Origin of the sequence: Streptomyces sp. NPDC060002 (assembly GCF_042737245.1) — a bacterium.
Classification (GTDB): domain Bacteria; phylum Actinomycetota; class Actinomycetes; order Streptomycetales; family Streptomycetaceae; genus Streptomyces.
On sequence record NZ_JBHWUW010000010.1, the window covers coordinates 112,682 to 168,934 of the forward strand.

The 56,253-nt window shown below is 71.6% G+C and carries 51 protein-coding genes (1 of these 51 running past the window's edge); 24 read left to right on the plus strand and 27 right to left on the minus strand.

Annotated elements, in window-relative coordinates:
- The first annotated feature begins 87 nt into the window (after positions 1-87).
- From ACFWBD_RS12520 to ACFWBD_RS12535, 4 genes are all read left to right on the plus strand, one after another.
- The gene (locus tag ACFWBD_RS12520) at positions 88-525 is read left to right on the plus strand and encodes a gamma-glutamylcyclotransferase (RefSeq protein ID WP_385666174.1); all 438 of its coding nucleotides are present in this window, start codon (positions 88-90) and stop codon (positions 523-525) included.
- Between the two features lie 42 nt (positions 526-567).
- Positions 568-846 (plus strand): type II toxin-antitoxin system RelE/ParE family toxin, encoded by a 279-nt coding sequence (locus ACFWBD_RS12525; protein ID WP_385666176.1) that lies wholly within the window; start codon positions 568-570, stop codon positions 844-846.
- Positions 847-952: 106 nt separating this feature from the next.
- The gene (locus ACFWBD_RS12530; RefSeq protein ID WP_385559619.1) at positions 953-1,777 is read left to right on the plus strand and encodes a purine-nucleoside phosphorylase; all 825 of its coding nucleotides are present in this window, start codon (positions 953-955) and stop codon (positions 1,775-1,777) included.
- Between the two features lie 155 nt (positions 1,778-1,932).
- Positions 1,933-3,561, plus strand: coding sequence for a phospho-sugar mutase (locus ACFWBD_RS12535; RefSeq protein ID WP_385666178.1), 1,629 nt, complete (start codon positions 1,933-1,935; stop codon positions 3,559-3,561).
- Between the two features lie 459 nt (positions 3,562-4,020).
- On the opposite strand, the gene ACFWBD_RS12540 is transcribed toward ACFWBD_RS12535, so the two are convergent.
- Together ACFWBD_RS12540 and ACFWBD_RS12545 are read right to left on the minus strand one after the other, a co-directional pair.
- Positions 4,021-5,712, minus strand: a complete 1,692-nt coding sequence (locus tag ACFWBD_RS12540) for a hypothetical protein (RefSeq protein ID WP_385666180.1) — start codon at positions 5,710-5,712, stop codon at positions 4,021-4,023.
- Between the two features lie 225 nt (positions 5,713-5,937).
- On the minus strand, positions 5,938-6,651 hold the full coding sequence (locus ACFWBD_RS12545) for a PH domain-containing protein (RefSeq protein ID WP_385666181.1): 714 nt from the start codon (positions 6,649-6,651) through the stop codon (positions 5,938-5,940).
- Between the two features lie 123 nt (positions 6,652-6,774).
- Between ACFWBD_RS12545 and deoC the strand changes: the two genes are divergently transcribed.
- Genes deoC through ACFWBD_RS12560 form a run of 3 tightly spaced genes read left to right on the plus strand, consistent with a single transcriptional unit; the run spans position 6,775 to position 10,098 of the window.
- Positions 6,775-7,737, plus strand: a complete 963-nt coding sequence (deoC, locus tag ACFWBD_RS12550; protein ID WP_385666279.1) for a deoxyribose-phosphate aldolase — start codon at positions 6,775-6,777, stop codon at positions 7,735-7,737.
- A gap of 5 nt (positions 7,738-7,742) precedes the next feature.
- Complete coding sequence (locus ACFWBD_RS12555) at positions 7,743-9,194, plus strand: aldehyde dehydrogenase family protein (RefSeq protein ID WP_385666183.1); 1,452 nt, start codon at positions 7,743-7,745, stop codon at positions 9,192-9,194.
- On the plus strand, positions 9,184-10,098 hold the full coding sequence (locus ACFWBD_RS12560) for an aldehyde dehydrogenase family protein (protein ID WP_385666185.1): 915 nt from the start codon (positions 9,184-9,186) through the stop codon (positions 10,096-10,098). Before ACFWBD_RS12555 ends, ACFWBD_RS12560 begins: the two co-directional genes overlap by 11 nt.
- Positions 10,099-10,196: 98 nt before the next feature.
- Here ACFWBD_RS12560 and ACFWBD_RS12565 read toward each other — a convergent pair whose 3' ends face one another.
- The gene (locus ACFWBD_RS12565; RefSeq protein WP_385666186.1) at positions 10,197-10,604 is read right to left on the minus strand and encodes a hypothetical protein; all 408 of its coding nucleotides are present in this window, start codon (positions 10,602-10,604) and stop codon (positions 10,197-10,199) included.
- Positions 10,605-10,662: 58 nt separating this feature from the next.
- Here ACFWBD_RS12565 and ACFWBD_RS12570 point away from each other — a divergent pair, with 58 nt between their 5' ends.
- Positions 10,663-11,370 (plus strand): uridine kinase, encoded by a 708-nt coding sequence (locus tag ACFWBD_RS12570; RefSeq protein ID WP_385666188.1) that lies wholly within the window; start codon positions 10,663-10,665, stop codon positions 11,368-11,370.
- A gap of 232 nt (positions 11,371-11,602) precedes the next feature.
- On the opposite strand, the gene ACFWBD_RS12575 is transcribed toward ACFWBD_RS12570, so the two are convergent.
- On the minus strand, positions 11,603-12,346 hold the full coding sequence (locus tag ACFWBD_RS12575) for a SigE family RNA polymerase sigma factor (RefSeq protein ID WP_385666190.1): 744 nt from the start codon (positions 12,344-12,346) through the stop codon (positions 11,603-11,605).
- Positions 12,347-13,153: 807 nt separating this feature from the next.
- Here ACFWBD_RS12575 and afsQ1 point away from each other — a divergent pair.
- The 5 genes from afsQ1 to ACFWBD_RS12600 all read left to right on the plus strand — a co-directional run bounded on the left by afsQ1 (position 13,154) and on the right by ACFWBD_RS12600 (position 17,105).
- On the plus strand, positions 13,154-13,831 hold the full coding sequence (gene afsQ1 / locus ACFWBD_RS12580; protein WP_385666191.1) for a two-component system response regulator AfsQ1: 678 nt from the start codon (positions 13,154-13,156) through the stop codon (positions 13,829-13,831).
- The gene (locus ACFWBD_RS12585; protein ID WP_385666192.1) at positions 13,828-15,453 is read left to right on the plus strand and encodes an ATP-binding protein; all 1,626 of its coding nucleotides are present in this window, start codon (positions 13,828-13,830) and stop codon (positions 15,451-15,453) included. The genes afsQ1 and ACFWBD_RS12585 overlap by 4 nt, the downstream gene beginning before the upstream one ends.
- A gap of 5 nt (positions 15,454-15,458) precedes the next feature.
- Entirely contained in the window at positions 15,459-16,082 is a 624-nt protein-coding gene (locus tag ACFWBD_RS12590; protein ID WP_385666281.1) for a hypothetical protein, read from the plus strand.
- Positions 16,083-16,256: 174 nt separating this feature from the next.
- On the plus strand, positions 16,257-16,808 hold the full coding sequence (locus ACFWBD_RS12595) for a VanZ family protein (RefSeq protein WP_385666194.1): 552 nt from the start codon (positions 16,257-16,259) through the stop codon (positions 16,806-16,808).
- A gap of 93 nt (positions 16,809-16,901) precedes the next feature.
- Positions 16,902-17,105 carry a PspC domain-containing protein gene (locus ACFWBD_RS12600; RefSeq protein ID WP_020131001.1) on the plus strand — a complete coding sequence of 68 codons (204 nt, stop codon included), beginning with the start codon at positions 16,902-16,904 and terminating at the stop codon, positions 17,103-17,105.
- An 85-nt stretch (positions 17,106-17,190) separates the two neighbouring features.
- On the opposite strand, the gene ACFWBD_RS12605 is transcribed toward ACFWBD_RS12600, so the two are convergent.
- Together ACFWBD_RS12605 and ACFWBD_RS12610 are read right to left on the minus strand one after the other, a co-directional pair.
- Entirely contained in the window at positions 17,191-17,544 is a 354-nt protein-coding gene (locus tag ACFWBD_RS12605; protein WP_385666196.1) for an ATP-binding protein, read from the minus strand.
- Positions 17,545-17,682: 138 nt separating this feature from the next.
- On the minus strand, positions 17,683-18,846 hold the full coding sequence (locus tag ACFWBD_RS12610; protein ID WP_385666198.1) for an adenosine deaminase: 1,164 nt from the start codon (positions 18,844-18,846) through the stop codon (positions 17,683-17,685).
- A gap of 113 nt (positions 18,847-18,959) precedes the next feature.
- Between ACFWBD_RS12610 and ACFWBD_RS12615 the strand changes: the two genes are divergently transcribed.
- Positions 18,960-19,733: a prolyl oligopeptidase family serine peptidase gene (locus ACFWBD_RS12615; RefSeq protein ID WP_385666199.1), complete on the plus strand. Its 774-nt coding sequence runs from the start codon at positions 18,960-18,962 to the stop codon at positions 19,731-19,733.
- A 10-nt stretch (positions 19,734-19,743) separates the two neighbouring features.
- On the opposite strand, the gene ACFWBD_RS12620 is transcribed toward ACFWBD_RS12615, so the two are convergent.
- A complete protein-coding gene (locus ACFWBD_RS12620) occupies positions 19,744-20,706 on the minus strand; it encodes a LysR substrate-binding domain-containing protein (protein WP_385666201.1) in 963 nt (320 codons plus the stop codon).
- Positions 20,707-20,769: 63 nt separating this feature from the next.
- On the opposite strand from ACFWBD_RS12620, the gene ACFWBD_RS12625 reads away from it, so the two are divergent.
- From ACFWBD_RS12625 to ACFWBD_RS12635, 3 genes are all read left to right on the plus strand, one after another.
- The gene (locus ACFWBD_RS12625; RefSeq protein ID WP_385666203.1) at positions 20,770-22,041 is read left to right on the plus strand and encodes an MFS transporter; all 1,272 of its coding nucleotides are present in this window, start codon (positions 20,770-20,772) and stop codon (positions 22,039-22,041) included.
- A gap of 124 nt (positions 22,042-22,165) precedes the next feature.
- Positions 22,166-23,281: a DNA polymerase III subunit beta gene (gene dnaN / locus ACFWBD_RS12630; RefSeq protein WP_385666205.1), complete on the plus strand. Its 1,116-nt coding sequence runs from the start codon at positions 22,166-22,168 to the stop codon at positions 23,279-23,281.
- Positions 23,282-23,461: 180 nt separating this feature from the next.
- Positions 23,462-24,478, plus strand: coding sequence for a sigma-70 family RNA polymerase sigma factor (locus ACFWBD_RS12635; RefSeq protein ID WP_385666207.1), 1,017 nt, complete (start codon positions 23,462-23,464; stop codon positions 24,476-24,478).
- Here the strand turns inward: ACFWBD_RS12635 and ACFWBD_RS12640 are convergent.
- The 9 genes from ACFWBD_RS12640 to ACFWBD_RS12680 all read right to left on the minus strand — a co-directional run bounded on the left by ACFWBD_RS12640 (position 24,362) and on the right by ACFWBD_RS12680 (position 34,879).
- Positions 24,362-24,715: an STAS domain-containing protein gene (locus ACFWBD_RS12640; protein WP_385666208.1), complete on the minus strand. Its 354-nt coding sequence runs from the start codon at positions 24,713-24,715 to the stop codon at positions 24,362-24,364. The two genes, ACFWBD_RS12635 and ACFWBD_RS12640, sit on opposite strands and share 117 nt — an antisense overlap.
- A gap of 131 nt (positions 24,716-24,846) precedes the next feature.
- Positions 24,847-26,124, minus strand: a complete 1,278-nt coding sequence (locus ACFWBD_RS12645) for a thymidine phosphorylase (RefSeq protein ID WP_385666283.1) — start codon at positions 26,122-26,124, stop codon at positions 24,847-24,849.
- Positions 26,125-26,245: 121 nt separating this feature from the next.
- A complete protein-coding gene (locus ACFWBD_RS12650; protein WP_385666210.1) occupies positions 26,246-26,650 on the minus strand; it encodes a cytidine deaminase in 405 nt (134 codons plus the stop codon).
- Positions 26,647-27,909, minus strand: a complete 1,263-nt coding sequence (locus tag ACFWBD_RS12655; RefSeq protein WP_385666212.1) for an ABC transporter permease — start codon at positions 27,907-27,909, stop codon at positions 26,647-26,649. The genes ACFWBD_RS12650 and ACFWBD_RS12655 overlap by 4 nt, the downstream gene beginning before the upstream one ends.
- Positions 27,909-29,027: an ABC transporter permease gene (locus tag ACFWBD_RS12660; protein ID WP_385666214.1), complete on the minus strand. Its 1,119-nt coding sequence runs from the start codon at positions 29,025-29,027 to the stop codon at positions 27,909-27,911. The genes ACFWBD_RS12655 and ACFWBD_RS12660 overlap by 1 nt, the downstream gene beginning before the upstream one ends.
- Positions 29,024-30,712, minus strand: coding sequence for an ABC transporter ATP-binding protein (locus ACFWBD_RS12665; protein WP_385666285.1), 1,689 nt, complete (start codon positions 30,710-30,712; stop codon positions 29,024-29,026). The genes ACFWBD_RS12660 and ACFWBD_RS12665 overlap by 4 nt, the downstream gene beginning before the upstream one ends.
- Positions 30,713-30,947: 235 nt before the next feature.
- Entirely contained in the window at positions 30,948-32,000 is a 1,053-nt protein-coding gene (locus ACFWBD_RS12670; RefSeq protein ID WP_385666216.1) for a BMP family protein, read from the minus strand.
- A 231-nt stretch (positions 32,001-32,231) separates the two neighbouring features.
- Positions 32,232-33,308, minus strand: a complete 1,077-nt coding sequence (locus ACFWBD_RS12675; protein ID WP_385666217.1) for a BMP family protein — start codon at positions 33,306-33,308, stop codon at positions 32,232-32,234.
- Between the two features lie 278 nt (positions 33,309-33,586).
- The gene (locus tag ACFWBD_RS12680; RefSeq protein ID WP_385666219.1) at positions 33,587-34,879 is read right to left on the minus strand and encodes an amidohydrolase; all 1,293 of its coding nucleotides are present in this window, start codon (positions 34,877-34,879) and stop codon (positions 33,587-33,589) included.
- A 303-nt stretch (positions 34,880-35,182) separates the two neighbouring features.
- On the opposite strand from ACFWBD_RS12680, the gene ACFWBD_RS12685 reads away from it, so the two are divergent.
- The gene (locus tag ACFWBD_RS12685; protein ID WP_385666221.1) at positions 35,183-35,434 is read left to right on the plus strand and encodes a hypothetical protein; all 252 of its coding nucleotides are present in this window, start codon (positions 35,183-35,185) and stop codon (positions 35,432-35,434) included.
- 21 nt (positions 35,435-35,455) lie between these two features.
- Here the strand turns inward: ACFWBD_RS12685 and ACFWBD_RS12690 are convergent, their stop codons facing one another.
- The 4 genes from ACFWBD_RS12690 to ACFWBD_RS12705 are packed head-to-tail and all read right to left on the minus strand — an operon-like array spanning position 35,456 to position 40,241.
- The gene (locus ACFWBD_RS12690; RefSeq protein ID WP_385666222.1) at positions 35,456-36,547 is read right to left on the minus strand and encodes a hypothetical protein; all 1,092 of its coding nucleotides are present in this window, start codon (positions 36,545-36,547) and stop codon (positions 35,456-35,458) included.
- A 43-nt stretch (positions 36,548-36,590) separates the two neighbouring features.
- Entirely contained in the window at positions 36,591-37,529 is a 939-nt protein-coding gene (locus tag ACFWBD_RS12695; protein ID WP_385666223.1) for an N-acetylneuraminate synthase family protein, read from the minus strand.
- A gap of 13 nt (positions 37,530-37,542) precedes the next feature.
- Entirely contained in the window at positions 37,543-38,862 is a 1,320-nt protein-coding gene (locus ACFWBD_RS12700) for a cytidylyltransferase domain-containing protein (RefSeq protein ID WP_385666224.1), read from the minus strand.
- Positions 38,863-38,882: 20 nt separating this feature from the next.
- Positions 38,883-40,241, minus strand: coding sequence for a DUF6716 putative glycosyltransferase (locus ACFWBD_RS12705; RefSeq protein WP_385666226.1), 1,359 nt, complete (start codon positions 40,239-40,241; stop codon positions 38,883-38,885).
- Positions 40,242-40,439: 198 nt separating this feature from the next.
- Between ACFWBD_RS12705 and ACFWBD_RS12710 the strand changes: the two genes are divergently transcribed.
- From ACFWBD_RS12710 to ACFWBD_RS12720, 3 genes are all read left to right on the plus strand, one after another.
- Positions 40,440-41,420, plus strand: coding sequence for a glycosyltransferase family 2 protein (locus tag ACFWBD_RS12710; protein ID WP_385666228.1), 981 nt, complete (start codon positions 40,440-40,442; stop codon positions 41,418-41,420).
- Positions 41,420-42,772, plus strand: coding sequence for a polysialyltransferase family glycosyltransferase (locus tag ACFWBD_RS12715; protein WP_385666229.1), 1,353 nt, complete (start codon positions 41,420-41,422; stop codon positions 42,770-42,772). Before ACFWBD_RS12710 ends, ACFWBD_RS12715 begins: the two co-directional genes overlap by 1 nt.
- Before the next feature lie 215 nt (positions 42,773-42,987).
- Entirely contained in the window at positions 42,988-44,142 is a 1,155-nt protein-coding gene (locus ACFWBD_RS12720; protein WP_385666231.1) for an acyltransferase family protein, read from the plus strand.
- A 149-nt stretch (positions 44,143-44,291) separates the two neighbouring features.
- Here the strand turns inward: ACFWBD_RS12720 and ACFWBD_RS12725 are convergent, their stop codons facing one another.
- Together ACFWBD_RS12725 and ACFWBD_RS12730 are read right to left on the minus strand one after the other, a co-directional pair.
- Positions 44,292-45,641 (minus strand): polysialyltransferase family glycosyltransferase, encoded by a 1,350-nt coding sequence (locus ACFWBD_RS12725; protein ID WP_385666233.1) that lies wholly within the window; start codon positions 45,639-45,641, stop codon positions 44,292-44,294.
- On the minus strand, positions 45,638-46,621 hold the full coding sequence (locus tag ACFWBD_RS12730; RefSeq protein WP_385666235.1) for a glycosyltransferase family 2 protein: 984 nt from the start codon (positions 46,619-46,621) through the stop codon (positions 45,638-45,640). The genes ACFWBD_RS12725 and ACFWBD_RS12730 overlap by 4 nt, the downstream gene beginning before the upstream one ends.
- 206 nt (positions 46,622-46,827) lie before the next feature.
- Here ACFWBD_RS12730 and ACFWBD_RS12735 point away from each other — a divergent pair, with 206 nt between their 5' ends.
- Complete coding sequence (locus ACFWBD_RS12735) at positions 46,828-48,564, plus strand: hypothetical protein (RefSeq protein ID WP_385666237.1); 1,737 nt, start codon at positions 46,828-46,830, stop codon at positions 48,562-48,564.
- A gap of 135 nt (positions 48,565-48,699) precedes the next feature.
- Here the strand turns inward: ACFWBD_RS12735 and ACFWBD_RS12740 are convergent, their stop codons facing one another.
- The 4 genes from ACFWBD_RS12740 to ACFWBD_RS12755 form a co-directional block, all read right to left on the minus strand.
- The gene (locus ACFWBD_RS12740) at positions 48,700-49,968 is read right to left on the minus strand and encodes an NAD(P)/FAD-dependent oxidoreductase (protein ID WP_385666238.1); all 1,269 of its coding nucleotides are present in this window, start codon (positions 49,966-49,968) and stop codon (positions 48,700-48,702) included.
- A complete protein-coding gene (locus tag ACFWBD_RS12745) occupies positions 49,965-50,429 on the minus strand; it encodes a GtrA family protein (RefSeq protein ID WP_385666240.1) in 465 nt (154 codons plus the stop codon). The genes ACFWBD_RS12740 and ACFWBD_RS12745 overlap by 4 nt, the downstream gene beginning before the upstream one ends.
- The gene (locus tag ACFWBD_RS12750; RefSeq protein ID WP_385666242.1) at positions 50,419-51,444 is read right to left on the minus strand and encodes a glycosyltransferase family 2 protein; all 1,026 of its coding nucleotides are present in this window, start codon (positions 51,442-51,444) and stop codon (positions 50,419-50,421) included. The genes ACFWBD_RS12745 and ACFWBD_RS12750 overlap by 11 nt, the downstream gene beginning before the upstream one ends.
- Before the next feature lie 110 nt (positions 51,445-51,554).
- Positions 51,555-52,205, minus strand: a complete 651-nt coding sequence (locus ACFWBD_RS12755) for a TetR/AcrR family transcriptional regulator C-terminal domain-containing protein (protein WP_385666244.1) — start codon at positions 52,203-52,205, stop codon at positions 51,555-51,557.
- Between the two features lie 108 nt (positions 52,206-52,313).
- Between ACFWBD_RS12755 and ACFWBD_RS12760 the strand changes: the two genes are divergently transcribed.
- Positions 52,314-53,648 carry an FAD-dependent monooxygenase gene (locus ACFWBD_RS12760; RefSeq protein ID WP_385666287.1) on the plus strand — a complete coding sequence of 445 codons (1,335 nt, stop codon included), beginning with the start codon at positions 52,314-52,316 and terminating at the stop codon, positions 53,646-53,648.
- A 115-nt stretch (positions 53,649-53,763) separates the two neighbouring features.
- On the opposite strand, the gene ACFWBD_RS12765 is transcribed toward ACFWBD_RS12760, so the two are convergent.
- The gene (locus ACFWBD_RS12765) at positions 53,764-55,344 is read right to left on the minus strand and encodes a methylmalonyl-CoA mutase (protein ID WP_385666245.1); all 1,581 of its coding nucleotides are present in this window, start codon (positions 55,342-55,344) and stop codon (positions 53,764-53,766) included.
- Positions 55,345-55,587: 243 nt separating this feature from the next.
- Here ACFWBD_RS12765 and ACFWBD_RS12770 point away from each other — a divergent pair, with 243 nt between their 5' ends.
- Positions 55,588-56,253, plus strand: partial view of a peptidoglycan-binding protein gene (locus tag ACFWBD_RS12770; protein WP_385666246.1) — the 5' portion only. It continues 186 nt past the right edge of the window; only the first 666 of its 852 coding nucleotides appear in the window; the start codon lies at positions 55,588-55,590; the stop codon falls past the right edge of the window.

The following is a 56,253-nucleotide window of genomic DNA, read 5'->3' on the forward strand; positions in this document are numbered from 1 at the left end:
GGGGGCCGGTGGTACTGCCCCGGGGGGCCGCGGGGGGCGCCACTGTTACGAGAGTGACGCGTGCGCGGCCTGCCGTACTCTCCTTGCATGTCGCTCTACGCCGCGTACGCCGGCAACCTCGACGCGCGGCTGATGACCCGCCGCGCTCCCCACTCGCCCCTGCGCGCCACCGGCTGGCTGAACGGGTGGCGGCTCACGTTCGGCGGCGAGCAGCTGGGCTGGGAGGGCGCGCTGGCGACGGTCGTCGAGGACCCCGGCGCCCAGGTCTTCGTCGCGCTGTACGACGTGGCCCCCATGGACGAGGACTCCCTGGACCGCTGGGAGGGCGTGGGCCTCGGCATCTACCGGCGCGCCCGGGTGCGGGTGCAGACGCTGGAGCGCGAGGAGTCCGCCTGGATGTTCGTGCTGGACGGCTACGAGGGCGGGCTGCCCGCGGCCCGCTACCTGGGCGAGATCGCCGACGCGGCGGAGTCGGCGGGGGCACCACACGATTACGTGATGGAGCTGCGGAAGAGGCCTTGCTGAGCGCGGCCGACTCGGAGCATCTGCGCACCAACGGGAGATCGCATGAGCCCCAGCACGTATGACGTCTACTACACGGTGCAGGCCGCCGAAGCCCGCGACCGGCTCGACGATCAACAGCGCGCCTCGTTCGACAAGGGCATCGCCCTGCTGGCTCGCGACCCGTTCCTTTCGGTGTCCAGGCCCATAGGGTCCACCGGCGACGACCGTACGATCCGCCTGACCCAGAACATTCTCGTCGAGTACACGGTCAGCCGTGGACGCCTGCTGATCTTCATCGTCGAGGTCTTCGACGACAAGGACGTCCTGATCACCGACGACTGATCGTCGCCCGGCGGTCCACGCCTCGTTGGAAACGACAAGACAACGATCGCCATCCCGTGGGCTCTGTCATCTACGCGCGTAGGCCGGAACCGGCTACCCTCATCGCGTGAACGCATCTCTCCTCCCGGACGACATCCAGGGCGACCCGCACGCCGCCGCCGACGCCGCCGCCGCGCGCCTGCGCGAACTGACCGGCGCCGAGACCCACGACGTCGCCCTCGTGATGGGCTCCGGCTGGGCACCGGCCGTGGACGCCCTGGGCGCTCCCGACGCCGAGTTCCAGGTCACCGAGCTGCCCGGTTTCCCGCCGCCCGCGGTCGAGGGCCACGGCGGCAAGATCCGCTCGTACCAGATCGGCGAGAAGCGGGCGCTGGTCTTCCTGGGCCGCACCCACTACTACGAGGGCCGCGGCGTCGCCGCCGTCGCCCACGGCGTCCGCACGGCGGTGGCGGCCGGCTGCAAGACGATCGTGCTGACGAACGGCTGCGGCGGCCTGCGCGAGGGCATGCGCCCCGGTCAGCCGGTGCTGATCAGCGACCACCTCAACCTCACGGCGACGTCCCCCATCGTCGGCGCGAACTTCGTGGACCTCACGGACCTGTACTCCCCGCGGCTGCGCACCCTGTGCAAGGAGATCGACGCCACGCTGGAGGAGGGCGTCTACGCCCAGTTCCCCGGCCCGCACTACGAGACGCCGGCCGAGATCCGGATGGCCCGGACCATCGGCGCGGACCTCGTGGGCATGTCGACCGTGCTGGAGGCCATCGCGGCCCGTGAGGCCGGCGCCGAGGTGCTCGGCATCTCCCTCGTGACCAACCTCGCCGCCGGCATGACCGGCGAGCCGCTGAACCACGAGGAGGTCCTCCAGGCCGGGCGCGACTCGGCGACCCGCATGGGCTCCCTGCTGGCACAGGTGCTGGGCCGGCTGTAGAAGCGGTCCCACCGCCGCGCCGGCCCCTGGGCTCGGCCCGTCCGGCGGCCCCCTGCGGGGGAGCCCGAGGACGAGGCCCGTTCGGGGCCGACGGGTTCCCGGGGGCGCAGCCCCCGGGAACCCGGACCACGAGACGACGAGAGGTTGACACCGACGTGCACGACGTCATCGCCCGCGCCCACGCATGGCTCGCCGAGGACCCCGACCCGGAGACCCGCGACGAGCTCGCCGCGCTCATCGAGGCAGGGGACGTCACCGAGCTCGCCGCCCGTTTCGCCGGGACCCTGCAGTTCGGCACCGCCGGGCTCCGAGGTGAGCTCGGGGCCGGGCCCATGCGGATGAACCGCTCCGTCGTGATCCGGGCCGCCGCCGGCCTCGCCGCGTACCTCGCGAAGAACGCCGGGACCGGCGGGATCGTCGTCATCGGCTACGACGCCCGCCACAAGTCGGAGGACTTCGCCCGCGACACGGCGGCCGTGATGACGGGCGCCGGATTCCGGGCGGCCGTGCTCCCCCGTCCGCTCCCCACCCCCGTCCTCGCCTTCGCCATAAGGCACCTGGGCGCGGTCGCCGGCGTGGAGGTCACCGCCAGCCACAACCCGCCGCGCGACAACGGCTACAAGGTGTACCTGGGGGACGGCTCGCAGATCGTGCCGCCCGCCGACGCCGAGATCGCGGCCGAGATCGACGCGATCGACGCCCTGAAGGACGTTCCGCGTCCGCAGGCCGGCTGGCAGACCCTCGACGACGCCGTCCTCGACGCCTATCTGGCCCGCACGGACGCCGTCCTCGCCCCGGACTCCGCCCGCACGGCCCGCACGGTGTACACGGCGATGCACGGCGTGGGCAAGGACGTCCTGCTGGCGGCCTTCGCCCGCGCGGGCTTCCCCGAGCCCGTCCTCGTCGCCGAGCAGGCCGAGCCCGACCCGGACTTCCCGACCGTCGCCTTCCCCAACCCGGAAGAGCCCGGCGCGATGGACCTGGCCTTCGCCAGGGCCCGCGAGACCGGCCCCGACCTGATCATCGCCAACGACCCGGACGCCGACCGCTGCGCCGTGGCCGTGCCCCACGAGGGCGACTGGCGCATGCTGCGGGGCGACGAGGTCGGCTCCCTGCTCGCCGCACACCTCGTCCGGCGCGGCGCGCGGGGTGTCCTCGCCGAGTCGATCGTGTCCTCCTCCCTCCTCGGCCGTATCGCCGAGAAGGCGGGCCTGCCCCACGAGGAGACCCTCACCGGCTTCAAGTGGATCGCCCGCGTCGACGGCCTGCGCTACGGATACGAGGAGGCCCTCGGCTACTGCGTGGACCCCGAGGGCGTACGCGACAAGGACGGCATCACCGCCGCCCTGCTCATCACGGAGCTCGCGTCCACCCTCAAGTCCGAGGGCCGCACCCTGCTCGACCTGCTCGACGACCTCGCCGTGGAGCACGGTCTGCACGCCACCGACCAGCTCTCGGTCCGCGTACAGGACCTCTCGCTCATCGCCCGCGCGATGGAGCGGCTCCGCGAGCGGCCCCCGACCTCCCTCGCGGGCCTGGCCGTCACCCGGGCCGAGGACCTCACCCTGGGCACGGACAAGCTGCCCCCCACCGACGGCCTGCGCTACACGCTGGACGGCGCCCGGGTCATCGTCCGCCCCAGCGGCACCGAACCGAAACTGAAGTGCTACCTGGAGGTCGTGGTCCCGGTCACCGCCCACGCCGACCTCCCGGCGGCCCGCAGCACGGCGGACGACCTGCTCACCGCGATCAAGCGGGACCTGTCGGCGGCGGCCGGCATCTGACCCCGCAAGCCCCACGGGGTCCGCGGGGCGCACGATTCCCGCGGACGGGTCACCCGCACCGCGCGCCGCACGTGCCCCGCGGGGCCGTGCGGGCAGGCGTGCAGGCCCCGCGTGGCCGCAAGCCGTACGAGCCCGCGCGCTGACGCCGATGCGAGCCGCAGCCCCCGCCCGCCCTGAGGCGGCGGGGGAGGCTGACTTACAGGCCATACGGGGCTTACAGGCGATACGAGGCATGCGAGCCGCGCACATCGTTCGAGCCCCAGGAGCCACCCGAGCCCGGCGGGCCGGGCGCACCCCTCTCCCCCAGTGGGCGCACGGCAGCGTCCCGCCCGCACGAACACCGCCACCCCGCACCCCGCACCCCGCACCCCGCACCCCGCAGGCCTAACGGGCGGCGTCACGGCGGAACAGCGCCGTCGCCGCGCTGCCCGCGCACCAAGCCGCGCCGGCCGGGCCGCATCACGGCAGGAACAGCGTCGCCGCCGTGCCCACGGCGGCGACGACGATCCCGAGCGGCCACAGGGCGCGCCCCCGCCGGCGCTCGTCGGAGAGGCCGGCCGGGCGGGCCGCCGGGTCCTGCCACATCGCGGTGATCTCGGCGGCCGTCCGCTGGTACGGGTGCACCAGGCCGAGCCTGCTCTCCAGCCATGGCCAGCGGGGCGAGGCCACCCGCCACTCCTCGAACGAGGCCTGCCTGCTGTGGATCCGCAGCCGGACGCCCTCGCACTCCACTGCCCGCACGTGGTCCCAGGAGAGGTGCCGGGTGCCGCCCAGGCCGTTGAACCACAGGCCCTCGCGGTCGGCGGTGACCCGCCAGGCGATCCGGCGCGGCAGCAGCAGGGCGGCGAGCAGGGTGGCGCCCAGGCCGTAGCCGTACCTCCACCACCCGGAGTCCTCCCAGTAGAGCGGGAGGAACAGCAGCACCAGCCCGACGGCCACCCGGTCCGCCCATCCGGCACGCCACTTCCGTACCCCCACCGCGACCTCCCGGCCGGTCCGCTCGGCGACGAGCGCGGCAGCGGTCCCCCGCAGCTCATCCTGCCGGGCCTCCCGGACGGCCTTCCCCTTCTCCGCCCTGGCCCTCCACCGCAACGCGATGCCCGTCACCGGCCGCACGGGCCCCACGGACGCCTCCACCACCGGCGGCTCACCGGCCTTGTCCGCGGCGGCGAGGAACACGACCTCGGCGCCGTCGTAGGGGACTCCGTACAGAACGGCCTCCCGCAGCGGCCCGGCGCGCTCGTCGTCGATCCGTGAGATCAGCTCCCGGACGTCCTCGGCATCGGCATCGGCATCGGCATCGTTGTCGGCATCGTCGGCGTCCTCCTTCTCGCGCCCGTCGAGCTCGGCGGTGGAGACCGTGAACAGGGGGCGCAGCGCGGCGACGTCGTCGGCGGCGAAGACCTCGGTCTCGACGTCGCCGTTCTCCCGCACGAGCACGCGCAGCACCGGGACGGACGCCCGGCGCAGGCCGACGGCCCGGCGGCGGGCCAGCGCCGCGGAGAGCAGCACGGTGAGACCGAGCCCGGTGAGGCACCAGCCCGCCGCCGGGACGGCCTGCCGGTCCTCGGTCAGGTCCCGGAGGCCCGCGGTGGCGTACAGGGCCCCGCCGGCGACGACCGTGACGAGCCCGGACCACAGCAGGAACGTCCCCCGCTCGGCCCGTCCCCGACCGGTCCCGGGCGCCCTGGGCACCCCGGCGGTCACTCCGCCGGCGGCCTCCAGTCCCGCCGCCCGCTGCCGCTTCCGTGCGGCCAGCCGCAGGCCCACGGCCGCCCAGACGCCCACGAGCGCGACCAGGAGCCCCAGCCGCACGAGCCAGGCGGAGTCGTCCCCGGGCGTCAGAACGACGGCGACGGCGACGGGCACGAGAACCAGGGCCGCCTCGGGCCGCAGCACCAGCCACACGAGGTGCAGGGCGACCAGTGCGGCACCCCAGGCGGGCAGTCCGGCGGAGCGGTGCAGCAGACCGGCACCGACCGCGGCGGCGACCGGCAGCGCCAACCACACGGACGTCCGCGCCCGCACGGGCACCCAGCGCGGCGGCAGCCCGCGCGTCCAGCGCCCCGCCTGTTCGGCGTCCCAGGACCGACAGCCCTCGGGTATCGCCGCCCCGGGCAGCCGCAGAACCTCGGCAGAACGCGTACTCATCGCTCCCCCGACCTACCTGCCCACCAGATCTCCGGCCCCGCGGAACGGCCGTCACGGCCGCGGCCCGTGCCGATGATGACGGAGGACCCTGTGATCATCGGCACCACACCGATCACGATCCGCCCCACCGGACTTCGGCACCCCACAAGCAGCCCACCCCGGGCCCCGAGCCCCGAGCCCCGAGCCCCGAGCTCCGAGCCCTCGCCCACACCCGGCGCCGGGTCCTCAGCCCACGGCCAGCAGAATCCCCAGCACCACGGCCCCCGCGACCGCCGGCCCCAGGATCTCCCAGGCCCAGCGCGCGCTCACCTCGCCCTGCGCGGACTCCTCCTTCTCGCGCGTCTCCCACAGTTCCCGCAGCTCGTCCATGACCCGGTCGGTCTCGGCGCGCGCCGGCCCGTCCGGTACGGCGCCGCCGCCACGCGACAGGCCGCCGCCGAGGCCGCCGAGCCCGCCGAACCCACTGCCGCCACGGGTGTCCCGGCCGCCGGTGCCACCGGCCCGCTCCACCGCCGCCTTGGACTCCCGCCGGGTCGCCTTCTTCCGCGCCCGCAGCGAGACGGGGATGGACCACAGCTGGAACTTCTTCCCCGACGCGGTGACGATCTCGTTGGAGTAGCCGGACCGCAGGGCGGCCACCTGCCCCCACGGCAGCACGATCACCCGGAACGGATTGCGCACCCGGAGCCGGTCCTGGCCCGCGAACACGGCGGGCCGCAGCGTGAAGGCGACGACCAGCGGCACCGCCAGGATCAGCGCCGCGAGCGCCAGCCACGGCGTGCGCCCCTCGCCCACGAAGATCGCGTCGAGGCCGAGCCAGCCCACCAGGCCCAGCAACAGCACGCCACCGGCCATGCCCGCGGGCGACCGGTAGACGCGGTCCTTGGTCTCGGGTGCCGAAGGCTGCGGCGCGGGTGACTGGTCTTCCGGGGTCGTCATGGCCCCGATTCTGCCCGACGCCCGCCGGCCCGCTCGTCCGCAGCCCCGCCGTTCTCGACGAGCACGGACGCAACCGCCGGGGTGTACAGCCGCTACGCGCGTAGATATGCTCGTCTGGTGACCATGCCCACCAATACACCTACCGCAGCCGACGCACTCACGGACGTCACGGCGTCCGACGGCTCGCTGCGCCGCTTCCTCCACGGGCTGCCCGGCGTCGACACGGTCGGCCTGGAGGCGCGCGCCGCCGCGCTCGGCACCCGTTCCATCAAGACGACCGCGAAGGCGTACGCCATCGACCTCGCCATCTCGATGGTCGACCTGACGACGCTGGAAGGCGCGGACACCCCGGGCAAGGTCCGGGCGCTCGGCGCGAAGGCGGTCCGCCCCGACCCGACCGACCGCACGACCCCGTCCACGGCCGCGGTCTGCGTGTATCCGGACATGGTCGCCGCCGCCAAGGAGGCCGTGGCCGGCTCCGGCGTCAAGGTCGCCTCCGTCGCCACCGCCTTCCCGGCCGGCCGCGCCGCCCTCGAGGTGAAGCTCGCGGACGTCCGCGACGCCATCGCCGCGGGCGCCGACGAGATCGACATGGTCATCGACCGCGGGGCGTTCCTCGCGGGCAAGTACCTGAAGGTGTACGACGAGATCACCGCCGTGCGCGAGGCGTGCGGGACGTCCGCCCGACTGAAGGTCATCTTCGAGACGGGCGAGCTGTCGACGTACGACAACATCCGCCGGGCGAGCTGGCTCGGCATGCTCGCGGGCGCCGACTTCATCAAGACCTCGACCGGTAAGGTCGCCGTCAACGCCACCCCCGCGAACACCCTCCTGATGCTGGAGGCCGTGCGTGACTTCCGCGCCCAGACCGGCGTCCAGGTCGGCGTGAAGCCCGCCGGCGGCATCCGCACCACCAAGGACGCGATCAAGTTCCTCGTCCTGGTCAACGAGACCGCGGGCGAGGACTGGCTGGACAACCACTGGTTCCGCTTCGGCGCCTCCTCGCTCCTGAACGACCTGCTGATGCAGCGTCAGAAGCTGGCCACCGGCCGCTACTCCGGCCCCGACTACGTGACGGTGGACTGATCACCATGGCATCCACGACTGCATCCGCATTCGAGTACGCTCCGGCCCCCGAGTCCCGCTCGGTCGTCGACATCGCCCCCTCCTACGGCCTGTTCATCGACGGTGAGTTCACCGAGGCGGCCGAGGGCAAGGTCTTCAAGACCGTCTCGCCGTCCACCGAGGAGGTCCTCTCCGAGATCGCCCAGGCGGGCGAGGCGGACGTCGACCGTGCCGTGCGGGCCGCCCGCAAGGCCTTCGGGAAGTGGTCCGCGCTGCCGGGCGCCGAGCGCGCCAAGTACCTGTTCCGCATCGCCCGGATCATCCAGGAACGCAGCCGCGAACTGGCCGTCCTGGAGACGCTGGACAACGGCAAGCCGATCAAGGAGACGCGCGACGCCGACCTGCCCCTGGTCGCCGCGCACTTCTTCTACTACGCGGGCTGGGCGGACAAGCTCGACCACGCCGGCTTCGGCGCCTCGCCGCGGCCCCTCGGTGTGGCCGGCCAGGTCATCCCCTGGAACTTCCCCCTCCTGATGCTGGCGTGGAAGATCGCCCCGGCGCTCGCGACCGGCAACACGGTCGTCCTGAAGCCGGCCGAGACCACCCCTCTGTCCGCCCTGTTCTTCGCGGACATCTGCCGCCAGGCGGGCCTGCCCAGGGGCGTCGTCAACATCCTCCCCGGCTACGGCGACGCGGGCGCCGCGCTGGTCGCGCACCCGGACGTGAACAAGGTCGCCTTCACCGGCTCCACCGCCGTCGGCAAGGCGATCGCCCGGCAGGTCGCGGGCTCGCACAAGAAGGTCACGCTCGAACTGGGCGGCAAGGGCGCCAACATCGTCTTCGACGACGCGCCGATCGACCAGGCCGTCGAGGGCATCGTCAGCGGCATCTTCTTCAACCAGGGCCAGGTCTGCTGCGCGGGCAGCCGGCTCCTCGTCCAGGAGTCGATCCAGGACGAGCTGCTGGAGTCGCTGAAGCGCCGCCTCGCCACCCTCCGGCTCGGCGACCCGCTCGACAAGAACACCGACATCGGCGCGATCAACTCCGCCGAGCAGCTCTCGCGCATCACCTCGCTCGTCGAGCAGGGCGAGGCGGAGGGCGCCGAGCGCTGGTCCCCGGCCTGCGAACTGCCGACATCCGGCTACTGGTTCGCCCCGACTCTCTTCACGAACGTCACCCAGGCGCACACCGTCGCCCGCGACGAGATCTTCGGCCCGGTCCTGTCGGTCCTCAGCTTCCGCACGCCGGAGGAGGCCGTCGCCAAGGCCAACAACACGCCGTACGGCCTGTCGGCCGGCATCTGGACGGAGAAGGGCTCCCGCATCCTCGCGGTGGCGAGCAAGCTCCGCGCGGGCGTGATCTGGTCCAACACGTTCAACAAGTTCGACCCGACGTCGCCTTTCGGCGGCTACAAGGAGTCGGGCTTCGGCCGCGAGGGCGGCCGCCACGGCCTGGAGGCGTACCTCGATGTCCGATAAGAGCGACAAGACCGAGCAGCAGCAGCGACTCGGCGTGTTCAAGACCTACAAGCTGTACGTCGGCGGGAAGTTCCCGCGTTCCGAGAGCGGCCGGGTGTACGAGGTGACCGACGCAAAGGGCAAGTGGCTGGCCAACGCGCCGCAGTCCTCCCGCAAGGACGCCCGTGACGCGGTCGTCGCCGCGCGCAAGGCGTTCGGCGGCTGGTCCGGGGCGACGGCGTACAACCGGGGTCAGATCCTCTACCGCGTCGCGGAGATGCTGGAGGGTCGCAAGGGCCAGTTCGTCCACGAGGTCGCCGACGCCGAGGGTCTGTCGAAGTCCAGGGCCGCGGAACAGGTCGAGGCGACGATCGACCGCTGGGTCTGGTACGCGGGCTGGACCGACAAGATCGCCCAGGTCCTGGGCGGCGGAAACCCGGTCGCGGGCCCGTACTTCAACCTCTCCTCGCCCGAACCGACGGGCGTGGTCGCGGTCCTGGCCCCGCAGGAGTCGTCCTTCCTGGGGCTGGTCTCGGTCCTCGCCCCGGTGATCGCCACCGGCAACACGGCGATCGTGATCGCGAGCGAGCGCTCCCCGCTGCCGGCGCTGTCGCTCGGCGAGGTGCTGGCCACCTCCGACGTGCCCGGCGGAGTCGTCAACGTCCTCTCCGGCCGTACGGCGGAGATCGCGGCGCCCCTCGCCGCCCACCAGGACGTCAACGCGATCGACCTCGCGGGCGCCGACGACGTGCTGGCGAAGGAGCTGGAGATCGCGGCGGCCGACAACCTGAAGCGCGTTCTTCGTCCACAGCCTGTGGACGACTGGTCGGCGACGCCGGGCATCGACCGCATGACGGCCTTCCTGGAGACGAAGACGGTCTGGCACCCCACGGGTTCACTGGGCGCCTCGGGCTCGTCGTACTAGGTCAGGTCACCTGACCCCAGGACGCGGAAGCCGCGCCACCCCTCCGTCCGGGGGCGGCGCGGCTTCCGTCCGTGTGCCGAAGGCCGTGCGGGGCGTCTTCAGCCGCCGAGCACCTTCGTCACCTCGCCCAGCACCGGGATCGAGCCGATGGACTGCGCCTGCGCCACCGGCCCGGTGAGCATCTGGGAGGTCAGCGGCTTGAAGTCGGCGAGCTGGGTGCCGACGCCGTTGTCGAGGGGGTCGACGCCGGTGCCCGCGAGGGGGTTGGGCTTGAGGCCGGAGACGGCGCCGGTGACGTACGTCAGGGAGCCGAGCGCCCCCTGCACGCCCGCCTGGGGATCGAGGTGACCGACCGAGGTGGGCCTCGTCCGCACCACGTCGGTGACCGGCTCGCCGGTGGCCGCGGCGGCGGTTCCGGCGCCGGCGCCCAGCGCCACCCCGGCGGTCGCGAGGGCGGCGAGGGCGCGCCGGCCGGTGGAGGTCTGGGGAGAAGCGTGTCGGGCCATCGCGATGCCGCCTTCTGATGCGCAAGGTGATCAGGTCGACACGAAGGGTAGTTGAGGTGTGACGCGCGCATCAAAGCCGACCCGCGGGGTCGTTGACGGCCGGGGGAATGCCGCACACTGGTGTCCCGTGACCTCCCCTCCGCCCATACCGACCCGAGTCGTGCTGCTCTGCGGCCCTTCCGGCTCCGGCAAGTCCCTGCTCGCCGCCCGCTCCGGCCTCCCGGTGCTGCGGCTCGACGACTTCTACAAAGAGGGCGACGACCCGACGCTGCCGCTGGTAGCCGGGAGCTCCGACATCGACTGGGACCACCCCGGATCGTGGGACGCGGACACGGCCGTCGCCTCGATCGTGGAACTGTGCGGCACGGGCCGTACGAACGTTCCCGTCTACGACATCTCGCTCAGCGCGCGCACCGGCGCGGACGCGATCGACATCGGACGGACCCCGCTGTTCATCGCGGAGGGCATCTTCGCCGCCGAGATCGTGAACCGGTGCCGCGAACTGGGCGTCCTGGCCGACGCGCTGTGCCTGAGCCGCGGCCCGGTGAAGACCTTCCGCCGGCGTTTCCTGCGCGATCTGAAGGAGGGCCGCAAGTCGGCGCCCTTCCTGCTGCGCCGCGGCTGGCGCCTGATGCGCGCCGAACGCTCCATCGTCGCCCGCCAGTCCGCGCTCGGGGCGCACGCCTGCGACCGCGACGAGGCCATGGGCCGCCTCGCGGCAGCGGCGGCGGGCCGCCTCGCCCCGACGGCGCGTACGGCCGTCTAGAGGCCGCCCACAGCGCGGCGGGCGGCACGCAGAAGCGGGACTGGACGGACCCCCCGGCCCCCCAGCCCCGCTTCCTCGGTGCTCCCCGTGTCCCCCCGGGGTGGTGCTTCCCCCGTGCTTGCGCGGTACCGCTCCCCAACGTCCCCCGTCGGGCCCCCCGGTACCGCTTCCCCCGTGTTTCCCCCGTTCACCGGCTCCCCTGAGCTGAGCCGGGCCCTTCCCCCGTTCACCCTCAGGCGACAAGCTCCCCGAAGGCGTCCTCCTCGTCACGGCCGAAGGTGAGGACCTCGTCCTCGCGCAGCCGGCGGAGCGACCGCCAGATGCTGGACTTCACCGTGCCGACACTGATGTCGAGGATCTCCGCGATCTCCGGGTCGGTGCGGCCCTCGTAGTAGCGCAGGACCAGCATCGTCCGCTGGAGTTCGGGGAGCCGGGCCAGCGCCTGCCACAGGACGGCGCGCAGCTCGGTGCCGCGCATCGCGTCCGTGTCGCCGGCCGTCTCCGGCAGCTCCTCGGTCGGGTACTCGTTCAGCTTGCGGCGGCGCCACGCGCTGATGTGCAGGTTGGTCATCGTCCGGCGGAGGTATCCGCCGACCGCGGCCTTGTCGCTGATCCGGTCCCACGCCCGGTACGTCGAGAACAGCGCGCTCTGGAGCAGGTCCTCGGCCTCGAAGCGGTCGCCGGTGAGGTGGTAGGCGGTTGCGTACAGGGAGGCGCGGCGCTCCTGGACGTAGGCGGTGAACTCCGCCTCGGTCAGTGAGCGACGCTCCCCCGTGTCCTCCCTGTACGCGGCTCCCCCGTGAGCCGCCTGTTCCCCCGTGTCGACCACCGTCATGAAGGTGGAGTGCTGACGCCCGGCGCCGCGAGCGCACCCCCGCCCGCTCACGGCGCCGGACTTCTCGGAACCCCGGTTCACGTCGTGCAGACGCGTGACGACTGCGACTGCGTTGGTGCTCATACCGTGCAGCGTGTTCATCTCGCGCCCCCCGTCGTGGACTTACCGGTGTTCGGTCTCTCGCTCCGGTCCGGTTCCGCTGTCGTTCCGCGTCGCCTTGCCCGTGACCAAAAGATTGCCCGGGCCACTTCATCGCCGTGTCCGCCGACTGTCACAGACCTGTCACAGGGGCCTGTCACGGCAACACCACAGGCCGCGCACAGGCGTCCGCAGTAGGGCGGCCGGCTCGGTCCGCGCAGGTCACCGCGGGACGCCGCACCGGCACCGGCGTCCTCGCGGCGGCGCCGGCCCGGCGCGGCGTCGGCCGGGTGGTGGGAACGGACGTCACCCAGGCGCCGTCGACCGCGCCCGGCGGCTCGGGCCGGCCGGGCGGATCGAGGTGGTCACGGGGCCGTATCCGGGCGGGGTCGGTCCGGCCGGCGGCGTCGCGCCCCGCCGGGCCGATCCCGTCGTCTCTGCGATCCGCCGTGGCTGCCCGGCCGGCCCAACGCCGCTCTCGAACCGGGGGTCTACGACGAGGACGGCAGGATGCTGTGCGGGTTCCTGGCAGGTCTCGGGAGCACCTGAGGCCCGGCGGGGAGGGCCGGCCGGTCCTGTCCGAACTGGCCGAACACCTCGGTCTGCGCACCCGCGAGGAGCTGCTCCGGCTCGTCGAAACCGCAGGTCCGCGGGTTGTGTACCGCACGGATGTGCGGTCCGGGCGCAGGCGTTCGCAGGATGTGTCCGACCTCCTGCACGCGGTCCGTGCCGCCGAAACCATCTCCCTCTTGCGTCTCACCACCGCCCCACAGGTCGAACGACAGCCCCCTCATGGGCCAGAATGAGCCCGTGCCTTCCCTGTTGCTGATCGAGGACGACGACGCCATCCGTACGGCCCTGGAGCTCTCACTGACGCGCCAGGGACACCGGGTGGCCACCGCTGCCAGCGGTGAGGACGGTCTGAAGCTGCTGCGCGAGCAGCGGCCGGATCTCATCGTGCTGGACGTGATGCTGCCCGGCATCGACGGTTTCGAGGTGTGCCGGCGCATCCGGCGCACCGACCAACTGCCGATCATCTTGCTGACCGCGCGCAGCGACGACATCGACGTGGTCGTCGGGCTGGAGTCCGGCGCCGACGACTACGTCGTCAAACCCGTGCAGGGCCGGGTGCTGGACGCCCGGATCCGGGCCGTGCTGCGGCGCGGAGAGCGCGAGTCGACCGACTCGGCGACGTTCGGCAGTCTCGTCATCGACCGCGCGGCGATGACGGTGACGAAGAACGGCGAGGACCTCCAGCTCACGCCGACCGAACTGCGGCTGCTGCTCGAACTGAGCCGGCGCCCTGGGCAGGCGCTGTCCCGGCAGCAGTTGCTGCGGCTGGTGTGGGAGCACGACTACCTGGGCGACTCACGGCTGGTGGACGCCTGTGTCCAGCGGCTGCGGGCCAAGGTGGAGGACGTGCCGTCGTCCCCGGTCCTGATCCGTACCGTGCGCGGCGTCGGCTATCGCCTGGACGCCCCTCAGTGACACAGCCGGCAGGGGGGCTCCGCGGCTGGTCCGCGGCGCGTAAGGGAAGACTTTCGGGGCTGCGTTTCACCAGCCTGCGGCTGCGGCTCGTCGTCGTCTTCGGGGCGGTGGCGCTGACCGCGGCCGTGTCCGCGTCCGGCATCGCGTACTGGCTGAACCGCGAGGCCGTGCTGACCCGTACCCAGGGCGCGGTGCTGCGGGACTTCGAGCAGGAGATGCAGAACCGGGCGGGTTTGCTGCCCGAGGATCCCTCGCAGGACGAGCTCCAGCACACCGCCGGGCAGATGGCCAACAGCAGCCAGCGCTTCAGCGTGCTGCTGGTGGGCGAGGACTCGAGCGGCACGACCGTCTACGGCAACTCGGGCGGGCTGAACGGGTTCTCGCTGGAGGACGTGCCCGGGTCGCTGCGTACGGCGGTGAACAAACAGCAGGACGTCACGGGCGGCAACAAGTCGCCGTACCACCTGTACTGGCAGCGGGTCGTCGACCACGGGACGCCGTATCTGGTGGCCGGGACGAAGATGATCGGGGGCGGGCCGACCGGATACATGCGCAAGTCGCTGGAGCCGGAGGCCAAGGACCTCAACTCGCTGGCCTGGTCGCTGGGGATCGCCACCGGCCTCGCGCTCATCGGGGCCGCGCTGCTCGCGCAGGCCGCCGGGACGACCGTGCTGAAGCCGGTGCACCGGCTGGGCGTCGCGGCGCGACGGCTCGGCGAGGGCCGGTTCGACACCCGGCTGCGGGTGTCCGGGACGGACGAACTCGCCGATCTGTCCCGGACGTTCAACCGGGCGGCCGAGTCCCTGGAGAAGCGGGTCGCCGACATGGCCGCGCGGGAAAACGCCTCGCGGCGGTTCGTCGCCGACATGTCGCACGAGCTGCGGACGCCGCTGACCGCCATCACCACCGTCGCGGAGGTGCTGGAGGAGGAGCTGGACGCCGAGTCGGGCAGCATCGACCCGATGATCGAGCCCGCGGTGCGGCTGGTGGTCAGCGAGACACGGCGGCTGAACAACCTCGTCGAGAACCTGATGGAGGTCACCCGCTTCGACGCCGGTACGGCGCGGCTGGTCCTGGACGACGTCGACGTGGCCGACCAGATCACCCACTGCATCGACGCCCGGGCCTGGCTGGACGCGGTCGACCTGGACGCCGAGCGCGGCATCCACGCGCTGCTCGACCCGCGCCGTCTGGACGTGATCCTCGCCAACCTCATCGGCAACGCGCTCAAGCACGGCGGTTCGCCGGTGCGGGTGTCGGTGTCGGCGGCGGACGACGCGGTCGTCATCTCCGTGCGCGACCACGGGCCCGGCATCCCCGAGGAGGTGCTGCCGCACGTCTTCGACCGGTTCTACAAGGCGAGCGCCTCCCGGCCGCGCTCCGAGGGCAGCGGGCTCGGCCTGTCCATCGCCCTGGAGAACGCCCACATCCACGGTGGCGAGATCACCGCCGCCAACTCCCCCGAGGGCGGTGCGGTGTTCACGCTGCGGCTGCCCCGGGGCGTCCTGGAGGCGGCGGACCAAGGCGGTGAGGAGGACGAGCAGGCCGTGCGGTCGGCGCGGTCCGTCCCGTCCACGCCCGTGCAGTCCGGGAAGACCGTGCAGGACAAGGGGGACGCGTAGTGACCATGCGCCGTGCGTCGGTACGACGGCTGCTCGTGCCCGTGCTGGCCGGCCTGGCCGGTCTGCTCGCCGGCTGCGGGATCCGGTCGACCGAGGTGCCGACCGACTTCGGGCCCGCGCCCTCCCGGGCGCGCTGCTCGCTCACCGAGCCGGACGTGACCTCACAGTCCGCCCGGGCGGGCGTGCCGGTGCAGGTGTTCCTGCTGTGCGGTTCGTCGCTGGTGGCCGTCGACCGGTCCGTGCGGGTGCCGGACGGCGCGGCGGACTTCAAGCGGCGGGTGCTGGTGGCGCAGGGCCTGCTCGACCAGCTCGCCGAGTCGCCGTCGGCGGGCGAGAAGGAGGCCGGGTACACGACGGACGTGCGCGGCGGCATGACGGTCGGCGGGCCCGGTGCGGGGGACCCCGACGACGCGCTGCGGCTGAGCGCCCAGCCCGGGGACCTGACCTCGTACGCCCTCGCCCAGCTCGTCTGTACGTTCTCCGACTCGGCGGCGGCCGAGGGCAACGGCTCGGTGGTCCTGGGCGGCCCCGGCTCCGACCCGCTGCGCCGCTACGAGTGCACCGACGAGGTCCGCTCCCGCCCCGGCAGTGCGGAGCCCCCGTCGTCGACGGTCACCGACAGCGGCTGAGCCGGGTCCGGGGTCCGGCCGATGTGGCGGATGCCTCATGCCGTGCCCGGTGCCCGTGGTCGTCGCAGGTCACCGTCTTTCGGGGGCGGTGGCGGCCGGGCGTGGCCGGTGACTCGTGCGGGTGTCGGGGGGCGGGCCGGAACCGATCGTGCCGGGGGGCGCGTCTTGGGGGGCGTGCAGCGTCAAGGCTCCATCGGCGGCAGCGCCGCGATCCGCATCCGCGCGACCGGGACTCTCCTCCTGGCCGCCCACCTCGTGTTCGTCGTCTGGGTCGCGCTGCGCCCGCTGAACGTCCCCTGGGTGGTGCCGGCCAACCTCCATCCGTTCGACGGGATCCAGGCCGACCTGAGACTGGGCTGGCCCGAGGCGGCCCGGCGGATCGGTGAGGGGCTGGGGCTGCTGGCCCCGCTGGGCTTTCTGCTGCCGCTGGTGCACGGCAGGCTCCGGGTCTCGCCGCTCGCCTCCCTGATCCGTACGGTCACGGCGGGGGCCCTGCTGTCGCTGGGCATCGAGCTGTTGCAGACCGGGGTGCCCGGTCAGGTCGTGGACGTCGACTCGATGCTGCTGAACACCCTGGGCGTGGCGCTGGCGCACGTCGCGGTGGTGCCGGCGGTGCGCGCGTGGCTGCGCCGCAGGGACGAGCACCGGGGGCGTGCCACGGTCCGCCAGGAGGAGTCCGCTCAGGGTCTGACCCCGAGGATTACCAGGGTCGGGGTCGCACCGTAGAGCGACGCTTCGTCCCCTTCGTCACCGTAGCGTGGAAGACAGATGGAGCGGCCGTAGGGGCCGCTCCGGCAGACGCTCGCGAAGGAGCCGCAGATGTCCAGCCTCGCCCGCCCCACCAACGGCCGCATGATCGGCGGAGTGTGCGCCGCGCTGGCCCGGCGCTTCGGCACCTCCGCGACCACGATGCGCGTGATCTTCGTGCTCTCCTGTCTGCTGCCCGGCCCGCAGTTCCTGCTCTACATAGCGCTGTGGGTCCTGCTGCCGTCGGAGGACAAGGCGGCGCGCACGGCCTGGTGACGGCCGTCCACAGCAACGCCGTCGGGGCGCGCCCGGTGTTTCCGGGTGTGCCCCGACGGCGTGTCGTGCGTGACGGCCGGCGCCTTCAGCCCAGCGGGATGCCGTTCAGCGGCAGGCCGTGCGTCGGCAGGCCCTTGAGCGGCAGACCGCCGAGCAGACCGGCGACGGGCGCGGTCGGCCCCTCGGCGAGCAGCTTCCCGGCGACCGGCTGGGCGGCGGTCAGGCCCGCGCCGAGCGCCGGCTGGGCCTGCGTCAGCACCTCACCGGCCGCGGGCAGCGCCGAGGTCAGTTTCTCCGCGGGCAGCGTCCTGGTGACACCGTCCAGGGCCTGCGTGGCGTCCGGGACGGCGGGGGCGGCGTTCGCGGCGCCCGCACCGACGGCGGCGAAGGCGGCACCGAGAGCGGCGACACCGAGGGTCTTGGCAGCAGACTGCTTCATGATGAATGCGTCCTCGAATGGGATACGGGGAACTGAGCGGTTCTCGACCGTAAACACGGAGAGGGGTCGGCGGCAAACATTGAAATGCGGACGGATGGTGAACACCCGCCCGCACTTCGCGCCCCGAAAAACCGCTACTCAGTCGTCCGTGACCGCAGAACCGCTGGTGGAGGCGGTCTGCTGGAACAGCCATTCGGACTTCAGCTCGGAATAACCGGGCTTGATCACGTCACTGATCATGGCAAGCCGTTCATCGAAAGGAATGAATGCTGACTTCATAGCATTGACAGAGAACCACTGGAGATCGTCGAGCGTGTAGCCGAACGCGTCGACAAGGTGCTCGAATTCCCGGCTCATGCTGGTGCCGGACATCAGACGGTTGTCCGTGTTGACGGTGGCCCGGAAGTGGAGCCGGCGCAGCAGGCCGATGGGGTGCTCGGCGTAGGAGGCGGCCGCTCCGGTCTGGAGGTTGGAGCTGGGGCACAGCTCCAGCGGGATGCGCTTGTCGCGGACGTAGGAGGCGAGCCGGCCGAGCTTCACGCTGCCGTCGGCGGCGATCTCGATGTCGTCGATGATGCGCACCCCGTGGCCGAGCCGGTCGGCTCCGCACCACTGGAGGGCCTGCCAGATCGACGGCAGCCCGAAGGCCTCGCCGGCGTGGATGGTGAAGTGGTTGTTCTCGCGCTTCAGGTACTCGAAGGCGTCGAGGTGCCGGGTGGGCGGGAAGCCCGCCTCGGCGCCCGCGATGTCGAAGCCCACGACCCCGAGATCCCGGTAGCGGTTGGCGAGTTCGGCGATCTCCAGGGCGCGGGCCGCGTGCCGCATGGCGGTGAGCAGGGCGCCGACGCGGATGCGGTGCCCGTTGCGCCGGGCCGCCCGCTCGCCCTCCCGGAAGCCTTCGTTGACGGCCTCCACGACCTCTTCGAGGCTCAGCCTGCCGTCGAGGTGCTGCTCGGGCGCGTAGCGCACCTCGGCGTAGACGACACCGTCCTCGGCGAGGTCCTCGGCGCACTCGCGGGCGACCCGGACGAGCGCGTCGCGGGTCTGCATCACGCCGACGGTGTGCGAGAAGGTCTCCAGGTACCGTTCCAGCGAGCCGGAGTCGGCGGCCTCCCGGAACCAGATGCCGAGCTTGTCGGGGTCGGTCTCCGGGAGTTGGGCATACCCGGCGTCCCGGGCGAGGTCGACGATCGTGCCGGGACGCAGCCCGCCGTCGAGATGGTCGTGCAGCAGAACCTTGGGTGCCCGCCGGATCTGGTCCGAGCTCGGGGTGATGCCCGCCTGGGTGCTCTGGCTCGTCATTTCCGCACTCTAACTCCTACGCGCGTAGATGGCGCGCTGTACAACTCCGCCGATACGTAACGGTGACCGCCCGGACAGGTGGAGTACAACGGCGCTTCTGACACTGTTCTGTCATGGCACAGGATGTGACGCCGGTTCGGACGGTCCGGCTGGGGAAGGCGCTCGGCCCCGCGCCGACAGCGGTGAGCGGGGTGGTGCTGCTGCTCCCGGGCGGCGAGGAGGTGTCCAGCCGGAGACCGTCCGCCGTGTGGGCGGCCGCCTCCGTGCGGGGGCTGGGGCGCAAGCTGGCCCGGGCGGGACGCGAGGAGGGCCTGGCCGTCCACGCCGTGCACTACCGCTACCGCGGCTGGAACGGCAGCGAGGCGCATCTCGCGGCCGACGCGTCCTGGGCGGCCGACGAGGCCGTACGGCGTTACGGGGACGTCCCCGTGTGCCTGACCGGCGTCGACATGGGCGCGCGGGCCGCACTGCGGGCGGGCGGTCACGAGGCCGTCAACTCCGTGCTGGCGATCGCTCCCTGGCTGCCGGAGGAGGACATGGCCGCCCCACCCGAACCGGTGAAGCAGCTGGCGGGGCGTCGGGTGCTGATCGTGCACGGCACGAACGACGAGCGCTGCGACCCCGAACTGTCGTTCCGGCTCGCGGCACGGGCGAAGAAGGCGAACCGGGACGTGTGCCGGTTCGAGGTGCACTCCGACGGCCACGGGCTGCATCAGTACCGCGGTGAAGTGCTGGCGCTGGCCGAGGACTTCGTCATGGGCGCGCTGTTCGGCCGGGCGCTCTCCCGGCCGGTGGAGGACGCGCTGGCCGCCCCGCCGCCGCTGGGGCTGCGAATGCCGTTGGCCGTGGGGTTCGGCACCTCGTTACGGCGCCCGGGCCGCCGCTGAGGGGCGGCCCTCAGTTCGGCAGCAGGTTGCCCCTCCTGGACAGCAGGAACTTCTTGAAGGCCGCCACGGGAGGGGTGTCCGGGTGCCCGTCCAGCCAGGCCACACCGATCTCGCGGGCGGCTCTCGGGGCCGTGACCGTCAGCTCCACCACCCCCGGACGGGCCACCGCGGGCGGCGGCAGCAGCGCCACGCCCAGCCCCGCCGCCACCAGTCCGCGCAGGGTCTCCGCCTCCTCGCCCTCGAAGGCGATCCGGGGCCGGAAACCGGCCTCCTTGCAGAGGTCGTCGGTGATGCGGCGCAGTCCGTAGCCCGGTTCCAGGGTCACGAACGTCTCGTCGGCGGCCTCGGCGAGACGAACCCGTCTGCGGGCGGCCAGACGGTGGTCGGCGGGGACGACCAGGCGCAGCTTCTGCTCGTCGAGGCGGCGGGCCACCAGGTCGGGGGCGTCCGGGACCGGGGAGGTCAGACAGAGGTCCAGCTCCCCCGCCCGCAGCCGCTCCAGCATCGCCTCGCCGTAGTTCTGGACCAGGCTGAAGCGGACGCGCGGGTGATCGGCGCGGAAGGCGTGGATCAGCCCGGGGACGGTCTCGGCGCCCATGGTGTGCAGGAAGCCGAAGGCGACCTTGCCGGTGGCCGCGTCGGCGTCGGCCCTGACCTCGTCGGCGGCCCGCTCGATCTCGCCGAGGGCGCGCTCGACGGAGGCGAGGAAGGTGCGACCGGCGGGGGTGAGGGAGACCGTGCGGCCGTGGCGGGCGAACAGGTCGACGCCCAGGTCCTGTTCGAGGCGGACCATGGCCCGGGACAGCGTCGACTGCGGGACCTGCATCTCCTGCGCGGCGCGCGTGACGTGCTCGGTACGGGCGACTCCGGCGAAGTACGCGAGCCTGGGAGCCAGCGTCCTCGCCATGGCCGCCGTGTCTTCTGTGTCACCGGACGGTGACAGGCGAGCCTCTGACCTCTGCTGATGCACCATGGGAACGATTATGACGATTCCATGCATTGGACGGATGAGCGGGGGCGTACGTAACTTCGAGGCATGTCTCCCGCCAGTACCGGGGCGTCCACGATCGTGGGCGCCACGTCCTTCGTCCCCGTCTCCTCCGACTCCCGTCTGACCCCCGGCGGCCCCGGCTATCGCCGGATGAGCTTCGCTCTCTTCCTCGCCGGTGTGGCCACCTTCGCCCTGCTGTACTCCACGCAGGCGCTCCTGCCGCTGATCTCCGGCGACTTCGGGGTGACGGCGAGTCAGGCGAGCTGGACGGTCGCGGCGGCGACCGGCGGACTGGCGCTGTTCGTGCTCCCCATGAGCGCCCTGTCGGAGCGCTACGGCCGCCGTACGGTCATGACGGCCTCGCTGGGCGTCGCGGTCGGCGTGGGCGTGCTGGTCCCGTTCGCGCCCTCCCTGGGCACGCTGGTCGTGCTGCGGGCGGTGCAGGGCGCGGCGCTGGCCGGTCTCCCGGCGTCGGCTACCGCGTATCTCGCCGAGGAGGTCCGGCCGAAGGCGCTCGTCACGGCGATCGGCCTGTTCGTGGCGGGCAACAGCGTCGGCGGGATGAGCGGCCGGGTCATCACCGGCTGGGTCGCGCAGGAGTGGGGCTGGCGGGTGGCCGTCGGGGTGATCGGCGCCCTCGCGGTGGCCTGCGCGATCGCCTTCCGGCTGCTGCTGCCGGCGCCCCGGCACTTCAAGGCCGGTTCACTGGCTCCGCGCGTCCTGATCGGCACGGTCCGTGAGCACCTCGCCGACCCGCTGCTGTGCCGTCTGTACGCGATCGGCGCGCTGTTCATGACCGTCTTCGGCGGCGTGTACACGGTGATCGGCTACCGGCTGACCGAGGCGCCGTTCTCCCTTCCCCAGGGCATCGTCGGGTCGATCTTCCTGGTGTACCTGGTGGGCACGGTGTCGGCGTCGACGGCGGGCCGGCTGGTCGGCCGCCTCGGCCGGCGCGGCGCGCTGTACCTGGCGGGCGGCACCACCGCCACCGGGCTGCTGGTGTCGCTGGCGGACTCGCTGGCCCTGGTCCTGCTCGGCCTGGTCCTGATCACGGCGGGCTTCTTCGCGGGGCACGCGGTGGCCTCCTCGGCGGTCGGCAAGACGGCGACGACCGGCCGCGCGCAGGCCTCCGCCCTCTACCAGTCCGCGTACTACATCGGCTCCAGCACCGGCTCCACGGTCGGCGCGCTGGCCTTCCACTCGGGCGGCTGGGCCGGCACGGTCGGCGTGGGTGTCCTGGCGGTGCTGGGCGTCGTGACGATCACGGTGTTCGGGACGCGGGCGGCCCGCCGGGAGACGCTGGTCGCCGCGCACTGAACCTCCCGCGGCCCTGCCGCGGTCTTCTCGCGGCGTGCTCGCGCTCTTCCCCCTGCTCGGGGCCGGTTGTCGGTGGTGGCGCATAGCCTGCGCGCGACGACCGGTGCGAGCAGGGGGTTTTTTGATGGAGTTCCGGATCGACCGCGGTGACCTCGTCGAGGCGGTGGCCTGGGCGGCCCGCGCGCTGCCGGCCCGTACGCCCGTACCCGTGCTGGGCGGGCTGCTGCTGGACGCGGCGACGGGCCGGCTGACCGTGTCGGGGTTCGACTTCGAGACGGCGGCGCGGATCGAGACCGACGCCGAGGTGGGCGCCCCGGGCCGGGTGCTGGTGCTGGGCCGCCGGCTCCTCGACATCTGCAAGGTGCTGCCGGACGGGCCGGTGAGCTGCGCCCTGGACGGCACCCGGTTCACGGTCGAGGCGGGCGGCACCGGATTCGGCCTGTCGACGCTGCCGCGCGAGGAGTACCCCACCCCGCCCGCACCGCCGGGGGCGTACGGCACCGTGGACGCGGCCGCGTTCGCCGCCGCCGTCGCCCAGGTCGCGGTGGCCGCGGGCCGCGACGACACGCTCCCGGTGCTGACGGGCGTCCAACTGCGCCTCGACGGCGATGAGATGACACTGTCCGCGTCGGACCGCTACCGGTACGCGGTACGGCGGCTGGAGTGGAAGCCGCAGGCGGCCGGCGAAAAGGTGACGGAGGCGCTCGTGCCGGCCCGGCGGCTGCTGGACGTCAGCCGGTCGCTGGCCCGGTGCGGAGTGGTCCGGATCGGGCTCGACGGGGCCTCGGGGAGCGGCCCGGTCGGGTTCGAGGGCGGGCGGACGCGGACGGTGGTACGGCGGCTGGACGGACGGCTGCCGGCCTACGGGAAGCTGTTCGACATGGCGGGGGCCGCGGTCGCCGAGGTGGAAAGCGCGGCACTGACGGAGGCCGTGCGCAGGGTCGCGGTGGTGGCGGAGGCGAACAGCCCGGTACGGCTGGACTTCTCGGCCGGGTCCGTCCTGCTGCGGGCCGGGTACGGCGACGACGTGGCCACGCAGCGGCTGCCCGCCGGACTGACCGGCGCCGAGGAGGTGACCGTGGCCTTCAACCCGGCGTATCTGCTGGACGCGCTGGCCTCCTTCGAGGCGCCGACGTTGCGGGTCGAGCTGCTGGGGACGGGACAGCGGGCGCTGCTGGGCGCCGCGGACGCGCCCGGGACCCACCGGCACCTGCTGATGTCCGTGAAACAGCTGGTCTGAGCGCGCGGTCTGGGCGCGGGGTCTGGACGCGGGGTCCGGCGCAGGCTTGATCATGGCCGGGACAATGGCCTTGACCTGCGCTTTCGTCGACTCGCCGGGCCATTGTCAGTGGGCTGCGGTAGCTTCCGAAGTGCTGGGCGCGAAGGCGCGTGACAGAACGGCCACAGGGGTGGGTGGACGATGGGCAACGGCACGGCGACGAAGACCGACATCGACGTCGCACTGGAGAAGCACCGGACGGAACTGACCGGCTACTGCTACCGCATGCTCGGCTCCTCCTTCGAGGCCGAGGACGCGGTGCAGGACACCCTGGTGCGCGCCTGGCGGAGCTACGAGAAGTTCGAGGGCCGCTCCAGCCTGCGCTCGTGGCTGTACCGGATCGCGACGAACGTCTGTCTGGACATGCTGACGGCCGGCAGCAAGCGGGCCCGGCCGATGGACCTCTCCGAGTCCACCCCGCTCGCCCGGGCGGCCCTCTCGCCCCGCCCCGACAACACTTGGCTGGAGCCGATGCCGGACGCCCGTGTGCTGCCGACGGTGGAGGACCCGGCCGAGGCGGCGGTCGCCAAGGAGTCGGTGCGCCTCGCGTTCATGGCCGCCCTGCAGCAGCTCCCGCCGAAACAGCGGGCCGTGCTGATCCTGCGGGAGGTGCTGGCGTGGAAGGCGAGCGAGGTCGCCGAGCTGCTCGACACCTCGGTCGCCTCGGTCAACAGCGCGCTCCAGCGGGCGCGGGCGACCCTGTCCGAGCGGGAGGCCTCCGGCGCGGACGCGGCGGTGTCCGACCCGTTGGACGAGGAGCAGCGGAAACTGCTCGACCGCTATGTGGCGGCCTTCGAGGGCTATGACATGGCGGCGCTGACGGCCCTCCTGCACGAGGACGCCATCATGACGATGCCGCCGTTCGACCTGTGGCTGACCGGGCACGACGACATCACCGGCTTCATGACCACGATCGGCTCCGCGTGCGAGGGCTCGCGCCTGCTGCCGGTCCGGGTCAACGGTCTGCCGGGCTTCGCCCAGTACAAGCCGGACCCCGACGAGGGCGGGTTCACGCCGTGGGCGATCCAGGTCCTGGAGATCTCAGAGGGCCGCCTCACCGGGTTCCACTTCTACCTCGACACCCAGCGCTGGTTCCCCCTCTTCGGCCTCCCTCTCCACCTCGAAGCGCAGACCGACGAGGTCGAGCAGGGCGCGTAGGGCCGGGTCGGGGGCGCGCAGCCGTATGTGTCCGCCGGCCCGCCGGGCGGCCAGCTGGAGCCGCGCCAGCAGGTCGACGGCGACGAGCCCCGGCGGCCCGATCCCGGCGACGTCACAGACGACGACCGCGGCGCCGGTGGCCTCCATCAGCGCCCGTACGTCGTCGACGAGCCCTGCCACCCGGGGGCGGGTGACAGGGCCGGTCAGGATGAGTACGGGCGGTGTCGTCGCTTCCACGATCGGTAGACCGGCGCGGGGCGCTCAACTCATCGGAGCCGGAGAGCCCGCGGTCGGGCGATCCGCTCGGGCCATCCGTTCGGGCCATCCGTTCGGGCCATCCGTTCGGGCGGCCGACGGAGGCGACCGGCTCAGGCGATGCGTTCCAGCACCACGGGGGACGCGGTGAACGCGGTGCCGGCCGCGCCGATGTCGTACGAGCCCAACGCCGCCTGGAGCGCGTACTCGAAGCGCTCCGGGGTGTCCGTGTGCAGGGTCAGCAGGGGCTGGCCCTCCTTGACCGTGTCGCCGGGCTTGGCGTGGAGTTCGACGCCCGCGCCCGCCTGCACCGGGTCCTCCTTGCGGGCCCGGCCCGCGCCGAGGCGCCAGGCGGCGATGCCGATGTCGTAGGCGTCGAGGCGGGTCAGGACGCCCGAGGCGCCCGCCTTGACCACGTGCTGTTCCTTCGCCGTGGGAAGCGGGGCGTCCGGGTCGCCGCCCTGGGCCGCGATCATGCGGCGCCAGACGTCCATCGCCGAACCGTCGGCCAGCGCCTTCGCCGGGTCCGCGTCCTTCACGCCGGCCGCGTCGAGCATCTCGCGGGCGAGCGCGATCGTCAGTTCCACCACGTCCGCCGGGCCGCCGCCGGCCAGCACCTCGACCGACTCGCGGACCTCGAGGGCGTTGCCGGCCGTGAGGCCGAGGGGGGTGGACATGTCGGTCAGCAGCGCGACCGTCTTCACGCCGTGGTCGGTGCCCAGGCCGACCATCGTGGAGGCCAGCTCACGGGCGTCCTCGATGGTCTTCATGAAGGCTCCGGTGCCGACCTTCACGTCGAGGACCAGCGAGCCGGTGCCCTCCGCGATCTTCTTCGACATGATCGAGGAGGCGATCAGCGGGATCGCCTCCACCGTGCCCGTGACGTCCCGCAGCGCGTACAGCTTCTTGTCGGCCGGGGCCAGGCCGTCGCCCGCCGCGCAGATCACCGCGCCGGTCGTGTCCAGGACGTGCAGCATCTCCTCGTTGGACAGCAGAGCGCGCCAGCCGGGGATCGACTCCAGCTTGTCCAGGGTGCCGCCGGTGTGGCCGAGACCCCGCCCGGAGAGCTGGGGGACCGCCGCGCCGCAGGCCGCCACCAGCGGGGCCAGCGGGAGCGTGATCTTGTCGCCGACGCCACCCGTGGAGTGCTTGTCGGCCGTCGGGCGGGACAGCGCCGAGAAGTCCATGCGCTCACCGGAAGCGATCATCGCGGCCGTCCAGCGGGCGATCTCGCGGCGGTTCATGCCGTTGAGCAGGATGGCCATGTTGAGGGCGGCCATCTGGTAGTCGGCGACCTCGCCGCCGGTGTACGCGTCGATGACCCAGTCGATCTGCTCGTCGCTGAGCTCACCACGGTCCCGCTTGGTGCGGATGACGGAGACGGCATCCATCGACAACTGCGTCATGGCTTTCCTTCCGGTGGTGCACCGTAGTGCGGGTGCACGGTGGTGCGGCAAGACGTTCCAGAAACCGCGCGGCCCCTCTGCGCCGGTCAGAGGGGCCGCGCGGGACTTACTTGGTGAGGTGACCCGGGCCGAAGGCCTGGGGGAGCATCTCGGCCAGCGGCAGGATCCCGGCCGGCGTCTCCAGCAGCAGCTCCGCGCCGCCGAACTCGTAGAGGAGCTGGCGGCAGCGGCCGCACGGGACGAGGATGTCGCCCTTGCCGTCCACGCAGGTGAAGTGCGTGAGCCGGCCGCCTCCGGTGTTCTGGAGCTCCGAGACCAGCCCGCACTCGGCACACAGGCCGATCCCGTAGGAGGCGTTCTCGACGTTGCAGCCCGACACGATCCGGCCGTCGTCGACGAGGGCCGCCACGCCGACCGGGAAGCCGGAGTACGGGGCGTACGCCCGGGACATGGCGTCCCGGGCCACCGTACGCAGCTTCTCCCAGTCGACCGCGGCTGCGGGCGGGGTCACTTGCCCTGCCCCTTCCGGTACGGCATGCCGTCCGCCTTGGGCATCCTGAGGGACTGGGCGGAGAGCGAGAGCACCAGCAGGGTGACGACGTACGGGGCGGCCGTCACGACCTGGCGCGGCACCTCGTCCGTGCCGACGTACCAGACGAACATCAGGGCGGAGATCAGCGCGGTGACGACGGCGGGGACGTACTTCTTCCGCCAGGCCAGGTAGGCCGCGCCGAACACCAGCACGATCGCCAGGAGCAGGATCAGCGCGTGCACGTTGGTGGTGCCGCCGCGCAGGTTGAGGCTGTCGGTGTAGCCGAACAGGCCGGCGCCGAGGGCGAGGCCGCCCGGCATCCAGTTGCCGAAGATCATCGCGGCGAGGCCGATGTAGCCGCGGCCCGCGGTCTGGCCGTCGAGATAGACGTTCGAGGCCACGATGGACAGGAACGCGCCGCCGAGGCCGGCGAAGCCACCGCTGATGATCACGGCGATGTACTTGTACTTGTAGACGTTGACGCCGAGGGACTCGGCGGCCACCGGGTTCTCGCCGCAGGACCGCAGCCGCAGACCGAAGGCCGTCCGCCACAGCACCCACCAGGTGGCCGGGACGAGGGCGACGGCGACGACGGTGAGCGGCGACAGGTCGGTGATCAGACCGCCGACCAGCCCTGCGATGTCCGAGATCAGGAACCAGTGCTTCTCGTTGAGCGTTTCCAGCCAGCCGGAGAGCCCTGGGATGTCGAAGGTGCCGAGCGAGTCGATCGGCGGGGACTGCTTGGAGGAGCCCTGCTCGACGCCCTCGAAGGTGAACTTCGACAGATAGCGGGTGGTGCCGAGGGCCAGGATGTTGACGGCCACACCGGAGACGATGTGGTTCACGTTGAAGGTGACGGTCGCGACGGCGTGCAGGACGGCGCCGAGCGCGCCGCCGATGATGCCGAAGACGACGCCCGTCCACGGGCCCCACTGATAGCCGGCCCAGGCGCCGAACCAGGTGCCGAGGATCATCATGCCCTCGAGGCCGATGTTGACGACGCCCGCGCGTTCGGCCCACAGACCGCCGAGACCGGCGAGGCCGATCGGGACGGCGAGGCGCAGGGCCGTGGACATCTGGCCGGTGGAGGTGATGCCGTCCGCGCCGGTGATGAGGCGGACGATCGAGGTCAGCACCAGGACGCCCGCGATGATCAGCAGGAGGACCGGGAGCGAGAGTCGGCGGCCGCCCTTGCCGGGCTGCTTCGCCTTCGGCTTGGCGATGGTCGTGGTGCTCATCAGACCGTCACCTCCTTCTTGGTGTTCTGGGCGGCGGCGGCGAGCTCGGCGCCGACGCGCTTCTGCTGACGGCGCAGACCCCACTGGCGTACGGCCTCGTACGAGATGACGACCGCGAAGACGATGAGGCCCTGCATGATCGTGGCGATCTCCTTCTCGTACGCCACCGGGGTCGCGTAGTCGAGGGCCGGAGAGGCCTTGTCGAGGAAGGCGATCAGGAGCGCGGCGAAGGCGATGCCGACCGGGTTGTTGCGGCCGAGCAGGGCGATGGTGATGCCGGTGAAGCCGAGACCCGTGGGGAAGCTCAGGCTGTAGGTGTGGGCGTCGCCGAGCAGCAGGGGCAGGCCGGAGAGGCCCGCGATGCCGCCGGAGATGAGCATCGCGGTGAGGACCATCTTCTTGGCGTCGACGCCGGAGGCCGCGGCGGCGGTCTCGGACTCGCCGGTGGCGCGCAGGTCGAAGCCGAAGCGGGTGCGGTTGAGGACGATCCAGTAGACGATGCCGAGGGCGATGGCGAGGAAGACCAGGCCGTAGATCTCGCCGACGTCCGCGCCGAGGTCGATGCCGGGCACCCAGCCGGAGTCCTTCATGATGCCGGTGGTGTTGTTGTTGCCGACCTGCACGCCCCAGATGTTGTCGAGGGTGAGGTAGCCGATGACGCTGGTGGCGATCGCGTTCAGCATGATCGTCGCCACGACCTCGCTGACCCCGCGGGTGACCTTCAGGACGCCCGCGATACCGGCCCAGAAGGCGCCGGTGAGGACGCCGACCAGGAGCAGCACCGGGATCTGGAGGAAGGACGGCAGGGCGATGTTCGCGCCGACCACGGCGGTCATCATCGCGGCGAGCCGGTACTGGCCGTCGACGCCGATGTTGAACAGGTTCATGCGGAAGCCGATGGCGACCGCGAGGGCGGCGACGTAGTACATCGAGGCCTGGTTGACGATCAGGACCTGGACGTCGGAGTAACCCGCCTGCTCCAGCATGAGCGTGTACGGCTCGATCGGGCTCTTGCCCGAGGCGATCAGCACGACCGAGGTCAGCAGGATCGCCGCGACGAGCGCGATGACCGGGCCGGCCACCGCGAGGAGCACGCGCTCCTTGTCGAACTTCTTCATCGGGCCTCGTCCTCCGGACCGGCAGCTTCCTCGTTGGTTTCCGCGTCGTCGACGTGTTCCAGGTGACCGGACGCGGCGCCGGTCATGGCGGAGCCGAGCTCCTCCGGGGTGATGGTGGCGGGGTCGGCGTCCGCGACCAGGGTGCCGTTGTAGATCACGCGCAGGGTGTCCGACAGACCGATGAGCTCGTCGAGGTCGGCGGAGATCAGCAGCACGGCCAGGCCCTCGCGGCGGGCCTCGCGGATGCGGTCCCAGATCTGGGCCTGCGCGCCGACGTCCACACCCCGGGTGGGGTGGGCGGCGATCAGGAACTTCGGGTTGTGGCTCATCTCGCGGCCGACGATCAGCTTCTGCTGGTTGCCGCCGGAGAGCGAGGCGGCGGTGACGTCGATGCCGGGGGTGCGGACGTCGTACTCCTCGACGATCCGGCGGGTGTCGGCCTGGGCGCCCTTGATGTTCAGCCAGAAGCCCTTGGCGTTGGGCGCCTCGGTGACATGGCCGAGGATGCGGTTCTCCCAGAGGGGCGCCTCCAGGAGCAGGCCCTGGCGGTGGCGGTCCTCGGGGATGTAGCCGACGCCGGACTCGCGCCGCTTGCGGGTGTTCCAGGGGGTGATGTCCTCGCCGAGGAAGGCGATGCTGCCGGAGTCGGCGTTCTTGGTGCCGATCAGCGCGTCGATCAGCTCGGTCTGGCCGTTGCCCTCGACGCCGGCGATGCCCATGACCTCACCGGCGTGGATGGTGAAGCTGACGTCGTCGAGGGCCTTCTTGACCTCGCCGCCGAGAGCGACCTCGGGCGAGATCATGCCGCTGACCCCGCCGGCCGTGGGCTCCGCCTCGATGCCCAGGGAGGCGCCGCCGCTGGCGTACACGGTGAGGTTCGCGACCTGGATGACGGGCTTGTCGGTGACCGTGGACTCGGCGGTCTCCGGGGTGGGCAGCTCGCTGCCGACCATCATCTCGGCGAGCTGGCGCGGGGTCGTCTCGGCGGGGACGGCCGTGCCGACGGTCGTACCGCGCCGGATGACCGTGATCTCGTCGGCGACGGACAGCACCTCGCCCAGCTTGTGGGAGATGAAGATGACGGACAGGCCCTCGGACTTCAGCTCGCGCAGGTTGTCGAAGAGCGCGTCGACCTCCTGCGGGACGAGCACGGCGGTCGGCTCGTCGAGGATGAGGGTCTTGGCGCCGCGGAAGAGGACCTTGAGGATCTCCACGCGCTGCCGGTCGGCGACACCGAGGTCCTCGACCAGGGCGTCGGGGCGCACACCGAGCCCGTAGCGGTCGGAGATCTCCTTGATCTTCTTACGGGCGTTGCCACCGATGCCGTACAGCTTCTCGCTGCCCAGCACCACGTTCTCCAGGACGGTCAGGTTGTCGGCCAGCATGAAGTGCTGGTGGACCATGCCGATGCCGCGTGCGATGGCGTCGGCGGGGCTGGAGAAGCTCACCTGCACGCCGTCGACCGCGATGGTGCCCTCGTCCGGCTTCTGCATGCCGTAGAGGATCTTCATCAGCGTCGACTTGCCGGCGCCGTTCTCGCCGACGAGGGCGTGCACGGTGCCGGTGCGGACGGCGAGGTGGATGTCGTGGTTGGCGACGACACCCGGGAAGCGCTTGGTGATCCCCGCCAGCTCTACCGCGATCGTCGACTGTGCGGTGAGCGGAGGGCTGCTGGACGCGTCGATGGCGCACTCTCCTTGGAAAAGGGGTCGCTCTACGCGCGTAGCGCCCCTGCTTTAAATAGTGCCCGGATCAGGTCGATCTTGATCGATCCTGGTGGGGATCCCGATCAAGTCTCGATCCGTTCCGAGCATTCTGCCGCGCGAACGGGGCGCGGGGAGGACATCCTTCCCGCGCCCGGTTCCGTGGCCGTAACGCTGCCATTACAGCGCTTCTTTGGCCAAGGCCCCTGACGGAAGGTCAGGAGGTCTTCACCGTGATCGTGCCGTCCTTGATGCCCGCTTCGGCCTTCTTGATCGCGTCCTGGATCGCGGTGTTGCTCGCGAACTCCGGGTTCGAGTCCGACACGCTCACGCCGCCGTTCTCGAGGCTGCCGCGGACGACGCCGGTCGCCGGCTTGCCGTCCTTGACGGACTTGGCCAGCGTGTACACCGCGCCCTCGACGTTCTTCATGGCCGAGGTGAGGATCGAGCCCTTGTACGCCTTCAGCGCGTCCTGCTTGTACTGGTCGGAGTCGACGCCGATGGCCCAGATCTTGTGGGCGCTGGCGGCCTTGATGACACCCTGACCGGACAGACCGGCGGCGGCGTAGACGACGTCCGCACCGGCGTCGATCTGGCCCTCGGCGGCGCTCTCACCCTTGTCGGGGCTGGAGAAGCCACCCTCGGCGGCGGTCTCGGTCAGGTACTGCGACTTGACCGTGACGCCCTTCTTGGTGTCCTCGACGCCCTGCTTGAAGCCGGCCTCGAACTTGTGGATCAGCGGAACGTCCACGCCGCCGACGAAGCCGACGGTGTTGGTCTTGGTGGCCTTGGCGGCGGCGACACCGGCGAGGTAGGAGGCCTGCTCCTCGTGGAAGACGAGGTCGGCGACGTTGTCGGCCTTGATCTGCTCGTCGTCGACGATGCCGAAGGTGGTCTTCGGGTACTTGGCCGCGACCTCCTTGACGGCCGGCGCGTAGGCGAAGCCGACGCCGATCACCGGGTTGTAGCCCTGCTTGGCGAGGCTCTCCAGGCGCTGCACCTTGTCCGCGTCGGACTCGCCGTCCTGCGGCTCGACCGCGGTGGACTTGTAGCCGAACTCCTTGTCGGCCTTGTCCAGGCCGGCCGTGGCGGCGTCGTTGAAGGACTGGTCGCCCTTGCCGCCGACGTCGTACGCGAGCGCGAGGCCCAGGTTCTTGTCACTGCTGCTGGAGGAGGACGACGACGTGGAGGAGCTTCCGCAAGCGGAAACGGTCACGGCGAGAGCTGCGGTGGCAACACCCGCAACCGCGATTCGGGACACCCGGCGCATGGAACTTCACTCCTTTGTGCAAGCGCCCAAACCAGGCGCTGGTTCCGCCGCAGCGTAACGCGCGTAGACCTGACGGAAAAACCCTTCTGTCCGGTCCGTTACCGAGCTGTGGCCACAGTCGCGGTCAAGGTTACGGACAGCAGTACGCCCCTTGCGGGAGGCAAGGGGCGTATGGGCTGCAAGGACGCCCGTAAGGGCGTAGCAAGGGCCCGCCGGAACGGGTTCGGACCGTTACTTGGTGTTTACCGTGATCTTGCCGTCGATGATGTCCTGCTTGGCCTTGTCGACGGCCGCGACGACGTCCGTCATCGCCTTGTACTTCGGGTTGGTGTCGGCGAATCCGACCCCGTCGTTGGAGAGGCTGCCGCGGACCACGCCGGACAGCGGCTTGCCCGCGTGGACGGACTTCACGAGGTCGTAGACCGCGCCGCCGACGTTCTTCAGCGCCGAGCCGAGGATGTAGTCCTTGTACGCCGCCAGCGCGCTCTGGCTGTACTGGTCGGAGTCGACGCCGAGGGCCCACACCTTCTTGGCCGCGGCCTCGGTGATCACGCCCTGGCCGGAGAGACCGGCCGCGTGGTAGATGACGTCGGCGCCCGCCTCGATCTGGCCGCTCGCCGCGTCCTTGCCCTTGTCGGGGCTGGAGAAGCCGCCTTCCTGGGCGGTCTCGGTCAGGTACTGCGACTCGACCTTGATGTTCGGGTTGACCGACTTGGCACCCTGGACGTAACCCGCCTCGAACTTGTGGATCAGCGGGATGTCCACGCCGCCGATGAAGCCGATGTGCGCCTTCTTGGTGGCCTTGGCGGCGGCGACACCGGCCAGGTACGAGGCCTGCTCCTCGTGGAAGACCATGTCGGCGACGTTCTTCGCCTGGATCTGCTCGTCGTCGATGATCCCGAAGGTGATCTTCGGGAACTTGGCGGCGACCTCCTTGACGGCCGGCGCGTAGGCGAAGCCGACGCCGATCACCGGGTTGTAGCCGGCCTGGGCGAGCTGGGTCAGCCGCTGCACCTTGTCCGCGTCGGACTCGCCGTCCTGCGGCTCGATGTCCTGGCCGCCGATCTTGAATTCCTTCTCGGCCTTCTGGAAGCCGGCGTAGGCGGCGTCGTTGAACGACTGGTCACCCTTGCCGCCGATGTCGTACGCGAGACCGATGCCCTTGCCCGAGTACGTGCCGCTGCCGGACTCCGAGTCGCTCGACTTGGAGTCGGTGCTGGACTTGCCGCAGCCGGCGGCGGCGAGCGCGACGACCGCGACGGTCACCGCGGCCCGGGAGAATCTCGTCCTCCGAGATATCAGACGCATTGCAAGCACCCCTTCATCCCCACGGCGCCGTGACCGGCCCGCTTTCCCCTTGGTGGCGCCGTTCAGGTGGGGCTCCCCAACAAGCCTTTCCCGGTGGCGATTCCGGCGCACAGTAACGCGCGTAGAAGCGGAGGGGAACGGGGTTTCTCCGGGCCGTTATCGATTCGTGCCGACGCCGGGTTACAACCGCGCCCCCGGAGTTACGCGCGGGTGACACAAGAGGACGAAGGGGCGCCTTTCCGGCACCCCTTCGCCCGGGTCTCCTCGCGGGGTTCCCCTCAGTGGCCGCGGGTCGCCGCGTCCAGCAGCGCGGCAGCCGTGAAGAGCTCCACGCCGACGGTGATCGCCGACTCGTCCGCGTCGAAGTCGCCCTGGTGCAGATCACGCACGGTGCGCTCACCGGGCGGACGGACCCCGAGCCGGGCCATCGCGCCGGGCACCCGCTCGAGGTACCAGGAGAAGTCCTCGCCACCGAGGCTCTGTTCGGTGCTCTCCACGCCCGCCTCGCCGCGGCGGGCGACCATGGCGTCCCGCAGCAGCCCGGCGACGTCGCCGTCGTTGACGACGGGCGGGACACCCCGCACGTAGTTGATCTCCGACTTGGCCCGGTGCAGGTTGGCGACCTCGTCGATCGCCGCGACGACGATGTCCGGGGCCTGCCGCCACGCCTCGAGGTCCAGGCAGCGGACGGTCCCGGAGAGCTCGGCGTGCTGCGGGATCACGTTCGGGGCGTGCCCGCTCTCGATCCGGCCCCAGGTGACGGCCAGCCCGGCCCGGGTGTCGACCCGGCGGCCGACCAGCGCGGGCACGTCGGTGACGACCCGGGCGACCGCGGTCACGAGGTCGGTGGTCAGGTGCGGGCGGGCGGTGTGGCCGCCGGGCCCGTCCAGCGAGATCTCCAGCCGGTCGCAGGCCGAGGTGATGGCGCCCTCGCGCAGCCCGACCCTGCCCGCGTCGACCCGCGGGTCGCAGTGCACGGCGATGATCCGCCCGACCCCGTCCAGCGCCCCGCCCTCGATGGCGTCGGCGGCGCCGCCGGGCAGCACCTCCTCGGCGGGCTGGAAGATCAGCCGCACGGGCCGCGGGAGCCGGCCCTGCCGGTGCAGCTCGGCGAGGACGAGCCCGGCGCCGAGGACGACGGTGGTGTGCACGTCGTGCCCGCAGGCGTGCGCGCGGTCCGGCACCTTCGAGCGGTACGCGCACTCGGTCTTCGTGTCCGGGATGGGCAGCGCGTCGATGTCGGCGCGCATCGCGAGGACCGGAACGCCGTCGGCGCCGGCGCCCGCCGCGCCCCCTCCGCCCACGGTCCCGATGTCACAGATGAGGCCCGTCCCTACGGCGAGTACGCGCGGCTTCAGACCCGCCTTCTCCAGGCGCGCCTTGATCGCGGCCGTCGTACGGAACTCCTGGTTGCCGAGCTCGGGGTGCATGTGCATGTCGCGGCGGAAGGCCACGAGCTCTGCGCGCAGCGCCTCCGGCAAGGTGCCGGGAAGGGCTCCGGGGAGCGCACCCGGAAGTGCACCGGGGAGCACGTCTTCCCCTGACGGATCGGCCTCGGACTCTCGGGACATCAGTTGCTTCACCCTCTGAAGGGTAGGACGCCGGGGCGGTCAACTGACCCGATCAACAAAAGTTCAACCCGTTAGGCGAAGAAAAGTTGGCCGCGCGGCGCATGGCTGCTGTGGTGGATGGGTACACTCGCCGGTCTTCTCGGTCGGCACCCACACTTCTTCCTTCCTTTCACGGATACCACGGACGGCTCGAGAAACGCTCTGTTTGTCCACGAACCGGGACCGATCCCGGAATCATCACCTCCATGCAGCGGTTGCGCCACGCTGGGCGACGACCCGGGGCCGGGCGGGCACGGTGCCCTCATGGAGACGATGACGTGCGGGTGCGGCGAGGACCGGATCCCCGGGGTCCTGGCGAGGGGCATCGTGGCGCTGGCGCTGACCGGTCTCGCGGTGACGGCCCTCACGGCCTGCCTGCTCGCAGGCGTGCTGTGGGCGGTCACCCGGTGGCGCGACAGGGCGCACGCCGAGCGCGAGGAAAGCTTCTTCGACGGGTTCGGCCGTTGGGAGGAGGAACAGGCGGAGCCGCCGCCCCCGCGAGGCGGCGGCTCGTAGCCACCCTGGTCCCGGCCGTCCTCAGACCACGCTCACCGCGGCCAGCCGGTGTACGTCCTTCGCCGTGCCCGTCACCCCGGAGAGGAACCCCTGCGCTCTGGGCGAGGCGTGTTCCGTCAGCCAGGCCGGGTCGATGTCGCAGACCGCGACCCGGACGTCGGTGCCGGACAGGGCCAGCGGCAGGGTGTGGACGACCGTGGACGGGAAGCTGAGGACGGTCCGGCCGATGGGGCCCCGGCGGGCGATCAGTTCCAGCGGAAGGTCCGGGCGGACCACCTCGAGGCCCGTCTCGACGGCCAGCCGGTGGAGTTTCTCCGTGCTCTCCCGGCGGTGGGCGAAGTAGCGGGTCGCGCCGTGCGCCTCGGCCAGCGTCCCGACCGCCGTCAGATAGCGGTCGACGTCCACCACGCCGGTCTCCACCAGCGAGGTGCCGACCATGTCCGCGGTCTTCGTCACGCGCGGCGGGCCGAAGCGGTCGCGGGTCCAGGCGAAGACGTTGGACGTGATCGTGACGCCGTCGGGGGCGTCCTTCATGGGCATGGCGGAGAAGACCTCGACCCCGCGGTCCGCGCTGGGCGTCAGACGGCGGCGGGCCGCGGCGGACACCGGGGCGAAGAGCACGTCACGGGGGCCGGTGCGGCCGCCCTTGCGGTGCCAGCGCACGAGGCGTTCACCGCGGGCCAGCTGGCCCACGAACTCCATCGTCGCCGTCCCGTCGTCCACCACGACCAGCTCGCTCGCCCTGGTGATGGTCAGCAGCAGCTGGACGTAACGGGAGAACGGGTCGCCCATCACCATCCGTTCCGCGCGCCGCAGCAGCGGGGCGAGGCCGCCGATCGTGCGGAAGGGCGCCGTGGCGCCGCCGCGGGCCTCCTCCCAGCGGACCGTGTGCCCTTCCCGGCGGGCCAGCGCGGCCATGCGGCGCAGCTGGCCGCGGGTCATCGGGTCGGTCGGGGACAGGACGACGAGGGTGAACCCCGCGCCGGGCTCCTCTCGCGGGTGGAGTTCCCGGGCGTGCGCCCACTCCAGGACGTTGAGGAGCTGCACCGGACTCTCGACGAAGGCGAGGGTGTGGGGGGTGTGGCCGGTGTTCTTCCCGGCGCGAGGACTCATCGTCGGACGACCATCCCGTAAGGCACTCGGAGGGGTATTCAGGTCACACCGCGACCGGTTCGCCCGCCGCCGCCGCGATCTCCGCCGCCGCGACGACGCCCGACACGCGGCGCAGCTTCTTCATGGGGCCGAGCTCGGAGTCGTAGACCTTCTTGACGCCGTCGCCGAGGGAGGCCTCGATGGTGCGGATGTCGCGGACGAGGCGGGTGAGGCCGCCGGGCTCGACGGAGGCGGCCTGGTCGGAGCCCCACATCGCGCGGTCGAGGGTGATGTGACGCTCGACGAAGGCGGCGCCGAGGGCGACCGCGGCGAGGGTGGTCTGCAGGCCGGTCTCGTGGCCGGAGTAGCCGATCGGGACGTTCGGGTACTCCTTCTCCAGCGTGTTGATCACGCGGAGGTTGAGCTCCTCGGCCTTCGCCGGGTAGGTCGAGGTGGCGTGGCACATGAGGATGTTGTCGCTGCCGAGGACCTCGACGGCGTGACGGATCTGCCGGGGCGTCGACATGCCGGTGGAGAGGATGACGGGGCGGTTGGTGGAGCGCAGGGCGCGCAGCAGCTCGTCGTCCGTCAGCGAGGCGGACGCCACCTTGTGCGCGGGGACGTCGAACTTCTCCAGGAAGGCGACCGCCTCGGTGTCCCACGGGGACGCGAACCAGGCGATGCCCTTCTCCTTGCAGTACTCGTCGATCTGCCGGTACTCGTCCTCGCCGAACTCGACGCGGTGGCGGTAGTCGATGTAGGTCATCCGGCCCCAGGGGGTGTCGCGCTCGATGTCCCACTGGTCGCGCGGGGTGCAGATCTCGGGGGTGCGCTTCTGGAACTTCACGGCGTCGCAGCCGGCCTCGGCGGCCACGTCGATCAGCTTGAGGGCGTTGTCCAGCTCGCCGTTGTGGTTGATGCCGATCTCGCCGCAGATGTAGACGGGCCTGCCGGGACCGACCTCGCGGGAACCGAAGGTGCGCAGACGGGAATTGGTGCTCATGGCGGAGATGTCCTTACCTGGTGAGGGTGTCGAGAGAGGGTCCGAGGATCCAGCCGGCGATCTCCCGGATCGCGCCGTCGCCACCGGGGAGGGTGGTGACCGCGCGTGCGGCGCCGCGTACGACGTCGTGGGCGCTCGCGACCGCCACCGGCCAGCCGACGAGGGCGAAGCAGGGGAGGTCGTTGACGTCGTTGCCGACGTAGAGCACGCGCTCCGGCGCGATGCCCTGTTCCTCGCACCACTGCTTGAGCGCGAGGTCCTTGCGGTCGATGCCGTGCAGGACCGGGAGCCTCAGTTTCCGGGCCCGGGCGGCGACGACCGGGTTCTGTTCGGTCGAGAGGATCAGCATCCGCAGGCCCGACCCGCGCAGGGCGGCGATGCCGAGGCCGTCGCCGCGGTGCACGGAGACGAACTCCCGTCCGTCGGAGTCGATCAGCACCCGGTCGTCGGTCTGGGTGCCGTCGAAGTCGAGGACCACCGCGTCGATGTCGGCGGCGGTCGGGAGGGACCCGGGGCGGTCCGTGTCGAAGAGGGTGGCCAGCGCCCTTGCCCGGGACAGGTCGTGCGGGTCGTCGATCTCCAGGACCCGGGCGGGGTCGGTGCGGACGAGTTCCGTGCGGCCGAAGAAGCGGTGGCCGTGGGCACGGAAGCCGTCGGTCTCCATGGCGTAGGCGGCGCCGGTCTCCAGGAGGTCCTGGGGGCGGTCCTGGCGGCGGGGGCGGAAGGCCTTGTCGTGGTTGACGCCGAAGCCGCCGGCCGGGCCGGGGCCCCCGTCGGCGTCCCCCGCTCCGGCTCCGTCGCCGTCGCCGTGGCCGTCGCCGTGGCCGTCGCCGTGGCCGTCGCCGTGGCCGTCGCCGTGGCCGTCGCCGTGGCCGTCGCGCCAGACGAAGCCGTGGAACGGGGCCACCGTCACCGCGGTGTCGGCACCCTGCTCGACGACGGCCGCGGCGACCCCGTCGATGTCGTCGCGGACGAGGAAGGGGCTGGTGCACTGCACGAGCAGGACGGCGTCGACCGGGGAGCCGTGCAGCGCCTCGTGGGCGTCCAGGGCGTGCAGGACGGCCGCCTCGGAGGTCGCGGTGTCGCCGGCGATGGCGGCCGGCCGCAGCACGACCTCCGCGCCCGCCTCCCGTGCCGCCGCCGCGATGGCGTGGTCGTCGGTGGAGACGACGACGTCCGTCACGAGGCGGGTCGCCCGGCACTCGCGGACCGCACGGGTGACGAGCGGTACGCCGCCCACCGGGGCGAGGTTCTTCGCGGGCACGCCCTTGGAGCCGCCGCGCGCGGGGATCACCGCGAGCACACGGCGTACCCCGGATGGTGAGTCGGACATGGGTTTCTCTCCTTGACGGGTCACAGCTCCCCCATCCGCCGGATGACCGGGGCCACCCGCTGCACGCCGTGCCGGTAGGCGCCGCGCGCCGCCCGGCGCACGATCTGCCGGACCGGGCCCGGCTCCCTGTCGGTGGCCGGGGCGCCGGGCAGCGGGCTGCCGTCGGGGCCGAGGTGGTGGCGGGCGAGGATGCCGGGCAGATAGCCCGGCGCGGTGGCGGGCGTGTAGTACGGGGTGAGGGGCGGAAGGCCGCCCGGGCCGTCGAGCAACGTGACGACCCGCTCGCGTGCCGCGTCGAAGGCCGTCGTGTACGCGCCTGCCCCGCAGGAGGTACCCCCGACGGCGACGCCCTGGCGGGCCACCCACTCCTCGTCGGGGGCGGGCCGGTGCCCGGCGTCGAGCTGGTCCCACGAGGCGAGGCAGCCGGAGCCGACGAAGTGGTGGTTGCCGAGCGCCTCGCGCACCCCGAGGTCGGTGAGCACGACCGTGGGGACCCGGCGGTGCAGGGACTCCAGGGCGGCCGTCGAACTGACCGTGACCATGAGGTCGGTGCGGTCGAGGACTTCGCCCATGTTCCCGTACACCAGGCGGAAGTTGGGCGGTGGATCGAGCTTCTGCGCCAGCTTCTGGTAGGGCAGCTCCTCGATGTGGGTGGTGTGCTCGCCCGGCTTGGAGCGGAGCTTCAGCAGCACCTCCCGCTCCGGGTGCAGCCGCGCGTGCCGCACCAGCCGGTCGAGCAGGTACGCGCGGTCCCTGCGGTTCTCCGGTACCGAGGGCTGCGCGGCGAACACGACGGTGTAGGGGTCGTGTTCGCCCGTGTACGGGGCGCCGCCCAGGAACGGCAGGGCCACTTCGGTCACCGACGAGGCGTCGGCGCCCACCCCCTCGTACACGGCGCGGAAACGCTCCGCGTCCTGGCGGGAGTTGGCGAGGACGAGGTCGGCGCCGTGCCGCAGCAGCAGGCCGTCGGCGAGCTTCTCGTAGACGACGCCGACATAGCCGGTGACGACGACGGGGCGTTCCGTCCGCCCCTCCCAGATCCGCTTCAGGCCGTGCAGGACCGCCTGGACGCCACCGCCGACCAGGGCGAGGACGAGGACGTCGTACGACGTCCGCGTCATGGCGCGCAGGAACTCGAGCGCGGTGACCTCGGTCAGCGAGTCGGCGTGCACGCCGACCTCGGCCAGTTGGCGGGGGGTGGGGGTGGCCCGGCCGCGCAGCAGGAATCCGTCCAGGACGGGGGCGGCTTGCGCCCGGCTCCCGGCTCCGGTTTCCATGGAGGGCGCGATCCGCGTGGCGGTCAGCGCACCCCATTTCCATCGGGTGTCGGAGTCCGCGAGGACGGCGATCCGTGGGGGGTTGGCAGTACTTGCTGGCACAGCCAAGACGCTAGAAAGCAAAAGCCAGGCTTGGCCCAATCACCCCTCAACAAAGAGTTAACAGCGGGCCACCGAACGTCGAACTGGCCCGCCAATTACGCGAAAGCGCAGGGGGTGCACCATTCCGACACATCGAGTTCACCCCGCGTATCCACACCGGCAAGTTGTGCCGCCGGGGGCCCTTCTAAGGTTTCGCGGGTGCCCAAGCTTTCCGTGATCGTGCCGTTCTACAACGTTCAGCAATACGCGCCCGACACCCTTACGAGCCTGCGTTCGAACGCACGCGAGGACTTCGAGTTCATTCTGGTCGACGACTGCTCGACCGACGCGACCTCGGACATCCTCAGGCGTGCGGAGCGAGAACTGCCGGGCGCGGTGTTGGTCGGACACGAAAAGAACGGAGGGCTGGCGACCGCGAGAAACACCGGCATCGACAAGGCGCGCGGCGATTATCTGACTTTCCTCGACGGCGACGACTGGCTGGCGCCCGGATACCTCCCTCGGCTCCTCGCCTCCATAGAGGAACTCGGCTGCGACTTCGTCCGCACCGACCACGTGCAGTGCACCGCGCGGGCCCGCAGCATCCACCGCGTGCCGCACGGCCGGCGCGGGACGGTGATGAACCCGCGGGAGGCGATCCTGCCCGCCGACCGGTCCACTTCGGTGGACTACGCCTACGCCTGGGCCGGTATCTACCACCGCCGTCTCGTCGACCGCGGACTGCTGCACTTCACCGACGGGCTGCGGACGGCCGAGGACCGGCCCTGGATCTGGAAACTCCACCGGGAGGCGGACACCTTCGCCGTGGTGGGACTGCTGGGCGTCTACTACCGGCGCGGGGTGGCCTCTTCCCTCACCCAGATCGGCGACGTACGGCAACTGGACTTCATCCGCGCCTTCGACCAGGTGCTCGAAGAGACGGCGCGGGACCCCGAGGGCGCGAAGCTGCTGCCCAAGGCGGTGCGCACCTACTGCGCGATCATGACGCATCACCTCGGCTCGATCGAAAGGTTCGAACCCGCCGTGGCACGGAAACTGCGCTCCCTGTGCGCCGCCGCCCTGAAGCGAATGCCGCAGGACGTGCTCGCGGAGGTCATGGACTCGATGGACGTACAGCGGGCGAGTGCGCTGCGGCGGGTACGGCGCAGGCCGGTGGCGGCACGGACGGTGGCCCTCTGATGCCTCGCACGACCCGGATCTTCTGCGTCTCGACCCTGTACGGCGCCGCGACCCTGGCCGCGGCCCTCGACGCCGGGCTCTTCGAACCGACCGACCGCCGGCTGCTGCTCGTCACCAACAACGCGGTCAACCCGGAGATCACACCGTCCGTCGACGCCATGCCGGGCTTCGCCCGGATCCGTGAGCGCTTCGACGAGGTGCTGTCCTGGAACGAGACCATCGCCCCCTTCCACCCCGGCGGCTGGGGCCCCCGCGCGGACGACATCCCGATGTGGGAGCGGTACGCACGGCTGCTGTGGGACCTCGGTGACGACGAGGTCCACCTGGCCGTGGAGTCCATCCAGGTCAACCCGGCGCTGGCGCTGTGCCAGTTGTTCACCGGAGCGCCCGTCGACGCCTACGCCGACGGCCTGATGAGCTACGGCCCCACCCGCGACAAGATCGACCCGCTGGTCGGCACCCGGGTCGGCCGGCTGCTGCACCTCGATCTGGTGCCGGGCCTCACCCCGCTGCTGCTCACCGAGTTCGGCGTGCCGCCGGTGCTGGTGCCGTCCGAGGCGTTCCTGAAGGTGCTGGGCGAGCTCGCCGAGGACGAGACCGGGTTGCCCGCAGCCGAGGAGCGACCGGCGCTGCTGCTGGGGCAGTACCTGTCGGCGCTGGGCATCATCGACGACGCCGAGGAGGAGGAACTGCACCGGGGCATGGTGCGCGGCGCCGTGGCGCTCGGACACCGCAGGCTCGTCTTCAAGCCGCACCCCGTGGCGCCCGCCCGCTGGTCCCGGCTGCTGGAGGACGAGGCGAGGAAGCTGGGCGCCGAACTCGTCCTTCTCGACCGGCCCGTCCTCGCGGAGGTGGCCTACCAGCGGCTGCGGCCCGCCCTCGTCGTGGGCTGCTTCTCCACCGCGCTGCTCACCGCCGCCGGTCTGTACGGCCTCCCGGTCGCCCGGGTCGGCACCGACACCGTGCTGGCCAGGCTCGCGCCGTACCAGAACAGCAACCGGGTGCCGCTCACCATCGTCGACCTGCTGCTGCCGGACCTGGCGGACAGACGGGCGGTGGAGTCGTGGGCGATGCCGTCGGCGGAGCGGGTGGACGAACTGGCCATGCTCCTCAAGGCCGTCGGCTTCGCGATGCAGCCCAGGATCTACCCGGGGCTGCTGGGCGAGGCGGAGCGCTACCTCTCCACCCACCTCGACCCGCACACCTGGCGCTACTTCAAGCGCCGGCGCCTGGCGGCGCTGGCCCTCCCCGGCGCCATCCCGAACCAGCTCGCCTTCATCCCGCGCAACGCGACCGTCCGCCGCCTGGCGCGCCGGGCACGGGCCCTGAAGCGGGTGGCCGGCAAGCGGTAGCGGCAGTCACCCTCCGGCGCGGCGGTGGCCCGACAACCGGATACCGGACATAACGGGACAGCTGTTCATCCGATCGTCATTCCTGCGCCGCCGGTGAGTCAGCCGTCACTCATCCCCGACTTGTCGGAGATACATAGCGTTCCGTCGTCGAGACAACGGACTTGACCGTCACACACGACTGAACACATCTCCCGACTCCCACGGAAGGTCCCAGGATGAGCGCGGCTGACCAGGCGGCGGCACCGGCCCCGGCACCGACACCGGCACTCCGGCTGAACCTTCTCGTCCCCGACCGGGCTCCGGTCCGGCCCCGGGCGGAGAGCCGGCTACGCGCCCTGGACGGGCTACGCCTGCTGGCGGCCCTGATGGTCTGCTTCTACCACTACGCCGGCAAGAACGGCGAGGTCGCGCAGTCCTGGCACCAGTCCCCCGGCCAGAAGTTCCCGACACTGTCGCAGTTCGCCACCTACGGCAGCCTGGGCGTGCAGTTCTTCTTCCTGATCAGCGGGTTCGTGATCTGCATGAGCAGCTGGGGCCGGAGCACGGGGGACTTCTTCCGCTCCCGGGTGGCCCGGCTGTACCCGGCGTACTGGGCGGCGATCGTCCTGGTCACCGCCGCGGGCCTGATTCTGCCGGTGGTGGCCGCGCCGCTGCGCTCGGACGAGATCCTCACCAACCTCACCATGCTCCAGCAGCCGATGGGCGTGCCCCGGGTGCTGGGGGTGGACTGGACGCTCTGGGTGGAGGTGCGCTTCTACGCCCTGTTCGCCCTGTTCGTGGTCTGGCGGGGCGTCACCTACCGCAGGGTGGTGATGTTCTGCTGCCTGTGGACGCTGGCCGGCGTCTTCGCCCGGGTCGCCGACAATCCGCTGACCGACGAGCTGGTGATGCGTGACCACGCCCCGTACTTCATCGGCGGTCTGGCCTTCTACCTGATCCACCGCTTCGGCAACGACCTGCTGCTGTGGGGCATCGTCGGCTTCAGCTTCCTGCTCGGCCAGCGCTACTCGGTCACGGCCCTGTGGCACCCCGGCCCGCAGGGCCAGTTCCACCGCAGCGCGTACGTCATCCAGCTGATCGTCCTCGTCGCCTTCGTCGCCGTCGCCGCGGTGGCCCTGGGCTGGACGAGCCGGGCGAACTGGCGCTGGCTCACGGTGGCCGGGGCGCTGACGTACCCCTTCTACCTGATCCACGAGCACCTGGGCTGGTTCTTCATCCGGGTGCTGTACCGCGAGTTCGGTCTGAACGCGTGGCTGACGTTCGGCACGACGGTGCTGTCGATGCTCGGGATCGCCTGGCTTCTCCACCGGTTCGTGGAGAAGCCGTTCGGTCCCCGTCTGAAGCGGGCTCTTGCCGTGCGGCGGGCCTGAGCGGTCGAGCGTCCGGCGGCGCCGCGCTGCGCCGTCCGTCGTCTGCCGCGCCGTCGTGGCTGGTCGCGCCCAGGCGGCGGAGCCGCGGGACGCGCAGTGCCCCGCACCCCTGAGCGGGGCGCTGCGCGTCCCGCTCGCCCGCTCGCCCGCTAACGCGCCGTCTGCCGGATCCGGCGTACCGCTCGGCGTACCGCCGGGTGGCGGCGTAGTGCCTCGGCTCGGATCGGGCCGCCGCCGGGGAGACGGAGGCTCGTGAGGCGGCGGCGCTTGAAGTAGCGCTGGTACGGGGACCCTTCGGCGAGATGCGCGGCGAGCCAGGCGACCGCCTCGGCGCGCAGGCTGTGGTGCTTGCGGGACTGCATGCAGTACCCCACGGCCCGGATCAGAGGTGTCAGCTCCTCGGCCGCCCCCGCGAGTTCGAGAGGGGCGCCGAGCTCCGCGTGCTCCGCGTCGGGCAGCGCCACGTCGATGATCGTGAGCGGGACGCGGTTGCTGTTCTCGTACGGTGTGATGCGGTCCAGGAGCAGCTCCGTGCCGACCCGGGCTACGGGGATGCCGTAGAAGGCGGCGGCGGTCATCAGGGCCGTGGAGAAGCAGCCGATGACGAGCTTCGGCTTCAGGTGGGCGAAGACCGTCTCGGCGAGGATGGGTTCGTTCAGCACGGTGAGCCGCACGCCGAGTTCCCCGGCGGCCGCCTCCAGGGACTCGCTGTAGACGGCGGGCGCGCTCGGGTGCGGCTTGAACAGCACGTCGTCGTGACCCGCGCGGGCGGCGGCGCGCAGCATGCGCACATGCAGCCGCTCCTCCTCGTCCTGGGTGATCAGGTCGATCGCGGAGAGGTACTGACCGAGGAGTACGGCGGTGGCGGGGTGGCCGGCCGGGAGCCGCTCGGCGAGCAGGCCCGCGCCGGCCTCGCCGATCCGCGCGAGGACGTCGACCATCGCCTCGCCCGGGACGGCCTCGGGCGGGACGCCGTACTCGGACAGGAGCATCGGCCGCAGACCGGGCACCAGGTCGAGGTGGAGCACACGCGTGATGCGGCTGCTCATGCCGTGCGGGATGCGGTTGCGGGTGGGGCCGTAGCTCATCAGGCCGTCCGCGTAGACGTGGATCGGGCTGTCCGCGAAGATGTCGGCGATCGCGCGGGAGGGGTTGGCCTGGATGGACTCGCAGGCGATCTCGACCGGTTCGTCGCCCAGGTCCCAGGCGAGGCGTACGGCCTTCTCCCAGAGCCGGGTGTCCTGGGCGCGCGGCGACCAGCCGGCCGGGTGGTGCGGGGAGATGAACTCGTTCCAGGAGTACACCTGGTCGAACTCGGGGCGCAGCTTCTCGAAGCCGGGCATCCGGTCCAGCGGGGTGCCGACCTCCGGCGCGGCGGCGGTGTTGCTGACGACGAGGATGCGGCGGACGCCCTCGCGCGGGCCGAACCGGCCGGCGCGGATCGCGGCGGTGACGGTCGCGGCCGCGTACTGGGTGGCCGAGCAGAATATCTGGATCATGCCGCCACGCCCTTCATACCGCCGCGCACCCGGCGCAGCACCTGTACGCGTTCCTCGCCCATCCCCACCACGGCCTCGCTCAGTTCCTCCTCGCTCATCGCGCCCAGCACCTCGGCGGCCAGCCGCTTCAGCTTCGCGGCCACTCTGCGTTCGAACCGGCGCCGGTCGAGAAGCTGGTGGGCGATGACGACGCAGAAGTTGCGCAGCGCCTTCGCGCGCAGCCGGTCCGCCTCGGGGTCGTCGGCGAGCTCGGCGAGGACGAGGTCGAAGGAGCGGAAGAAGTCCAGCTGGCGCACGTCGCCGATCTGGGTGAGCGAACTGGCGATGCCCCGGCGGTAGAAGACCCCGTGCAGGCTGGCCACGACGTAGGACTCCGCCCTGCGGTGCAGGTCCCAGATCCACGGCCGGTCCTCGGCGGTGCGCAGTCCGTCGTGGAAGCGGAGCATGCCCCGGTCGAGGAGGCGGCGGTGGTAGACGCCGGCCCAGGCGTACGGGTAGTCGACCATCGTGGTGTCGTCGACGGGGAGGATCGAGGTGCGCGGGTCGAGCGGGGTGTGACGGCGGCCCTCGGGCGCCCGGTGGACGGCCCTCTCGAGACCGGTGACCTGTACATGGTCGGTGCGCACGAAGTCGACGTCGAACCGCTCGGCGACGTCCACCAGCTGGGCCAGATAGCCCGGCGCCAGCCAGTCGTCGCCGTCGAGGAAGGTGAGGTAGCGGCCTTCCGCGACGTCGATACCGGTGTTGCGCGCGGTCGCCAGTCCACCGTTCCGCTCGTGCCGGATCACCCGGCTGTTCCCGAGCCGCTCCGTCAGCGCGAGGAGCGCCTCGTAGGTCCTGTCCTTGGTGGATCTGTCCTCGACGAAGATGAACTCGAAGTCGTCCCGGGCATTGTTGACCAGGCTGGTCACGGTCTCGGGCAGATACGACTCGATGTTGTAGCAGGGGACGACGACGGACAGGATCGGTGTGTTGGCCACGTGTGCGCACCTGAATTCTCAGCGGAAAGTCAAGTGATCCTAAGAAAGTAGGATCAGCCTTCGCATGTCCCGTCGCCGACACCCAGGTGAATTCGCCGTGACATCCGGATCGGGTCGGGAAATGGCAGATGAAGAACGGGTGAGCCGCCCCCTCCCCCTTTTCATCACCCCGTATTCTCGCCGAATTCGATGCTACGTTCGCGCACGTGACCGACATATCCACCTCGCCTCCGCCCACCGCGCAGCGCGGGCAGAGCCCGCACGGACCGGCTTCGCGTCGGCTGCGCCTCACCTCTCCCGCGGGGTGGACCACCGCCATCACCACCGCCGCGCTGCTGATCTGGACGACCCTCACCGCCGGCGTCTTTCTCGATATCCGCTATGTACTCGCCGCCCTGCGGACGACGGGGGCGAGCGGGCTGTCCCCCTCCGAGATATTCGCCCACCGGCCCTTCTTCTACCGCTGGTTGCTCGACGGTCTGGACTCCGTCACCGGCGGATCGAACGCGGTGCGCGAGGCCCTCCTGCGGCTCATCGGCATCGCCCTGTGCGCGGCCGCCGGTCTGCTGCTGCACCGGGCCCTGCGCCGCCGTATGCCCGAGCGGGACGCGCTGCTCGTCTCGGGCCTGACCGCCCTCACGCCGGCCTTCGCGCCCGTCATCGACTACCTGCAGCCGGAGTGGTTCGCGATCGTCCTCGCGACGGCCGCCGTCGCCGCCGCGCTCGGCGTCCGCAGCCGATGGCGGGCCGCCGCGCTCGCCGCGCTGCCGCTCGGTCTCGCCGTGCTGATGAAGTACTCCACCGCGGGCACCGCCGCGATGGCGCTCCTCGTGGTCTTCGCCGTGGACCGGGTACGGGGCCTGCTGCTCGCCGCCGCGACCGCCGTCGGCACCGGCCTGCTGTTCGCGCTCAGCGCCTGGGCGGGCTCTCGCGAGCTCCAGTGGCTGCGCGACATGCCGTACATCAACGCGCATGCGCTGGGCAACGAGCCGGTCGTCGTCCCGGACCTGCTGCTGCGGACCGCCGACTACCTGGGCGACCGGATCGCGCTGACGCCGGTGCTCGCGCTGCTGCCCGGCGCGCTGCTGCTGTTCGCCGCCACCCTCCCGTCGCGTAGGCAGCGCGCCGAGGCCGTGCTCGTCACGCTGCTGCTCCTCGTCGTCGGTCTGGCCGTCGTGGTCTACCAGGGCAACTGGTTCGCCTACCACGGCGAGAGCCTGCCGGTGGTGGCCGCGGCCCTGACCGCGCTCGCGATCGGCCGCTGGTACGGCGCCCACGGCCGGCCTCCGCTGTGCCTCACCGTGCTCGCCCTCCTGTACGGGGCGCTGGCCCCGCTGCTCGCCCTCGTCCGTACGGACGTCGACGCGGCGGTCGTCGCGTGGCTCGCCTCGGCCGTGGCCCTCCTCGCCGGCGTGGTGGACCTGCTGTGGGTGCGGGCCCCGCGTCCGCGCGCCCTCCGTGTTCCGGTCGCCCTGCCGGTCCTCGCGCTCGTCGTGTGCCTGGCCGCGACCGTGTGGCCGCTGTCCGGGGTCCGGGTGATCGAGGGGCAGATCGTCACGACCAACGCCGAACTCAAGGCGCAGGCCCGGTCGGCGCAGGCGGCCGCCGAGCAGGTGGACGCCGAACTCCCGGACGGCGTACCCGTGCTCTACCTGAGCTTCGGCCAGCAGGCTTACTACATCGGCCATCCCACCGCCTGCCGGTACCCCTTCCCCACGTTCTTCAACGTGCCCAAGCAGCTCACCGAGGTGCCCTCGCTCGAGTCGGCCCGGGAGAACGTGCGCTGCATCACGCAGGAGCACCCGGCCGCCTACGCCGTCTACCAGCCCAGCTGGCTGTCGCTGGGCGTGATCGACCCGCGGATCGCCGCCGACATCCGCGGGGCGTACAAGTGCCCCAAGCCGGTGAACCAGCAGCTCGTGGTGTGCACCGCGCGCCGCTGAGGCACGGTCCGGGCCTGGCGGATCTCGAACATCGCACCCCTTGAGCTGGGGTGTTGCGACGATCACTACTCTCCGCCGGGGCCTGTTCTCTGGAGTTCGTTCTCGGAGGCCCGCTTCTCAGGGGGCCTCCGCAGGTCAGGCGACGCCCGCGATGCGCGCCGCCTTGTGGCCCAGCTCGACCGCGTAGCTCTGTCCCCGGTCCTGCGGGTAGATCTGCGCCATCGTCGCGAGCGTCACCCCGCTGAGATGGGTCTCGTGGCCGGGGATCAGCGCCTTGTAACCGGGTGTGACCACGGGCTGGGCGAACGGCGCCCGCGAGAAGTGCCAGTCCTGGATCCAGGAGCGGTCGAACTCGGGGTTCACCCGCTGCAGCCACGGCAGGAACCGCTCCAGCAGCTCGGCCGGCTCGGTGGTGAAGCGCCAGTCGTCCCGCTCGACGTAGTTGCCCACGTAGAGGATGTGGCGGCCCCCGTACACGGCCGGATCGATCATCTGCGTGTGCTCGACGACCGCCAGGAAGGGGAAGTCGGGCTCGTTGATGTTGAGCCAGTAGTACGGGATGGCGCTGCGGTCCAGTTCCAGGACGAAGCAGGTCGCGCCCAGGTACTGGTTGCGCCAGACCGCGTCGTCGGCCGGCGCGTCGGCGGCCTTGGCGAAGGCGGGCTGCGCGGTGGTGACGATCAGATGGTCGAAGGCGTACGAGGCGCCGTCGGCGGTACGCACGGTGACCTGCCCGTCGCCGCCGTCCTGACGTATCGTCTCCATCCGCTTGCCGAACTCGACCTTGCCGCCGCGCTCGGCGATCCGGTCGGCGAGCGTCGCGTACACCCGCTCGAACCCGCCGTCCAGATAGCCGAGTTCGAAGGTGCGGCAGTGGACGCGCGCCCACAGCCAGGCCATGGACACCTGGTCGGCGCGCTCGCCGAACTTCCCGCGCAGCAGCGGCTCCCAGACGGCCTCGGTGGCGCGCCGCCCGGCCCACTTGTTCAGCCAGCTCAGGGCGGTGCGGTCGGTGAACCGCTCCCCGTCGCGCACGACCTTCAGCCACGCCGAGGACAGACCGAAGCGGACGCCGGCGGGCAGTCCGTACAGCGGGGAGGTCAGCATCTCCAGCGGTGTGCTGAAGGGATGCGTCTTCCCGCCCCGGAACACCCCGGTCGTCGTCTTGTGGAAGCGCAGGTCGCCGCCCAGGCCCAGCTCCTCGATGAGCTCGGTCATCTGGCGGTCGCTGCGGAAGATGTGGTGGTAGTAGCGCTCCAGCGGCACTCCCCCGACGGGGATCGACGCGGCGAGTCCGCCGAGTTCGTCGGCGGCCTCCAGGACGGTGACCGCGTGGCCCTGCTTGACCGCGTCGTACGCGGCGGTGAGGCCGGTCGCTCCCGCGCCGATGACGCCGAGGTTCATGCGAAACTCCACTTTCTGTTGAGCGCGAACTGGAAGACCAGCACCAGCGGCAGCGAGCCGGCCTTCACCAGGTTCGGATCGGCGCCGAGCCCCCGGGAGAACACCGCGAGCAGCACGAACGTCAGGGCGACACCGGTCAGGCCGACGGCGTAGAAGCGCAGGTAGCGCAGCAGCAGCCGGTCGCGCCTGCCGAAGGTGAACAGGGCGTTCAGGACGAAGTTGTTGGTGATGCCGAGGCTGGTGGAGAGCACGTTGGCCACCTGCTCGTGCAGGCCGGCCACGTTGTAGAGCAGCAGGAACGCGCCCAGGTCGAGGAGGACGCCGCTGCCGCCGACCAGCGCGTAGGTGATCAGCTGCCGGAGGTCGCGGGTGCGGGCGCCGGCGCCCTGCGGGGTGTCGCCGCCCGCCGGGGCTTCGGTGCCCGTAGGGGCGCCGGCCCGCACCATGTCCTCAGTCGCCATGGCCGGTGCCGTCGCCGGCGGCCTCCGAGTCGTGCGAGATGACCTGCCGCACGGTGTACAGGGGCCGGCCCTGCACCTCGTTGTAGGTGCGTCCGACATAGCTGCCCAGCACGCCGAGCGACAGCATCTGCACACCGCCCATGAACAGCACGACGACCATCAGCATCGTCCAGCCGGAGACCGTGATCTCGGGCCGCAGCACCTTCATGCCGAGCGCGTAGCAGATGCCGATCAGGGAGAGCGCGAGCACCGCGAAGCCCAGCTTGGTGATCATCCGCAGGGGGGCGGTGGAGAAGCCGGTCAGGCCGTCGACGGCGAGGCGCGCCATCTTGCGCAGCGGGTACTTGGTCTCGCCGGCGAACCGCTCGTCGCGGTCGAAGTACACCTCGCTCTGCCGGAAGCCCATCGAGGCGACCATGCCGCGCACGAACCGGCTGCGCTCCCTGAAGCGTCGCAGCTCGTCGGCGGCGCGTCGGTCCATGAGCCGGAAGTCGCCGGTGTCCAGCGGGATGTCCACATCGGTGGAGGACCGCAGCAGCCGGTAGTAGGCGTGCGCGGTGGCCCGCTTGAAGAGCGTGTCCTGACGGCTGCGCCGACGGGCGTGCACGATCTCCGCGCCGTCCCGCCAGGCGTCGATCAGCCGGAGGCTGACCTTCGGCGGATCCTGGAGGTCGGTGTCCATGACGATCACGGCGTCGCCGCGTGCCTCGTCGATTCCGGCCGTGATGGCCATCTGGTGGCCGAAGTTGCGCGCGAAGTCGACGACCCGGACGCGCCGGTCGTTCTTCGCGATGTCTTCCAGGATGAGTGACGTGCCGTCGGCGGAGCCGTCGTCGACGTACACCAACTCATAGGTGTACTGCGGGCGTTCGCGCAGTGCCGCCACGAGTTCCTCGTGGAAGTGGCGGATCCCGTCCTGTTCGTCGAAGACGGGCAGTACATAAGAGACGAGTGCGGCGCCACCCCGCTGACGGGGCACGCGGGACTCCTGCACCCGGCTGGATATGTCAGGCATTCGGCGAAGCTATGGGCAGGATGTGAACGCGACTCGAACGCGCGATGAGTGGTGCAATGCGGTGAATCGACATACGTTCCCCGCCCGCGCCCCGGGCGGCCCGCGTTCGGCTACGGGACGCCGTAGCGTGCGGCGATTCCGGCCACGACGATCTCCAGGCCTTCCTCGAACTGCCGGTCGTAGTCCTGGAAGATCTCCGCGCCCGCCTTCGCCGACAGCGGGAACTCGGCGAGCAGCCGGGCGCGTTCCCCGACGTCGAATCCCTCGCGCCGCTCGTCCGGCCGCGGGTGCACGCCCTGTTCCTCGGTGACGAACCCGACGGTGAACGCGTACGCGGTCGACGAGGCGCGTACGGCGTCGGCGAGGGTGAAGCCGGCGGCCGTGAACAGGCGCAGGTTCTCCTCCATCTGCACGGCGTGGTCGGTGCCGGTGAAGCGGGAGCCGCTGAAGACCTTCGCGCCGTCGCGGTAGGCGAGCAGCGCCGCGCGCAGCCCGTGGTTGGCCTTGCGCGTCCGGTCCTGCCAGGTGTCGGCGGGGTCGAGCGCGATGCCCGCGACCATCCGCCGGTACATCTCGGTCGCCATCTCGTCCAGCAGGGCCTGCTTGTCCTTGAAGTGCCAGTACAGGGCGGGCGCCTTGACGTCCAGCTCCCTGGCGATGGCACGCAGGGTCAGCCCGTCGAGACCCGCCTCGTCGAGCAGCCTGAGCGCGGTGTCCGCGACCCGCTTGCGGTCGAGGGGGGCGCGTCGTTCGGTACTCACACTTGACAGCTTAACGCCGTTAAGGCCACTCTCGTGAACGACAGCACTTAACAGCGTTAAGGAGACGGCCTCATGAACACTCCCATGGACGTGACGGCGCAGGTGGACGTGGACGTGGACGTCCTGATCGTCGGCGCGGGCCCCACCGGCCTCGCCCTCGGCATCGACCTGGCCCGGCGCGGAGTGGCCGCGCTGGTGGTGGAACGGGGCGAGACCCTCGCCCCCGGCTCACGCGGCAAGGGCCTCCAGCCGCGCACGATGGAGGTGTACGAGGATCTCGGCGTCCTCGACGAGATCCTCGCCGCCGGCGGCGCGTACCCGGTGGGCATGGTCTGGGCGGACGGTGAGCAGGCCGGCGAGCACTCGATGTTCGACCCGGCGGAGGACGGCGAGGAGGGCTCCCGCTTCACCGGCCCGTGGATGATCCCGCAGTGGCGCAACCAGGAGATCCTGCTGGCCCGGCTGACGGAGCTGGGCCAAGCCGTGGCCTTCGGCCGTGAGGTGGTGCGGCTCGAGCAGGACGAGGACGGCGTGACGGCGCACTTCGCCTCCGGCCGGCCGGTCCGCGCCCGGTACGCCGTCGCCGCGGACGGCGGCCGCTCGGCGGTGCGCCGCGCGCTGGGCATCAGGATGACGGGCGAGACGCTCGACCCGGACCCGACCCTGGTGGCGGACGTGCGGATCCCCGGCCTGGACCGGACGTGGTGGCACCTGTTCCCGCCGAGCGGGCCGGACTCGGGCTTCCTGGCGCTGTGCCCCCTGGCCGGGACGGACCGGTTCCAGCTGGTGGCACGGCTTCCCGGGGGGACGGATCCGGATCTGTCCCCGGACGGCGTCCGCGAGCTGGTCGCCCAGCGCACCCACCTCGGGCCCGAGGCGGTGACGGAGGTCTTCTGGACGTCCGACTTCCGCCCGCGCGCCGCCCTGGCGGACCGCTTCCGCGAGGGACGGATCTTCCTGGCCGGCGATGCGGCGCACGTGCACTCCCCGGCCGGCGGCCAGGGCCTGAACACCAGCGTCCAGGACGCGTACAACCTGGGCTGGAAACTGGGCGCGGTCCTGAGCGGGCGGGCGCCGACAGCTCTGCTGGACACCTACGACGAGGAGCGCCGCCCCATCGCCGAGCACGTACTCGGCCTCTCCACCGCGATCCACCGCGACGAGGCGAAGCGGGGTGCCGCGACCCGGCAGCTCGGCCTGAACTACCGGCACTCGTCACTGAGCGAGGAGACCCGGGAGAACCCCGGTCCGCTGTCCGCCGGCGACCGCGTCCCGGACCTGACGGTCGACGGCGTCCGCCTCTTCGACCGGCTCAGGGGCCCGGACTGGACCCTGCTGACCCTGGATTCCGGGGTGTTCCTGGTCCGCCCGGACGGCTATGTGGGCTGGGCGGGCGCCACGGAGGACGGACTCGGGACCTACCGCGCACGGGTCGGCCTCTAGCCGTAGCCGTAGCCGTCGCCGTCGCCGTCGAGGAGGGCTCGACGGAGAGCCCGGGAGCGACACCGACGGACCCGAGGACGGGGACGGGACGGCCTGGCCTGGCCTGGCCTGCAGCTCAGAACGCATCCGACGGCACGTACGTCCCCCAGACCCCCCGGAGGGCGTTGCACACCTCGCCCACCGTCGCGCGCGCCCGCAGCGCGTCCTTCATCGGGTAGAGGACGTTGTCCTCGCCCTCGGCCGCCGTCTTCAGGGCGTCCAGCGCGGCGTCCACCGCCGCCTGGTCGCGCCCCGCCCGCAGCTTCGCGAGGCGGTCGGCCTGCTGGGCCTCGATCGCCGGGTCGACACGGAGCGGCTCGTAGGGCTCCTCCGCGTCGAGCTGGTAGCGGTTGACGCCGACCACGACCCGCTCGCCCGAGTCCGTCTCCTGGGCGATCCGGTACGCGCTGCGCTCGATCTCGCTCTTCTGGAAGCCGTGCTCGATGGCCGACACCGCGCCGCCGAGGTCCTCGACCTTCCGCATGAGCGCGACGGCCGCCGCCTCGACGTCGTCGGTCATCTTCTCGACGACGTAGGAGCCCGCGAAGGGGTCGACGGTCGCGGTCACGTCCGTCTCGTAGGCCAGCACCTGCTGGGTGCGCAGGGCGAGGCGCGCGCTCTTGTCCGTGGGGAGCGCGATCGCCTCGTCGAAGGAGTTCGTGTGCAGGGACTGGGTGCCGCCGAGGACCGCGGCCAGGCCCTGGACGGCGACCCGGACCAGGTTCACCTCCGGCTGCTGGGCCGTCAGCTGGACCCCGGCCGTCTGCGTGTGGAAGCGGAGCATCAGCGACTTGGGGTTCTTCGCGCCGAACTCCTCCCGCATCACCCGCGCCCAGATCCGGCGCGCGGCGCGGAACTTCGCGACCTCTTCGAGGATCGTCGTACGGGCCACGAAGAAGAAGGACAGGCGGGGCGCGAAGTCGTCCACGTCCATGCCGGCCGCGACGGCCGTACGGACGTACTCGATGCCGTCCGCCAGGGTGAAGGCGATCTCCTGCGCCGGGGACGCGCCCGCCTCCGCCATGTGGTAGCCGGAGATCGAGATCGTGTTCCACTTCGGGATCTCGGCCTTGCAGTACTTGAAGATGTCGGCGATCAGCCGGAGCGAGGGCTTCGGCGGGAAGATGTACGTGCCCCGCGCGATGTACTCCTTCAGCACGTCGTTCTGGATCGTGCCCGTGAGCTTGTCGGCCGGGACGCCCTGCTCCTCGCCGACCAGCTGGTACATGAGCAGCAGCAGGGCCGCCGGGGCGTTGATGGTCATCGACGTCGACACCTTGTCCAGCGGGATCCCGCCGAACAGCACCCGCATGTCCTCGACCGAGTCGATCGCCACGCCCACCTTGCCGACCTCGCCGCTCGCGATCGGGGCGTCCGAGTCGTGGCCCATCTGGGTGGGCAGGTCGAAGGCGACCGACAGGCCCATCGTGCCGTTGGCGATCAGCTGCTGGTAGCGGGCGTTGGACTCCACCGCCGTGCCGAAGCCCGCGTACTGGCGCATGGTCCAGGGGCGGCCGGTGTACATCGACGGGTAGACGCCCCGGGTGAAGGGGTACTCGCCCGGTTCGCCCAGCTGCTCGGCCGGGTCCCAGCCCGCCAGGTCATCCGGCCCGTACACCGGCTCGATGGGCAGTCCGGACTCCGACTCACGCGCCATGGGTGTGATGCCTCCCGCTGAGCAATACCCGCTGCTTCGACCACTCGGGTCACTTGCCGGTCGCCTGCCGACCGTCCGCCGGTTACCCGCCGGTACGGTCCGACCGTCCGACGGACTGTATCGGCGCTCGCGCACCCCGTGCAGAGGACCACGCTGGGACCTTCCTCACAAGACTGTGCGCGGTGCCGGTCACCACGATGCCGGTCCGTTCGCGAGGCGTCATCCGGGGGGAACATCCCAGGCATGCGGATGCGGAGATCGATCGCCGTCCTGGCCGGCACGGCGGCTCTGATGACGGTGTGCGGCTGTAGCGTGCAGACCCCGGACGCGGACGGAGCGGCGCGCTCGCCCGCCCCCGCCGACATCGGCCGGACGGCCTCGGCGTCGTCCCCGGCCCGGAGCACCACCGACGACAGGCCGAGCGCTCCGGCCACCGGCGCCCCGGCCACCACTGCTCCGCCTCCCGCCGTCCTGTGGTCGCGCGGCGACGAGGGACGCGACGTCCGTGAGCTCCAGGCCCGGCTGCGCCAGGTCGCCTGGCTGTCCGAGGGCCCCACGGGAACGTACGGCGAACGCACCGAGCAGGCCGTGAAGGGCTTCCAGGGCAAGCGCGGGCTGCCGGCGACCGGGAGGACGGACACCGTCACCTGGCAGCGGCTGCTGGGGATGACGCACGAACCCGGGGAGTGGGAGCTGTATCCGATGGGCGGCCGGCCGGCCGCCGCGCCCGACCCCCGGTGCCTGTCCGGGCGGGTGCTGTGCATCGACAAGACGACGAGGACCCTGCGCTGGATGGTCGACGGCCGGACCCTGACGACGGTGTCGGTCCGCTTCGGCTCGCAGTACACGCCCACCCGGGAAGGCGTGTTCCACGTCTACTGGAAGTCCCGCCACCATGTGTCCACGCTC

Coding starts and splice junctions, on each gene's coding strand:
- ACFWBD_RS12520 (WP_385666174.1), top strand. CDS start 88: ATGTCGCTCTACGCCGCGTACGCCGGCAACCTCGACGCGCGGCTGATG.
- ACFWBD_RS12525 (WP_385666176.1), top strand. CDS start 568: ATGAGCCCCAGCACGTATGACGTCTACTACACGGTGCAGGCCGCCGAA.
- ACFWBD_RS12540 (WP_385666180.1), bottom strand. CDS start 5,712: ATGAGTACGCGTTCTGCCGAGGTTCTGCGGCTGCCCGGGGCGGCGATA.
- ACFWBD_RS12545 (WP_385666181.1), bottom strand. CDS start 6,651: ATGACGACCCCGGAAGACCAGTCACCCGCGCCGCAGCCTTCGGCACCC.
- deoC (WP_385666279.1), top strand. CDS start 6,775: ATGCCCACCAATACACCTACCGCAGCCGACGCACTCACGGACGTCACG.
- ACFWBD_RS12555 (WP_385666183.1), top strand. CDS start 7,743: ATGGCATCCACGACTGCATCCGCATTCGAGTACGCTCCGGCCCCCGAG.
- ACFWBD_RS12560 (WP_385666185.1), top strand. CDS start 9,184: ATGTCCGATAAGAGCGACAAGACCGAGCAGCAGCAGCGACTCGGCGTG.
- ACFWBD_RS12565 (WP_385666186.1), bottom strand. CDS start 10,604: ATGGCCCGACACGCTTCTCCCCAGACCTCCACCGGCCGGCGCGCCCTC.
- ACFWBD_RS12575 (WP_385666190.1), bottom strand. CDS start 12,346: ATGAACACGCTGCACGGTATGAGCACCAACGCAGTCGCAGTCGTCACG.
- ACFWBD_RS12590 (WP_385666281.1), top strand. CDS start 15,459: ATGCGCCGTGCGTCGGTACGACGGCTGCTCGTGCCCGTGCTGGCCGGC.
- ACFWBD_RS12600 (WP_020131001.1), top strand. CDS start 16,902: ATGTCCAGCCTCGCCCGCCCCACCAACGGCCGCATGATCGGCGGAGTG.
- ACFWBD_RS12605 (WP_385666196.1), bottom strand. CDS start 17,544: ATGAAGCAGTCTGCTGCCAAGACCCTCGGTGTCGCCGCTCTCGGTGCC.
- ACFWBD_RS12610 (WP_385666198.1), bottom strand. CDS start 18,846: ATGACGAGCCAGAGCACCCAGGCGGGCATCACCCCGAGCTCGGACCAG.
- ACFWBD_RS12615 (WP_385666199.1), top strand. CDS start 18,960: ATGGCACAGGATGTGACGCCGGTTCGGACGGTCCGGCTGGGGAAGGCG.
- ACFWBD_RS12620 (WP_385666201.1), bottom strand. CDS start 20,706: ATGGTGCATCAGCAGAGGTCAGAGGCTCGCCTGTCACCGTCCGGTGAC.
- ACFWBD_RS12625 (WP_385666203.1), top strand. CDS start 20,770: ATGTCTCCCGCCAGTACCGGGGCGTCCACGATCGTGGGCGCCACGTCC.
- dnaN (WP_385666205.1), top strand. CDS start 22,166: ATGGAGTTCCGGATCGACCGCGGTGACCTCGTCGAGGCGGTGGCCTGG.
- ACFWBD_RS12635 (WP_385666207.1), top strand. CDS start 23,462: ATGGGCAACGGCACGGCGACGAAGACCGACATCGACGTCGCACTGGAG.
- ACFWBD_RS12645 (WP_385666283.1), bottom strand. CDS start 26,124: ATGGATGCCGTCTCCGTCATCCGCACCAAGCGGGACCGTGGTGAGCTC.
- ACFWBD_RS12655 (WP_385666212.1), bottom strand. CDS start 27,909: ATGAGCACCACGACCATCGCCAAGCCGAAGGCGAAGCAGCCCGGCAAG.
- ACFWBD_RS12660 (WP_385666214.1), bottom strand. CDS start 29,027: ATGAAGAAGTTCGACAAGGAGCGCGTGCTCCTCGCGGTGGCCGGCCCG.
- ACFWBD_RS12670 (WP_385666216.1), bottom strand. CDS start 32,000: ATGCGCCGGGTGTCCCGAATCGCGGTTGCGGGTGTTGCCACCGCAGCT.
- ACFWBD_RS12675 (WP_385666217.1), bottom strand. CDS start 33,308: ATGCGTCTGATATCTCGGAGGACGAGATTCTCCCGGGCCGCGGTGACC.
- ACFWBD_RS12680 (WP_385666219.1), bottom strand. CDS start 34,879: ATGTCCCGAGAGTCCGAGGCCGATCCGTCAGGGGAAGACGTGCTCCCC.
- ACFWBD_RS12685 (WP_385666221.1), top strand. CDS start 35,183: ATGGAGACGATGACGTGCGGGTGCGGCGAGGACCGGATCCCCGGGGTC.
- ACFWBD_RS12690 (WP_385666222.1), bottom strand. CDS start 36,547: ATGAGTCCTCGCGCCGGGAAGAACACCGGCCACACCCCCCACACCCTC.
- ACFWBD_RS12695 (WP_385666223.1), bottom strand. CDS start 37,529: ATGAGCACCAATTCCCGTCTGCGCACCTTCGGTTCCCGCGAGGTCGGT.
- ACFWBD_RS12700 (WP_385666224.1), bottom strand. CDS start 38,862: ATGTCCGACTCACCATCCGGGGTACGCCGTGTGCTCGCGGTGATCCCC.
- ACFWBD_RS12715 (WP_385666229.1), top strand. CDS start 41,420: ATGCCTCGCACGACCCGGATCTTCTGCGTCTCGACCCTGTACGGCGCC.
- ACFWBD_RS12720 (WP_385666231.1), top strand. CDS start 42,988: ATGAGCGCGGCTGACCAGGCGGCGGCACCGGCCCCGGCACCGACACCG.
- ACFWBD_RS12725 (WP_385666233.1), bottom strand. CDS start 45,641: ATGATCCAGATATTCTGCTCGGCCACCCAGTACGCGGCCGCGACCGTC.
- ACFWBD_RS12740 (WP_385666238.1), bottom strand. CDS start 49,968: ATGAACCTCGGCGTCATCGGCGCGGGAGCGACCGGCCTCACCGCCGCG.
- ACFWBD_RS12745 (WP_385666240.1), bottom strand. CDS start 50,429: ATGGCGACTGAGGACATGGTGCGGGCCGGCGCCCCTACGGGCACCGAA.
- ACFWBD_RS12750 (WP_385666242.1), bottom strand. CDS start 51,444: ATGCCTGACATATCCAGCCGGGTGCAGGAGTCCCGCGTGCCCCGTCAG.
- ACFWBD_RS12765 (WP_385666245.1), bottom strand. CDS start 55,344: ATGGCGCGTGAGTCGGAGTCCGGACTGCCCATCGAGCCGGTGTACGGG.